At 62.6% G+C, this 55103-nt stretch carries 53 protein-coding genes, 3 pseudogenes and 1 riboswitch (2 of these 57 cut by a window edge); of the genes and pseudogenes, 33 read left to right on the forward strand and 23 right to left on the reverse strand.

Going from position 1 to position 55103, the window contains the following annotated elements:
* The 3 genes in view from ispE to AC58X1_RS24045 are tightly spaced (at most 3 nt apart) and all read right to left on the reverse strand, a layout consistent with a single transcriptional unit that may run on beyond the window.
* On the reverse strand, positions 1–194 hold the 5' portion of the coding sequence (gene ispE / locus AC58X1_RS24035) for a 4-(cytidine 5'-diphospho)-2-C-methyl-D-erythritol kinase (RefSeq protein ID WP_188035356.1). Its footprint begins 652 nt before the window's first position; only the first 194 of its 846 coding nucleotides appear in the window; the start codon lies at positions 192–194; its stop codon lies beyond the left edge, outside the window.
* A gap of 3 nt (positions 195–197) precedes the next feature.
* Positions 198–815 (reverse strand): lipoprotein insertase outer membrane protein LolB, encoded by a 618-nt coding sequence (gene lolB / locus AC58X1_RS24040; RefSeq protein WP_103436032.1) that lies wholly within the window; start codon positions 813–815, stop codon positions 198–200.
* A gap of 3 nt (positions 816–818) precedes the next feature.
* Complete coding sequence (locus tag AC58X1_RS24045) at positions 819–2543, reverse strand: tetratricopeptide repeat protein (protein WP_220633083.1); 1725 nt, start codon at positions 2541–2543, stop codon at positions 819–821.
* 213 nt (positions 2544–2756) lie between these two features.
* On the opposite strand from AC58X1_RS24045, the gene hemA reads away from it, so the two are divergent.
* The 6 genes from hemA (at position 2757) to AC58X1_RS24075 (ending at position 8111) form a co-directional block, all read left to right on the forward strand.
* Complete coding sequence (hemA, locus tag AC58X1_RS24050) at positions 2757–4034, forward strand: glutamyl-tRNA reductase (protein WP_101316492.1); 1278 nt, start codon at positions 2757–2759, stop codon at positions 4032–4034.
* Positions 4031–5113, forward strand: coding sequence for a peptide chain release factor 1 (gene prfA, locus AC58X1_RS24055; protein WP_101316494.1), 1083 nt, complete (start codon positions 4031–4033; stop codon positions 5111–5113). The genes hemA and prfA overlap by 4 nt, the downstream gene beginning before the upstream one ends.
* A complete protein-coding gene (gene prmC / locus AC58X1_RS24060) occupies positions 5113–5943 on the forward strand; it encodes a peptide chain release factor N(5)-glutamine methyltransferase (RefSeq protein WP_101316496.1) in 831 nt (276 codons plus the stop codon). Before prfA ends, prmC begins: the two co-directional genes overlap by 1 nt.
* Entirely contained in the window at positions 5937–6692 is a 756-nt protein-coding gene (locus AC58X1_RS24065; protein ID WP_101316498.1) for a molybdopterin-synthase adenylyltransferase MoeB, read from the forward strand. The genes prmC and AC58X1_RS24065 overlap by 7 nt, the downstream gene beginning before the upstream one ends.
* A complete protein-coding gene (gene murI / locus AC58X1_RS24070) occupies positions 6685–7482 on the forward strand; it encodes a glutamate racemase (protein WP_101316500.1) in 798 nt (265 codons plus the stop codon). The genes AC58X1_RS24065 and murI overlap by 8 nt, the downstream gene beginning before the upstream one ends.
* A 110-nt stretch (positions 7483–7592) precedes the next feature.
* The gene (locus tag AC58X1_RS24075) at positions 7593–8111 is read left to right on the forward strand and encodes an acyloxyacyl hydrolase (RefSeq protein WP_220633085.1); all 519 of its coding nucleotides are present in this window, start codon (positions 7593–7595) and stop codon (positions 8109–8111) included.
* Positions 8112–8157: 46 nt separating this feature from the next.
* Here the strand turns inward: AC58X1_RS24075 and AC58X1_RS24080 are convergent, their stop codons facing one another.
* From AC58X1_RS24080 to AC58X1_RS24100, 5 genes are all read right to left on the reverse strand, one after another.
* A complete protein-coding gene (locus tag AC58X1_RS24080; RefSeq protein ID WP_497429581.1) occupies positions 8158–8469 on the reverse strand; it encodes a hypothetical protein in 312 nt (103 codons plus the stop codon).
* A gap of 6 nt (positions 8470–8475) precedes the next feature.
* Positions 8476–9903, reverse strand: coding sequence for a deoxyribodipyrimidine photo-lyase (gene phrB / locus AC58X1_RS24085; RefSeq protein ID WP_497429582.1), 1428 nt, complete (start codon positions 9901–9903; stop codon positions 8476–8478).
* Positions 9894–10793, reverse strand: coding sequence for a MerR family transcriptional regulator (locus AC58X1_RS24090; RefSeq protein WP_101316508.1), 900 nt, complete (start codon positions 10791–10793; stop codon positions 9894–9896). Before AC58X1_RS24090 ends, phrB begins: the two co-directional genes overlap by 10 nt.
* Positions 10783–11742, reverse strand: a complete 960-nt coding sequence (locus tag AC58X1_RS24095) for a DUF523 and DUF1722 domain-containing protein (RefSeq protein ID WP_101316510.1) — start codon at positions 11740–11742, stop codon at positions 10783–10785. The genes AC58X1_RS24090 and AC58X1_RS24095 overlap by 11 nt, the downstream gene beginning before the upstream one ends.
* Before the next feature lie 108 nt (positions 11743–11850).
* Positions 11851–12837, reverse strand: a complete 987-nt coding sequence (locus AC58X1_RS24100) for an NAD(P)/FAD-dependent oxidoreductase (protein WP_101316511.1) — start codon at positions 12835–12837, stop codon at positions 11851–11853.
* Positions 12838–13024: 187 nt separating this feature from the next.
* Between AC58X1_RS24100 and AC58X1_RS24105 the strand changes: the two genes are divergently transcribed.
* Together AC58X1_RS24105 and hemH are read left to right on the forward strand one after the other, a co-directional pair.
* Positions 13025–13930 (forward strand): TIGR01777 family oxidoreductase, encoded by a 906-nt coding sequence (locus tag AC58X1_RS24105; RefSeq protein ID WP_150570055.1) that lies wholly within the window; start codon positions 13025–13027, stop codon positions 13928–13930.
* A gap of 13 nt (positions 13931–13943) precedes the next feature.
* A complete protein-coding gene (hemH, locus tag AC58X1_RS24110) occupies positions 13944–14957 on the forward strand; it encodes a ferrochelatase (RefSeq protein WP_181108298.1) in 1014 nt (337 codons plus the stop codon).
* A 500-nt stretch (positions 14958–15457) separates the two neighbouring features.
* Here the strand turns inward: hemH and AC58X1_RS24115 are convergent, their stop codons facing one another.
* Both AC58X1_RS24115 and upp read right to left on the reverse strand, forming a co-directional pair.
* The gene (locus AC58X1_RS24115) at positions 15458–16732 is read right to left on the reverse strand and encodes a uracil-xanthine permease family protein (RefSeq protein WP_101316517.1); all 1275 of its coding nucleotides are present in this window, start codon (positions 16730–16732) and stop codon (positions 15458–15460) included.
* 2 nt (positions 16733–16734) lie between these two features.
* A complete protein-coding gene (gene upp, locus AC58X1_RS24120) occupies positions 16735–17373 on the reverse strand; it encodes a uracil phosphoribosyltransferase (protein ID WP_101316519.1) in 639 nt (212 codons plus the stop codon).
* Positions 17374–17536: 163 nt separating this feature from the next.
* On the opposite strand from upp, the gene AC58X1_RS24125 reads away from it, so the two are divergent.
* The 4 genes from AC58X1_RS24125 (at position 17537) to AC58X1_RS24140 (ending at position 19442) form a co-directional block, all read left to right on the forward strand.
* Positions 17537–18094 (forward strand): hypoxanthine-guanine phosphoribosyltransferase, encoded by a 558-nt coding sequence (locus tag AC58X1_RS24125; protein ID WP_101316521.1) that lies wholly within the window; start codon positions 17537–17539, stop codon positions 18092–18094.
* Positions 18095–18097: 3 nt separating this feature from the next.
* Complete coding sequence (locus AC58X1_RS24130) at positions 18098–18571, forward strand: WbuC family cupin fold metalloprotein (RefSeq protein WP_101316523.1); 474 nt, start codon at positions 18098–18100, stop codon at positions 18569–18571.
* A gap of 41 nt (positions 18572–18612) precedes the next feature.
* Entirely contained in the window at positions 18613–19083 is a 471-nt protein-coding gene (locus AC58X1_RS24135) for a hypothetical protein (protein ID WP_103436047.1), read from the forward strand.
* A 68-nt stretch (positions 19084–19151) separates the two neighbouring features.
* A complete protein-coding gene (locus tag AC58X1_RS24140) occupies positions 19152–19442 on the forward strand; it encodes a PA4642 family protein (protein ID WP_101316527.1) in 291 nt (96 codons plus the stop codon).
* Between the two features lie 50 nt (positions 19443–19492).
* Here the strand turns inward: AC58X1_RS24140 and mqo are convergent, their stop codons facing one another.
* Positions 19493–20998: a malate dehydrogenase (quinone) gene (gene mqo, locus AC58X1_RS24145; RefSeq protein ID WP_101316529.1), complete on the reverse strand. Its 1506-nt coding sequence runs from the start codon at positions 20996–20998 to the stop codon at positions 19493–19495.
* 606 nt (positions 20999–21604) lie between these two features.
* Positions 21605–21838: a hypothetical protein gene (locus AC58X1_RS24150; protein WP_497429583.1), complete on the reverse strand. Its 234-nt coding sequence runs from the start codon at positions 21836–21838 to the stop codon at positions 21605–21607.
* A 145-nt stretch (positions 21839–21983) separates the two neighbouring features.
* Between AC58X1_RS24150 and AC58X1_RS24155 the strand changes: the two genes are divergently transcribed.
* Both AC58X1_RS24155 and AC58X1_RS24160 read left to right on the forward strand, forming a co-directional pair.
* On the forward strand, positions 21984–22568 hold the full coding sequence (locus AC58X1_RS24155; protein ID WP_101316532.1) for a YajG family lipoprotein: 585 nt from the start codon (positions 21984–21986) through the stop codon (positions 22566–22568).
* Positions 22569–22772: 204 nt separating this feature from the next.
* Positions 22773–23033, forward strand: coding sequence for a hypothetical protein (locus tag AC58X1_RS24160; RefSeq protein WP_101316534.1), 261 nt, complete (start codon positions 22773–22775; stop codon positions 23031–23033).
* 30 nt (positions 23034–23063) lie between these two features.
* Here the strand turns inward: AC58X1_RS24160 and AC58X1_RS24165 are convergent, their stop codons facing one another.
* Positions 23064–24233 (reverse strand): 1-acyl-sn-glycerol-3-phosphate acyltransferase, encoded by a 1170-nt coding sequence (locus AC58X1_RS24165; RefSeq protein ID WP_188035358.1) that lies wholly within the window; start codon positions 24231–24233, stop codon positions 23064–23066.
* 121 nt (positions 24234–24354) lie between these two features.
* Between AC58X1_RS24165 and AC58X1_RS24170 the strand changes: the two genes are divergently transcribed.
* From AC58X1_RS24170 to AC58X1_RS24185, 4 genes are all read left to right on the forward strand, one after another.
* On the forward strand, positions 24355–24540 hold the full coding sequence (locus tag AC58X1_RS24170) for a CPXCG motif-containing cysteine-rich protein (protein ID WP_497429584.1): 186 nt from the start codon (positions 24355–24357) through the stop codon (positions 24538–24540).
* The gene (locus AC58X1_RS24175) at positions 24540–24800 is read left to right on the forward strand and encodes a putative signal transducing protein (RefSeq protein WP_101316540.1); all 261 of its coding nucleotides are present in this window, start codon (positions 24540–24542) and stop codon (positions 24798–24800) included. Before AC58X1_RS24170 ends, AC58X1_RS24175 begins: the two co-directional genes overlap by 1 nt.
* A 12-nt stretch (positions 24801–24812) precedes the next feature.
* Complete coding sequence (locus tag AC58X1_RS24180) at positions 24813–25433, forward strand: SOS response-associated peptidase (RefSeq protein ID WP_181089871.1); 621 nt, start codon at positions 24813–24815, stop codon at positions 25431–25433.
* Positions 25434–25531: 98 nt separating this feature from the next.
* The gene (locus AC58X1_RS24185) at positions 25532–26347 is read left to right on the forward strand and encodes a M48 family metallopeptidase (protein WP_101316543.1); all 816 of its coding nucleotides are present in this window, start codon (positions 25532–25534) and stop codon (positions 26345–26347) included.
* A gap of 42 nt (positions 26348–26389) precedes the next feature.
* On the opposite strand, the gene AC58X1_RS24190 is transcribed toward AC58X1_RS24185, so the two are convergent.
* From AC58X1_RS24190 to AC58X1_RS24210, 5 genes are all read right to left on the reverse strand, one after another.
* Complete coding sequence (locus tag AC58X1_RS24190) at positions 26390–26974, reverse strand: TMEM165/GDT1 family protein (RefSeq protein ID WP_178080814.1); 585 nt, start codon at positions 26972–26974, stop codon at positions 26390–26392.
* 89 nt (positions 26975–27063) lie between these two features.
* Positions 27064–27186: riboswitch (yybP-ykoY riboswitch) on the reverse strand.
* A 39-nt stretch (positions 27187–27225) separates the two neighbouring features.
* On the reverse strand, positions 27226–28224 hold the full coding sequence (locus AC58X1_RS24195) for a methyltransferase (RefSeq protein WP_497429585.1): 999 nt from the start codon (positions 28222–28224) through the stop codon (positions 27226–27228).
* Between the two features lie 51 nt (positions 28225–28275).
* Positions 28276–29241 (reverse strand): 2-hydroxyacid dehydrogenase, encoded by a 966-nt coding sequence (locus tag AC58X1_RS24200; RefSeq protein ID WP_101316549.1) that lies wholly within the window; start codon positions 29239–29241, stop codon positions 28276–28278.
* A 94-nt stretch (positions 29242–29335) separates the two neighbouring features.
* Positions 29336–29725 carry a MerR family transcriptional regulator gene (locus AC58X1_RS24205; RefSeq protein WP_150573439.1) on the reverse strand — a complete coding sequence of 130 codons (390 nt, stop codon included), beginning with the start codon at positions 29723–29725 and terminating at the stop codon, positions 29336–29338.
* Between the two features lie 79 nt (positions 29726–29804).
* The gene (locus AC58X1_RS24210) at positions 29805–30380 is read right to left on the reverse strand and encodes an NAD(P)H-dependent oxidoreductase (protein ID WP_497429586.1); all 576 of its coding nucleotides are present in this window, start codon (positions 30378–30380) and stop codon (positions 29805–29807) included.
* Positions 30381–30549: 169 nt separating this feature from the next.
* On the opposite strand from AC58X1_RS24210, the gene AC58X1_RS24215 reads away from it, so the two are divergent.
* The 8 genes from AC58X1_RS24215 (at position 30550) to AC58X1_RS24250 (ending at position 42668) form a co-directional block, all read left to right on the forward strand.
* Positions 30550–32232, forward strand: coding sequence for a fatty acid--CoA ligase (locus AC58X1_RS24215; protein WP_150570064.1), 1683 nt, complete (start codon positions 30550–30552; stop codon positions 32230–32232).
* Positions 32233–32563: 331 nt separating this feature from the next.
* The gene (locus AC58X1_RS24220) at positions 32564–34459 is read left to right on the forward strand and encodes a DUF1302 domain-containing protein (RefSeq protein ID WP_497429587.1); all 1896 of its coding nucleotides are present in this window, start codon (positions 32564–32566) and stop codon (positions 34457–34459) included.
* Positions 34460–34485: 26 nt separating this feature from the next.
* Positions 34486–35850, forward strand: a complete 1365-nt coding sequence (locus AC58X1_RS24225; protein WP_101316558.1) for a DUF1329 domain-containing protein — start codon at positions 34486–34488, stop codon at positions 35848–35850.
* A gap of 219 nt (positions 35851–36069) precedes the next feature.
* Positions 36070–38787 carry a winged helix-turn-helix domain-containing protein gene (locus tag AC58X1_RS24230; RefSeq protein WP_497429588.1) on the forward strand — a complete coding sequence of 906 codons (2718 nt, stop codon included), beginning with the start codon at positions 36070–36072 and terminating at the stop codon, positions 38785–38787.
* Positions 38788–38905: 118 nt separating this feature from the next.
* Positions 38906–40513 carry a tetratricopeptide repeat-containing response regulator gene (locus AC58X1_RS24235; RefSeq protein WP_101322940.1) on the forward strand — a complete coding sequence of 536 codons (1608 nt, stop codon included), beginning with the start codon at positions 38906–38908 and terminating at the stop codon, positions 40511–40513.
* Complete coding sequence (locus AC58X1_RS24240) at positions 40510–41202, forward strand: sensor histidine kinase (RefSeq protein WP_150573622.1); 693 nt, start codon at positions 40510–40512, stop codon at positions 41200–41202. The genes AC58X1_RS24235 and AC58X1_RS24240 overlap by 4 nt, the downstream gene beginning before the upstream one ends.
* A gap of 44 nt (positions 41203–41246) precedes the next feature.
* The gene (locus AC58X1_RS24245) at positions 41247–41891 is read left to right on the forward strand and encodes an MBL fold metallo-hydrolase (RefSeq protein WP_101322941.1); all 645 of its coding nucleotides are present in this window, start codon (positions 41247–41249) and stop codon (positions 41889–41891) included.
* Positions 41892–41984: 93 nt separating this feature from the next.
* Positions 41985–42668 (forward strand): YiaD family glycine zipper/OmpA-like lipoprotein, encoded by a 684-nt coding sequence (locus AC58X1_RS24250; protein WP_178080745.1) that lies wholly within the window; start codon positions 41985–41987, stop codon positions 42666–42668.
* Between the two features lie 134 nt (positions 42669–42802).
* Here the strand turns inward: AC58X1_RS24250 and pta are convergent, their stop codons facing one another.
* Positions 42803–44890 carry a phosphate acetyltransferase gene (pta, locus tag AC58X1_RS24255; RefSeq protein WP_101316566.1) on the reverse strand — a complete coding sequence of 696 codons (2088 nt, stop codon included), beginning with the start codon at positions 44888–44890 and terminating at the stop codon, positions 42803–42805.
* A 50-nt stretch (positions 44891–44940) separates the two neighbouring features.
* Positions 44941–45256: pseudogene (locus AC58X1_RS24260) on the reverse strand (DUF3565 domain-containing protein).
* Here AC58X1_RS24260 and AC58X1_RS24265 point away from each other — a divergent pair.
* On the forward strand, positions 45225–45710 hold the full coding sequence (locus tag AC58X1_RS24265) for an FKBP-type peptidyl-prolyl cis-trans isomerase (RefSeq protein WP_101316570.1): 486 nt from the start codon (positions 45225–45227) through the stop codon (positions 45708–45710). The pseudogene AC58X1_RS24260 and the gene AC58X1_RS24265 sit on opposite strands and share 32 nt — an antisense overlap.
* Positions 45711–45855: 145 nt before the next feature.
* Positions 45856–46338 (forward strand): glutathione peroxidase, encoded by a 483-nt coding sequence (locus AC58X1_RS24270; RefSeq protein ID WP_101316572.1) that lies wholly within the window; start codon positions 45856–45858, stop codon positions 46336–46338.
* Here the strand turns inward: AC58X1_RS24270 and AC58X1_RS24275 are convergent.
* The gene (locus AC58X1_RS24275) at positions 46335–47567 is read right to left on the reverse strand and encodes a glycosyltransferase family 4 protein (protein WP_497429589.1); all 1233 of its coding nucleotides are present in this window, start codon (positions 47565–47567) and stop codon (positions 46335–46337) included. The two genes, AC58X1_RS24270 and AC58X1_RS24275, sit on opposite strands and share 4 nt — an antisense overlap.
* A gap of 266 nt (positions 47568–47833) precedes the next feature.
* Here AC58X1_RS24275 and AC58X1_RS24280 point away from each other — a divergent pair.
* Positions 47834–48472: pseudogene (locus AC58X1_RS24280) on the forward strand (PAS domain-containing protein); the annotation flags it as partial.
* A gap of 183 nt (positions 48473–48655) precedes the next feature.
* A pseudogene (locus tag AC58X1_RS24285) lies at positions 48656–49060 on the forward strand (methyl-accepting chemotaxis protein); the annotation flags it as partial.
* Positions 49061–49097: 37 nt separating this feature from the next.
* Here the strand turns inward: AC58X1_RS24285 and cysZ are convergent.
* On the reverse strand, positions 49098–49826 hold the full coding sequence (cysZ, locus tag AC58X1_RS24290) for a sulfate transporter CysZ (RefSeq protein ID WP_150570072.1): 729 nt from the start codon (positions 49824–49826) through the stop codon (positions 49098–49100).
* A 325-nt stretch (positions 49827–50151) separates the two neighbouring features.
* Here cysZ and trxB point away from each other — a divergent pair, with 325 nt between their 5' ends.
* Positions 50152–51114 (forward strand): thioredoxin-disulfide reductase, encoded by a 963-nt coding sequence (trxB, locus tag AC58X1_RS24295; RefSeq protein ID WP_101316581.1) that lies wholly within the window; start codon positions 50152–50154, stop codon positions 51112–51114.
* A gap of 68 nt (positions 51115–51182) precedes the next feature.
* Here trxB and nadC read toward each other — a convergent pair whose 3' ends face one another.
* The gene (gene nadC, locus AC58X1_RS24300) at positions 51183–52031 is read right to left on the reverse strand and encodes a carboxylating nicotinate-nucleotide diphosphorylase (protein WP_188035365.1); all 849 of its coding nucleotides are present in this window, start codon (positions 52029–52031) and stop codon (positions 51183–51185) included.
* A 222-nt stretch (positions 52032–52253) separates the two neighbouring features.
* Between nadC and AC58X1_RS24305 the strand changes: the two genes are divergently transcribed.
* Both AC58X1_RS24305 and ampD read left to right on the forward strand, forming a co-directional pair.
* Positions 52254–54422, forward strand: a complete 2169-nt coding sequence (locus tag AC58X1_RS24305; protein WP_497429590.1) for a DUF1631 domain-containing protein — start codon at positions 52254–52256, stop codon at positions 54420–54422.
* Between the two features lie 179 nt (positions 54423–54601).
* Positions 54602–55103 carry the 5' portion of a 1,6-anhydro-N-acetylmuramyl-L-alanine amidase AmpD gene (gene ampD, locus AC58X1_RS24310; protein WP_150570074.1) on the forward strand. Its footprint extends 65 nt past the window's final position, so 502 of the gene's 567 nt are visible here — the first part of the coding sequence; it begins with the start codon at positions 54602–54604; its stop codon lies beyond the right edge, outside the window.

Genomic DNA, 55103 nt, shown 5'->3' on the forward strand with positions numbered 1-55103 from the left:
CTGTCGTGGTCGACTCCGGGGACGTCCGTCTGCAGGCGCACCTGATCGTCGTCGCGCAGGGCAAAGTGCAACTGGTCAGCGTGGTCAAGAAACTGAAACACGGTTTCCAGCTCATGGTAACCGTCATCGCGGCGGCCAATGATATGCAGCCACAGGTTCAGCTTGGCCGGTGCCGGCAGGCTCAGCGTGGTCATCGATCAATGCCCCAGTTGCCGCGGTTGCCAGTCTTTGACCACCAGGGTGACGTCGATGTCCTTGCCATGCAGCTTGATTCGCTCTGGCAGCCAGTAGCCATTCTGCTCGGTGTAGCTCAGGTACTGCACCTGCCAGCCATCCTGGTTCAGGCTGGCCAGGCGGCTGTCCTGGTCGAGGGTCAGTTGGCTCTTGCTGTCGGGGGCGGGCAGGCCGCGCACCCACCAGACCAGATGCGACACCGGCAATTCCCAGCCAAGCTGTTCGGCGAGCAGAGCCTCTGGGCTCGGCGCTTCATAGCGGCCCTGGTTGGCTACCTCCAGCACCACGCCGCCGGGACGACCGGTCAGACGCGCGGCACCGCGGCCGAGCGGGCCAGCCAGGCGGATGTCGTAGTAATCCTGGCGCTGCAGCCAGAACAAGGTGCCGCTACCGGAGTCCTTGGGCGCGCGGATGCCGACCTTGCCGTTGATCTGCCAGCCGTCGAGGCTGCTCAGCTGTTGTTTGTGTTGACGCCACAGTTGTGGGTCGCCCTGGCCCTGCACGGCTTCACGACTACCAAAGCTGCTGCAGCCAGCGAGCACGGCGATCAGGGTAAAGGTAAGGCAATGACGCAAAAACATGGCTTAGAGAGTCTCTGATCCGGTCAGGCGCAAGACGGTCTTGCGCAGGACACTACTGTCGGGTTGGGTTTCGAAGGCTTTGGCCCAGACCTGGCGCGCTTCGCGGCGCTTGCCATTGGCCCAGAGCACTTCGCCCAGGTGGGCTGCCACTTCGTGATCGGGGAAGCGCACCAACGCCTGGCGCAGGTAGCGCTCGGCTTCATCCAGATTGCCCAGGCGATAGTTCACCCAGCCAAGGCTGTCGAGCACGGCAGGGTCGTCCGGGGTCAGTTGGTGGGCTTTTTCGATCAGGGCTTTGGCTTCGGCATAGCGCGTGGTGCGGTCGGCCAGGGTGTAGCCGAGGGCATTCAGGGCCATGGCGTTTTCCGGCTCGCGGGTGATGATGGCGCGCAGGTCCTTTTCCATCTGGCCGAGGTCGTCACGCTTTTCGGCGAGCATGGCGCGGGTATAAAGCAGGTTGATGTCGTCCGGGTAGCGCTTGATAGCTTGCTGCAGGACCTGGTCGGCCTGCGCCGGCTTGTCGTTGTTGCCGTAGCTTTCGGCCTCGATCAGGTACAGCTGGATGGCGTAGTCGGGCTGTGCTTCGCGGGCTTCGGCGAGCAGGCGCGAGGCCTCGCGGCCGCGGCCGTTGGCGATGAGGATGTCGGCCTGGCGCAGTTGCGCCGGCAAGTAGTCAGCGCCTGGGCCCACCATTGCGTATTCGCGCAGTGCCGCTTGCGGGTCGTTGCGCTGCTCGCGGATCCGGCCCAGGTTGAGGTGCGCGGCATCGACGTTGCTGTCGCGTTCGACCAGCTCTTGCAGATAGCCTTCGGCCTCGTCCCAGTCCTTGTTTTCCAGGCATACCAGCGCCAGGGAATAGCGCAGTTCGTCATCCTCCGGGTACTGCTGGAGCATGCTTTCGAACTCGGCCTTGGCGTCGCCGATGCGGTCCTGTTCGACCAAGGTGCGCGCATAGGTCAGGCGCAGGCGCTTGTCTTCCGGGTTGTCGCGAATTGCTCGGCGCAGCAGTGGCAATGCTTCAGGGCCGCGGTCGAGGGCTTGCAGCAGGCGTGCACGGAGCAGGATCGGAGCGATTTCGCCATTTTGCGGTGGGTGCTGCTCCAGCAGAGCCAGCGCTTGCTCCGGTTTGTCGTCCTGATTGAGCAGCAGCGCCTTGCCGAAGATCAGCTGGCCGTTCTCGGGGTACTTCACCAACAGGCGCTCGAAGCTCTGCATCAAGCCATCCCGGGTGCTTTGATCGGTCTCGGCTGCAGACAGCGCGAGGAAGTCGAAATGGGTATCGCCCTGACCTTGCAGGACCTTTTCCATGAACACCATCGACTCGTCGTAGCGCCCGCCACGCGCCAGCTGGATCGCGGCGGCGCGTTGGGCGTCGAGGTTGTCCGGGTCGTTGCGGGCCCAGATCAGCGCGGTATCCAGCGCCGGTTCGTCGGCACCAAGGTACTCGGCAATGCGGAAGGCCCGCTCGGAGACGCCTGGGTCCTGGGTTTTCTCGGCCTGGTCCACGTAGTTGGCCAGGGCGATATCGAAACGGTTGCGCTGGCCGGCCAACTCGGCGACGAGCAGGCTGTAGAGGGTTTCCGGCTTGAACGATCCGTACACCACGGGCTTTTCCTGCGCAGCCTTGGCGGCCTCTGCAGCAGGCGGCTCGGCGGCGTTCTGCGGGGCCAGGCTTTGGCAGCCCTGCAGCAGGGCGAAGGTGAGCAGCAGTGCGTGGGATCTATTCATAGATAAGGTATAAAAGTGCTATCCGGCGGTCGCAGCATGATGACACAAGCGCAGTGGCAAACCCACCTGCGAAGCCATACCGCGTGATTAAGAATCAGGCGCGTGTAGTGGCCATCATGGCCACGATCTATTACGACAATAGTGAACGGTGGTTGTTCTGGAACCTGCGAAGTAGGACAATTATCGGCTTCACGTCACAACCAGCGACCTTGCATGGCCTTTCTTGCACTTGGTATCAACCATAAGACTGCCTCGGTAGACGTACGCGAGCGCGTGGCGTTTACGCCCGAGCAGCTGGTCGACGCCCTGCAGCAGCTCTGCCGACTGACCGCCAGCCGCGAGGCAGCGATCCTGTCGACCTGCAACCGCAGCGAGCTTTACATAGAGCAGGACCAGTTGACCGCCGACGCGGTGCTGCAATGGCTGGCCGACTACCACCAGCTCAGCGTAGATGAACTGCGCGCAAGCGCCTACGTGCATGAGGAACATGACGCCGTGCGGCACATGATGCGGGTCGCCTCCGGGCTGGACTCGCTGGTGCTGGGCGAGCCGCAGATCCTCGGCCAGATGAAGTCGGCCTACGCCGTGGCGCGTGAGGCCGGCACCATCGGGCCGCTGTTGGGGCGCCTGTTCCAGGCCACCTTCAGCGCCGCCAAGCAGGTACGGACCGACACCGCGATCGGCGAAAACCCGGTGTCGGTGGCGTTTGCCGCGGTCAGCCTGGCCAAGCAGATCTTCAGTGACCTGGGCCGTAGCCAGGCGCTGCTGATCGGGGCTGGCGAAACCATCACCCTGGTTGCCCGCCATCTGCATGAGCAGGGCGTGCGCCGTATCGTCGTGGCCAACCGTACCCTGGAGCGGGCAAGCATGCTCGCCGAGCAGTTCGGCGCCCATGCCGTACTGCTGGCGGACATCCCTCAGGAGCTGGCACACAGCGATATCGTCATCAGTTCCACTGCCAGCCAGTTGCCGATTCTGGGCAAGGGCGCGGTCGAAAGCGCGCTGAAGCAACGCCGGCACAAGCCGATCTTCATGGTCGACATTGCCGTGCCGCGGGATATCGAAGCGCAGGTCGGCGAGCTGGATGACGTCTACCTGTATACCGTTGATGACCTGCACGATGTCGTCGCCGAAAACCTCAAGAGTCGCCAGGGCGCGGCGCAAGCTGCCGAAGAGCTGGTTGCGGCCGGCGCCGGCGACTTCATGGTTCGCCTGCGCGAGCTGGCTGCGGTCGACGTGCTCAAGGCCTACCGCCAGCAAAGTGAACGGCTACGCGATGAAGAGCTGCAGAAGGCCCAGCGGCTGCTGGCCAACGGCGGCAACCCGGAGGACGTGCTGGCCCAGCTGGCCCGAGGGCTGACCAACAAATTGCTGCACGCACCCAGCGTGCAGCTGAAAAAGCTCTCGGCCGAGGGCCGCGTCGATGCGCTGGCCATGGCCCAGGAACTCTTTGCCCTCAACGAGGGCTCCACGGACAAACCCCCGCAATGAAAGCGTCGCTGCTGAATAAACTGGATATCCTCCAGGACCGCTTCGAGGAACTGACTGCCCTGCTCGGTGACGGCGAGGTCATTGCCGACCAGACGCGCTTCCGGGCCTATTCCAGGGAATACGCCGAAGTCGAGCCGGTGATGAGCGCCTACCAGGAATGGCGCAAGGTCCAGGCTGACCTCGAGGGCGCGCAGGCGCTGCTCAAGGACAGCGACCCGGACATGCGCGAGATGGCCGTCGAGGAAGTCCGCGAAGCCAAGGAGCAGTTGGTCGAGCTGGAGTCGCAGCTGCAGCGCATGCTGCTGCCCAAGGACCCCAACGACGGTCGCAACGTGTTCCTGGAAATCCGTGCTGGCACCGGCGGCGACGAGGCGGCGATTTTCTCCGGCGACCTGTTCCGCATGTACTCGCGGTATGCCGAGAAGCGCGGCTGGCGCCTGGAGATTCTGTCCGAGAACGTCGGCGAGCACGGCGGCTATAAAGAGATCATCGCCCGCATCGAAGGTGATAACGTCTACGCCAAGCTCAAGTTCGAGTCCGGCGCGCACCGTGTGCAGCGGGTGCCGGAGACCGAATCGCAAGGGCGTATCCATACCTCCGCCTGCACCGTGGCAGTGCTGCCCGAGCCCGACGAGCAGGTGGCGATCGAGATCAATCCGGCTGACCTGCGTGTAGACACCTACCGGGCCTCCGGTGCTGGCGGTCAGCATATCAACAAGACCGACTCGGCGATCCGCATCACCCACTTGCCGACCGGCATCGTGGTCGAGTGCCAGGAAGAGCGTTCCCAGCACAAGAACCGCGCCCGCGCCATGTCCTGGCTGTCGGCCAAGCTCAACGACATCCAGACCAGCGCTGCGCAGAACGCCATTGCCAGCGAGCGCAAGCTGTTGGTCGGCTCGGGTGACCGCTCCGAGCGCATTCGCACCTATAACTATCCACAGGGACGGGTGACCGATCACCGCGTCAACCTGACCCTGTACTCCCTGGATGACATCCTCGCCGGCGGCGTCGATGCCGTGATCGAACCGTTGCTGGCCGAATACCAGGCCGATCAATTGGCTGCCCTGGGGGACTGATGACCATTATTGCCAGCCTGCTGCGCAACGCACAGTTGCCAGATTCGCCGACCGAACGGCTCGATGCCGAGTTGCTGCTGGCGGCTGCCCTGGGCAAGTCGCGCAGCTTTCTCCACACCTGGCCTGAGCGCATCGTCAGCAGTGAGGCCGCGCAGGTGTTTGCCGACTACCTCGCGCGCCGCCGTGACGGCGAGCCGGTGGCTTATATTCTCGGTCAGCAGGGGTTCTGGAAGCTCGACCTCGAGGTTGCGCCAGACACCCTGATCCCGCGGCCCGATACCGAGCTGTTGGTTGAAACCGCCCTCGAGCTGCAAGCCGGCGGCCCGGCGCGGTTGCTCGATCTGGGCACTGGCACCGGCGCGATCGCCTTGGCCCTGGCCAGCGAACGCCCGGTTTGGCAGGTGGTCGCCGTAGACCGGATCGACGCCGCCGTGGCGCTGGCCGAGCGTAATCGTCAGCGCTTGCAGTTGAGCAACGTCGAGGTGCGCAAGAGCCACTGGTTTGATGCCCTGGCTGGCGAGCGCTTCGCGATGATTCTGAGCAACCCGCCGTATATCCGTGCTGCCGACCCGCATCTGGTCGCTGGCGATGTGCGCTTCGAGCCGAGCAGTGCCCTGGTGGCAGGTGACGATGGCCTGGATGATCTGCGCGTGATCATCGCCCAGGCGCCTGAGCACCTCGTCGAAGGCGGCTGGTTGTTGCTTGAGCACGGCTACGATCAGGCTGATGCTGTGCGTGAACTGCTCAGCCAACAGGGCTTCACCGAGGTCGCCAGCCGGCGTGACCTGGGCGGCCACGAACGCATCTCGCTGGGGCGCCTGCCATGCTGAGTGATCAGGAACTGCTGCGCTACAGCCGGCAGGTCCTGCTGGCTCAAGTGGATATCGACGGCCAGTTGCGGCTCAAGCAGAGCAAGGCGCTGGTGGTCGGCGTCGGCGGCCTCGGCTCGCCGGTGGCGTTGTACCTGGCAGCGGCGGGGGTTGGCGAGCTGCATCTGGCCGACTTCGACACGGTCGACCTGACCAACCTGCAGCGGCAGATCATCCATGACACCGACAGTGTCGGCATGGGCAAGGTCGACTCGGCGATCAGGCGGCTGCAGGCGATCAACCCGGAGATCAAGCTGGTTGCGCACCGCTTGGCGCTGGACGAGGATTCCCTGGCAGCGGCTGTGTCAGCGGTCGATGTGGTGCTGGATTGCTCGGATAACTTCACCACTCGCGAGGCGGTCAATGCCGCGTGCGTAGCTGCGGCCAGGCCTCTGGTCAGCGGCGCGGCGATTCGCCTCGAAGGCCAGTTGTCGGTGTTCGACACCCGGCGCGATACCAGCCCTTGCTACCACTGCCTGTATGGCCACGGCAGCGAGGCCGAACTGACCTGCAGCGAAGCCGGTGTGATCGGCCCGCTGGTAGGCCTGGTCGGTAGCCTGCAGGCACTTGAAGCACTCAAGCTGCTGGCCGAATTCGGCGAGCCGCTGGTCGGTCGCCTGCTGCTGATCGATGCGCTGACTACGCGCATGCGCGAACTGCGGGTCAAGCGTGACCCGGCCTGCGCCGTGTGCGCTCAGCGCCATGGCTGAGCGCTCGGCGCCGGTCGGCGTGATGGACTCGGGGGTCGGCGGTTTGTCGGTGCTCGCCGAGATCCAGCGCCGACTGCCCAACGAATCACTGCTCTACGTGGCCGACAGTGGCCACGTGCCCTACGGCGAAAAATCCCCTGACTACATCCGCCAGCGCTTGCGCCATATCGCTGAGTTTTTTCAGCAGCAAGGTGCCAAGGCGATGGTGCTGGCCTGTAATACCGCGACCGTGGCCGCCGTAGCCGATCTGCGCGAGCAGTACCCGCAGTGGCCGTTGGTGGGGATGGAACCTGCGGTCAAACCGGCGGCGGCGGCGACTCGTTCAGGCGTAGTGGGAGTGCTGGCCACCACCGGTACTCTGCAAAGTGCCAAATTTGCCGCCTTGCTCGACCGCTTCGCCAGCGACGTCCGCGTCATCACCCAGCCCTGCCCGGGGTTGGTCGAGCGGATCGAGGCGGGTGACCTGATCAGCGCCGAGTTGCGCCGGTTGCTCGCAGGGTATGTTCAACCGCTGCTGCAGGCGGGTTGTGACACGCTGATTCTGGGCTGTACGCATTATCCCTTCTTGCGCCCGCTACTGGCCGAACTGGTTCCGGCAGATGTAGCGATCATCGATACCGGCGCTGCGGTGGCCCGGCAACTTCAGCGTTTACTCGGCGAACGCGACCTATTGGCAGAGGGGCCGGCGCAGCAGACCGCCTTCTGGACCAGCAGTGATCCGGACAATTTAAGAAAAATCCTACCTTTGTTGTGGAAGAAGTCCGACAGTGTGCGAAGCTTCCCACTGTAAAAAAAATGTGAAAAGCCACCTAGAAAGCTGAACTATCGTACAAGCTTTGATTTCTACTAGGTGCCGATGAGGCATAACACTTAAAACAGCAAATGAAAGGGATGTTTCTCATGAAGAAACTGCTTGGTTTGGCGGCGGCTGCCGCCTTCGCAATGGGGCAAATGACAACGGCGCAGGCGGCGGACGTGTCGCTCTCGGTAGGGCAGACCGGCGACTCCACCATGGTCTACCGCCTGGGCCTGCAATCGAATTGGGATGCCAGCTGGTGGCAAACCAGTGTTGGTCGGGTAACCGGCTACTGGGATGGCGCCTATACCTTCTGGGACGGCGACACCACTGCCAGCAACCACAGCCTGTCATTCGCGCCGGTATTCGTCTATGAATTCGCCGGTGACAGCGTCAAGCCGTACATCGAAGCAGGCATCGGTGTCGCTGCGTTTTCGCGCACCAAGCTGGAAAGCAATGACCTGGGCTCGTCGTTCCAGTTCGAAGACCGCATCGGCTTCGGCCTGCGCTTTGCTGGCGGCCACGAGATCGGCGTGCGCGCGATCCACTACTCCAATGCCGGGATCAAGCAGCCCAATGATGGTGTAGAGAGCTACTCGCTGCATTACCGTATGGCGCTGTAAGCGCGCCGTCAGGTAGCCGGGGCCGCCAGGCGGCCCCGGAACCGCTCTAGCGCGGTAACGGCCACAGGCTGCTCAGGCTCCACACTTCCAACACCAGTTCCGACTCCCGTTCAGCCAGGCTGCTGACCAGCACTTGCGCTGCGGTTTCGGCTGTCCATTGTTCGGGGATGGCATGCGCGGCTGTGACCGGCGCCTGCAGCGATTGTGGTGCGACCACGGTCGAATCGATGCTATGCGCCTGCAGAAGCTCGGGCGCGAGGTAATCAAAGGTTCCGGCATTGATGATCAGAGCATCCAGCGCGCCCCAGACCGCTTGCACCTGTGCAGCGGCCTCGGTGGCCTGGTGTGTGTCACACACTGCCCTCTAATCCTGCCGAGCGGGTAAGCCCTTGAAGGCCTCCAATGCGCGCTGGCGACTGCTTGCGAGATCCACAATTGGACTCTGATAAGAGGTTGTAGCAAAAAGATCAGCAGATTTCATGGGCAAATGAATGGATTTATCGTCGCGGGCCTTCAATTGGGGGAGCCACTGACGAATAAAGCGCCCTTTGGGATCAAAACGTTGCGATTGCGTCACCGGATTGAAGATGCGGAAGTACGGTACCGAGTCGGTGCCGGTCGATGAGCTCCACTGCCAGCCACCATTGTTGGCGGCCAGGTCGCCGTCGATCAGATGACGCATGAAGTGCCGCTCTCCGTGGCGCCAGTCGATCAGCAGGTTCTTGCTCAGAAACATCGCGACGATCATGCGCAGGCGGTTATGCATCCAGCCAGTTGCCAGCAGTTGCTGCATCGCTGCGTCGATGATGGGGAAGCCGGTGCGGCCTTGTTCCCAGGCCTTCAAATCTTCCGGTGCATTGCGCCAGGGCAGGGCAGCGGTGTGTGCGCGGAATGGTTGGTGGCGGGAGACCTGTGGATAACCGACCAGGATGTGTTTGTAGAATTCACGCCAGAGCAGTTCGTTGATCCAGGTCTGCACGCCGGCACTGCCGCTGTCGAACTCGCCGCGATTGGCCGACAACGCCGCATGCAGGCACTGCCGAGGGGAAATTACCCCCGCTGCCAGGTATGCGGACAACTGGCTGGTGCCGGGTTCGGCCGGTAAATCGCGCAGTTGCAGGTAATCATCGATGCTGTGTTCGGCAAACTCGGCGAGGCGCCGCTGCGCTTCTTTTTCACCGGCGGGCCACAATTCCCGCAACGCCTGAGTGGGCTCGGCAAATCCGTCGAAGCCAGATGGGATCGGGTCGCTGGCGATCTTCGTCGCAGCTTGTTTCGCAACTCTGCTGGCCATGGCAGGCATGCCATGCTGCAGACGCTCGAGGCAGGCACGCTTGAACTGGCCGAACACCTGAAAATACTGGCCGGCCTTGGTCAGCACGGTGCCGGGGTTGAGCAGCAACTGATCAAGGTAACGATGCACGCTGATGTCGCTGCTGCGCAGCAGGGCCTCTGCGCACTCATCGCGTAGTTGCTCGTTGACGCCATATTCGTCATTCCAGTGCACTGCTTCCACCGCGTGCTCCCGGCAGATATCGAGCAGCACTTGCGGCACCTGAGCCCAGTCGTCGGTGTGGCGAATCAGCAGCGGGATGTTCAGTTGCTGCAGTGATTGGCTTAACTCGCGCAGGTTGCGCAACCAGAAGTCGACCTTGCACGGGGCATCGTCATGGCTCAACCATTGCGCGGGGCTGGCTATCCACACGGCTACGGTGGGGCCGCGTTCACAGGCAGCGCTGAGGGCGCTGTTGTCATCGATGCGCAGGTCGCTGCGCAGCCACATCAATTGCATGAAGGAGTCGTCTCTGGCGGGGTGAGCGCAAGTCGCTGAAGCAGGCGCAAGGCGGCCTGCGGTGTGTCGAACAGGGACAGGCCGGGTTGCTGCATGGCTTCCAGTTGGGTCTGGTGCAGGGCAATTGTTTCGCCACCCAGTAGTTTTGCCGCGTCGATGCCATGCAGTGCGCGCTCGAGGGCGGCATAGTCAACGCGCGGGCCGAGCAGCAGTACCAGTACCTGCGCTTGCAGCTCGCTCACGGCGCGTTGCAGCTGCGCGCCGGCGACCGCGAACTCGAGCACCTCGACGGCGCGGCCACTGCTGGTAAACAGCCAGGCGCACAGCCACAGATGCGCGTCGAAGCCGCGATCGCTGTCGACCACCAACAGCACCGGCGGCCCTGCAAGCTGCTGATTGTCGTGATACACCCGTGCGCCGAACTTGCTGCGCAGCCAGGTGTGAAAAAACGCCTGCTCGAGGCGGGCGTTGAAATGCGTTTGCCAGCGCCGGGCGAGGCTGTGCAGCAACGGCAGCAGCAGCTGTTCACAGAGCGTGACGGCCGGGTACAGCGCCATGGCCTGATTGAGCTGCTGGTCGAGGGTGCGCTGGGACAAGTTGCCCACCGCTTCGATCAACGCCTGCTCGCGCAACTGCCAGTCCCCTTGTGGGGCAACGCTTGGGGCGTGTTCAAGCAGCTCACGGACCTGGCCGACCGAAGCACCACGCTCGAGCCAGCGCAGGATCGCCTGCACCTGCTCGACTTGGTCGGAGCCGTACAGACGATGCCCCTTGGCCGTGCGTTGCGGCTTGAGCAAACCATAGCGCCGCTCCCAGGCTCGCAAGGTGACCGGGTTTACCCCAGTGCGGCGGGCAAGCTCGCCGATGGGCATCAAATCTTCAGACTGCATTGCGTAAACCTAGGCTTTCGGGGTGGGGCTGCAGATAGGCCTGCTGGCTGAGGTAGGGGTCTGGATGTACCCGCAGGTGGTGTTTGAGCAGGGTCATCGGTACTACCAATGGCACGATCCCTTGCTGATATTGGCCGATCACCTGCTGCAGCTCGGCGCGGTCACCCTGGTCCAGCGCATCGCGCAGATAACCGCTCAGGTGCAGCAGCACGTTGCAATGCGTGCCACGGTTTGCCGGGCGGCGCAGTGCCTGCATCAGGAGGCTGAAGTACTGCGCGCCGACCTGCTGCGGATCGGCATCCTTGCGCATGCTGCCCAACATCCGGCCAAGCTCGCGATAGGCTTTGGGGTTGTTGGCCATCAGCAGGTATTTGTACCGCGAATGGAAACTCACCAACGCACCCCGGCTCAGCCCCGCAGCCAGTTGCTGCTGCCAGTCGGCGTAGGCATACACGCGGCTGATGAAGTTCTCCCGCAGTACCGGATCATGCAGGCGGCCCTCCTCTTCGACCGGCAGATCGGGGCGCCGCGCACAGAAAGCGTCGGCGTAGGCACCGCGGCCACCTTTGAGCGCAGGGTGGCCGTTGTCCTGATAGACCTTGACCCGCTCCAGGCCGCATGAGGGTGACTTCTGCATGAAGATATAACCGCAGACATCGCCGATTTCATCAGCCATCTGCTCGCCGTAGGCGCGCAGTGGGGCAGAGTAGTTGGCGCCGGGGTTGCGCGTGGCAACCACTTCGGGCTGCTGCGGATCACCTACCAGGCGGATCGGATCGCGCGGAATACCCAGGCCGATGGCGACCTCAGGGCACAACGGTACCCAGTCGAAGTGCGCTTCGAAAGCACTCAAGCAGAGTTCGGAAGCCTTGTGCCCGCCGTTGTAGCGCACGTTCTCGCCGAGCAGGCAGGCACTGATGCCAATGCGGGGTTTCGCCGACGCGTTCATCGCTGCCTCCAGAAAACTTGTACAAGGTTGCTCCTTGTGTACAAGTCTATTCCAGCACAGCCACGCACTTATGCAAACAGTTTTTTCTGTACAGATTTACAGCCAGGTCTATTCCAGATGCTCGAGCAAGCGTCTTGCCGCTTCCTGGCCACTCAACCAAGCGCCTTCGACCCGGCCAGACAAGCACCAGTCGCCACAGGCGTACAAGCCCAGGTCAGCATCCGCGAGCGCCCCCCATTCATGGCCAGCGGCGGGGCGGGCATACAGCCAGCGGTGGGCCAGGGCAAAGGTTGGGGCCGGCACCGCGCAGCCAATCAGCTCGGCAAATTCGCCGCTCAACTGCTCGATCACCAGCTCTTTGCTCAGGTCGATGTGCTGCTTGCTCCAGTCAGACGTGGCATGCAGCACCCAGGTGTCGAGCTGCTCGTCGCGCCCTGGTTTGCTGCGGTTGCGCGCCAGCCAGTCGAGTGGGTTGTCCTGCACGAAGCAACCTTGCATGGGCGTTTGCAGTGGCGTCTCGAAGGCCAGGGCGATGGCCCAGGTGGGTTCCATCTGCACGCCGGCGGCGACCGCTGCCAATTTTGGGGTTGCTGCCAGTAGTGGCGTGGCTTGCGGTGCGGGCACGGCAATCACGACCCGGCTGAAGGGGCCGTGGCTGCAGCCTTCGGTATCCTGCAGGTGCCAGTACTGCTTGCCGCGAAACACCTCGGCGATGCGGCAGCCGAAATTGACTGTGACGTCCTTGAGCAGGCCGCGAGTGATGGCGCTCATGCGCGGCACGCCGACCCAGCGCACTTGCTCGTCTGGGGAAGGGCTGAGGACGCCATCGCGATAGTTGTACAGCTGCGGCTTCCATTGCGCGGCATGGCCAGCGGCTTCCCACTGTTGCACCTGCTCGACGAAGCGCCGGTCGCGGGCAGTGAAGTACTGCGCGCCCAGGTCGAGCGCACCGGCATCGCTGCGCTTGCTGGCCATCCGCCCACCACTGCCGTGGCCTTTGTCGAACAAGTGCACAGTCTGGCCGGCGGCCTGCAGGGCCTGGGCTGCGGAAAGGCCGGCAATGCCGGCACCAATGATGGCAATAGGTACTGTCATGATGGCCTCTTCTAACCTTGCTCGAAGCAGATTACGCGGTCTTGCAAACCTGTACAATGCGTAAAGTTTGTATAAGGTTATTCCGCTCTATAGGCCAGCTTGGCCTATGTTTATCCGAGAGCGTGCGGTCAAGAAAGTGCCTTGTTGTTAAAAATAGACCACCCCGACGATCTGCGAGGACACAGCCATGCATATATTGCTGACAGGCGGTACCGGTTTGCTCGGCAGGCATCTTTGCCGTCTGTGGACTGGCCAGGGCCATCGGTTGACGGTCTGGAGCCGGCGCCCGGAACAGGTGCCGATGCTTTGTGGCAGCGGCGTACGCGGTATCGCCCAGCTGGATGATCTGGATGGCGATGACCCAATCGACGCAGTGATCAATCTGGCCGGCGCACCGATTGCCGACCGGCACTGGACCGCAGCGCGGCGCAACCTGCTTTGGGCCAGCCGCATTACTTTGACCGAGCAGTTGCTGGCGTGGCTGCAAAAGCGCGAGCAGCGCCCTGAAGTGCTGGTGTCAGGCTCAGCAGTGGGCTGGTATGGCGATGGCGGTGAGCGCGAGCTGACCGAGGCTGCGCAACCGGTCAAGGAGGACTTCGCCAGCCAGCTGTGCATCGCCTGGGAAGAGACTGCGCAGCGTGCTCAAGCGCTTGGCATACGCGTGGTGCTGGTGCGGACCGGGTTGGTGCTGGCCAGCGATGGCGGCTTTTTGTCGCGCCTGCGCCTGCCGTTCAAACTCGGCCTGGGCGGGCCGCTGGGCAGTGGTCGGCAGTGGATGCCGTGGATCCATATAGATGATCAGATCGCTCTGATAGATTTTCTCATGCGCCACAACGACGCCAGCGGTCCTTATAATGCCTGCGCGCCAGAGCCTGTGCGCAACCGTACCTTTGCCAAATGCCTGGGCAAGGCGCTGCATCGACCGGCGTTGTTGCCCGTGCCGGCGTTGGTGTTGAAGGCCGGGCTGGGCGAGCTGTCGACTTTGCTTCTCGGTGGCCAGCGCGCGCGCCCGACGCGCTTGCTGGCGGCTGGCTTCACCTTCCGTTTCAACGATCTGCAATCGGCGCTGGACAACCTGTCCGGGCGCCTCTGACATAGGACGCTGCATGACCGATCATGCCCTGCTGCTGGTCAACCTGGGTTCGCCAGCCTCCACTTCGGTAGCCGACGTGCGCCGCTACCTCAACCAGTTTCTGATGGACCCGTACGTGATCGACCTGCCGTGGCCGGTGCGGCGCTTGCTGGTGTCGCTGATCCTGATCAAGCGCCCTGAGCAGTCGGCTCATGCCTACGCGTCGATCTGGTGGGATGAGGGCTCGCCACTGGTGGTGCTGACCCGTCGTCTGCAAGCCGCCATGCATGCGCATTGGCCGCATGGCCCGGTGGAAGTGGCCATGCGCTATGGCCAGCCGGCGCTACCGGAGGTGCTCAAGCGCCTGGCTGCGCAGGGCGTACGCAAGGTGACGCTGGCGCCGCTCTATCCGCAGTTCGCTGACAGCACGGTAACCACCGTGATCGAACTGGCGACGCAGACCATTGCGCAGCACCAGTTGCCGCTGGAGATGCGGGTGTTGCAGCCGTTCTATGATCAGCCGAGCTATATCGATGCGTTGGTGGCCAGTGCGCGGCCGTATCTGCAGGATGACTATGACCATCTGTTGTTGAGCTTCCATGGGCTGCCTGAGCGGCATCTGAAGAAGCTTGATCCGACCGGCAACCATTGCTTCCAGAGTGCCGATTGCTGCCAGCAGGCGTGTGCCAATGTGCGGGCCGTGTGCTATCGCTCGCAGTGCCTGGCCAGTGCGGCGGCGTTTGCCAAGGCGATGGGCATTGCGGATGGCAAGTGGTCGGCGTCGTTCCAGTCGCGGTTGGGGCGGGCCAAGTGGATCGAGCCTTATACCGAGACGCGGCTTGATGAGTTGGCCAAGGCTGGGGTGAAGCGGTTGCTGGTGATGTGCCCGGCGTTTGTTGCTGACTGTATCGAGACGCTCGAGGAGATCGGGGATCGGGGGCGGGAGCAGTTTATCGAGGCTGGGGGGGAGGAGTTGGTGCTTGTGCCTTGCTTGAATGATCATCCGCAGTGGGCTCGGACGTTGGCTGGGCTTTGTGAGGGGGCTTGAGGGGTGGGGCCAGTTTCTAATGGTGATAGTGCCGACCCCTTTCGCACTATCCATTTGATTTATTGGCTGTTCGGGCCCCTTTCGCCCTTACGGCGAGTCACTTTTTTGGCAAACGCCCCAAAAAAGTAACCAAAAAAGGGCTTGGCTCCACATCCGGCCCCTTCGCTGCGCTGCGGGGTTCCCTCGCTCCGGCCTTGCTCCCGGGAGGACCGCGCTGTACGGGCCTCCTGGCCCGCAGCGCTTGCCGGCCATCCATGGCCGTCACCTCCCTTCGCAAGACCTGCGCTCGGCCTCCTGAGTCGCCGGTGGATCAAGATCAAGATCAAGATCAAGGGAACCCCGGAGCGCAGCGCAGGGGCCGTATGTGGGAGCGGGCGGCTTTGCTTACTTTGGCCGCGGACGCAGTAAGACCAAAGTAAGCCGCCGTAGGCGGAAGGGGCCCTAACTACCCACAAAAATACCGGATAAGCCCCAACAAAGCTGGGTCAGCCAATCACCTATCAAGGCAACTGATCATCCAGCTTGTTGTTCTTCCACCCATCATTCCCAGGCAGCAACAGATTCAACACAATCGCCACAATGGCACACAGCGCAATCCCCTTCAGACCCCAGTCATCCGGCCCATCACCGCTGCCAATCAGTACCCCGCCAATCCCGAACACCAACGTCACCGAAACAATCACTAGGTTACGCGCCTCGCTCAGGTCGATCTTGTGGCGGATCATGGTATTCATCCCCACCGCCGCAATCGAGCCAAACAGCAGACACAGAATCCCACCCATGACCGGCACCGGAATGCTCTGCAGCAGCGCACCAAACTTGCCGACAAACGCCAGGGTGATGGCAAACACCGCCGCCCAGGTCATGATCTTCGGGTTGTAGTTCTTGGTCAGCATCACCGCACCGGTCACTTCCGCGTAGGTCGTGTTGGGCGGCCCGCCGAACAGGCCGGCAGCAGTAGTGGCCAGGCCATCGCCCAGCAACGTGCGGTGCAGGCCGGGCTTTTTCAGGTAGTCGCGACCAGTCACGCTACCGACAGCAATCACTCCACCGATATGCTCGATTGCCGGCGCCAGGGCCACCGGAACGATGAACAGAATCGCCTGCCAGTTGAACGCTGGCGCGGTGAAATGAGGGATCGCCAGCCAGGGCGCCGCAGCGATCCTGGCAGTGTCGACCACGCCAAAGGCAAAGGCCATGGCAAAACCGACCAGGACCCCGGCAATGATGGGCACCAGGCGGAAGATGCCTTTGCCGAACACGGCCACGATCAGGGTGGTAAGCAGGGCCGGCATGGAAATCAGCATCGCGGTCTGGTACGGAATCAGCACGGCGCCATCGCCGCCCTTGCCCATGGCCATGTTGGCGGCAATCGGCGCCATGGCCAGGCCGATTGAAATGATCACCGGGCCGATCACCACCGGCGGCAGCATGCGGTCGATGAAACCGGTGCCCTTGATCTTCACCATCATGCCCATGAAGGTGTAGACGAAGCCTGCCGCCATCACTCCGCCCATGGTCTCGGCCAGGCCGAACTGACCCTTGGCGAGGATGATCGGGGTAATGAAGGCAAAGCTCGAGGCGAGAAACACCGGTACCTGACGGCCCGTCACCAGCTGGAACAGCAAGGTGCCGATGCCGGCGGTGAACAGCGCCACGTTAGGGTCGAGGCCGGTGATCAGCGGCATCAGCACCAGCGCGCCAAATGCCACGAAGAGCATTTGCGCGCCCGAGACGACCTGGCGCCAGAGCGGGTCGTTGAAGCCGTCCTGCATGATCAGGCGTCCTTCTGCTTGGTGCCGAAGATCTTGTCACCGGCATCGCCCAGGCCTGGGATGATGTAGCCGTGCTGGTTGAGGCGCTCGTCGATCGAGGCGGTGTAGATGCTCACATCCGGGTGGGCCTTCTCGACTGTGGCGATACCCTCGGGGGCCGCCACCAGCACCATCGCGCGGATCTCCTTGCAGCCGGCTTTTTTCAGCAGATCGATGGTGGCGACCATCGACGCACCGGTGGCCAGCATCGGGTCGATGATCAGTGCCAGGCGCTGGTTGATGTCCGGTGCCAGTTTCTCGAGGTAGGTGTGCGCTTCGAGGGTTTCTTCGTTGCGGGCGACGCCCACGGCGCTGACCTTGGCGCCCGGGATCAGGCTGAGCACGCCGTCGAGCATGCCGATGCCGGCACGCAGGATCGGTACTACAGTGATCTTCTTGCCGGCGATTTTCTCGACCTGGACTTTACCGCTCCAGCCGTCGATTTCGTAGGACTCCAGTGGCAGGTCTTGGGTGGCCTCATAAGTCAGCAGGGCGCCGACTTCCTGGGCGAGTTCGCGAAAGTTCTTGGTGCTGATATCGGCACGGCGCATAAGGCCGAGCTTGTGGCGGATCAGCGGATGGCGGATCTCACGAGTAGGCATGGGGGAGGGCTCCGGAAGGCGGGCAAAAAAACCGCGCTAGATTAATCTATTCAGCCTGAGCTGTCGCTTTGTCATTGTGCACGTTAGTCCATAAACGCTTGATCTGAGGCCAGCGGATGCGTACCTTTGCCCGCTTTTCCGATTCCGACCCCTGGGGAGCGCCATGTCCGCCGATCTCGAGCACATCCGCCAAGTCATGCGCGAAGCTGACTGCCTGTACAACGAAGCCGAGGTCGAAGCGGCCATTGCCAAGGTAGGCGAGCACATCAGCCGCGAGCTGCATGACAAGAACCCGGTCGTGTTCTGCGTCATGAACGGTGGCCTGATTTTCGCCGGCAAGCTGCTCACCCATCTGCAGTTCCCGCTGGAAGCGTCCTACCTGCACGCCACTCGCTACCGCAACCAGACCAGCGGCGGTGAGCTGTTCTGGAAGGCCAAGCCGGAAGTATCGTTCATTGACCGCGATGTGCTGATCGTCGATGACATTCTCGACGAAGGCCACACCCTCAGCGCGATCATCGAGTTCTGCAAGCATGCCGGCGCCCGTGAGGTGTATACCGCCGTGCTGATCGACAAGGAGCATGACCGCAAGGCCAGCCCGGACCTGAAGGCCAACTTCGTCGGCTTGCCATGCATCGACCGCTACATCTTCGGCTACGGCATGGACTACAAAGGCTACTGGCGCAATGCCAACGGCATCTTCGCCGTCAAGGGCCTGTAAGCCATGCGCGCGCCGGCATTCATCGACCAGTCCTTGTTTGCCGGCCTGGCCGAGCAGGCTGCGGCCAACCCGCGCGGGCGTCAGCACCATAACTTTCATGCCATGGCCGAACCGTGCCACCGCATGGCGGTTGGCTTGCAGCCTGACACCTACATCCCGCCGCATCGCCACCTGAGCGAAGACAAGGCCGAGACCTTGCTGGTGCTCAAAGGGCGCCTTGGCCTGCTGCTGTTCGACGAGGAGGGCGGGGTTATCGAAAAACGCCTGCTCGAGGCCGGTGGCGAGTGCCTCGGTGTCGACCTGCCACCGGGCGTCTATCACGCGCTGGTGGTGCTCGCCGCCGACAGCATTCTGTTCGAGTGCAAGGCCGGCCCTTATCGCCCGGTGGGTGAGGGTGAGCTGGCGCCATGGGCCCCGCGTGAGGGTGAGCCAGGGGTTGCCGCATACCAGGTGTGGATGCGCGCGCAGTTCGCCTGAGCGGGCATGCTAGAGTGCGGCTTCATGCCAAGGAGCCTCACATGCGTGCGTTCATTCCCTTGCTGTTGGCGCTGAGCCTGCCGTTGTCTGCGGCGCCCCTGCACAGCCAGTTTCTGCCACCTGATGACCAGTCGCTGCGCCAAGAGGCGCCGACCAGTCAACAGTTGCTGCAAGTCACCGACTACTCGGTAGTGGTCGGCACCCAGCGTCAGTCTGACCAACAACCGATCCCGATCACCGCCTCGCTGCAGATGCGCCTGAAAGGCAAGCCGCTGAGCAAGGGCGCGACGATTACCCAAGTATTGCTCAGCTTCGATGGTGAAGGTGGCAAGAGCCTGAAGAAGCCAGTCTACGACGACAAGACCCGCACCCTGAGCCTGAACTACCCGATGGCCGACTACCGGGTGATCATCGACCTGCTGCGCAACGAGACCCTCTACGTGCAGTTTCTGACTTACGCCAACGGCCATGTCTGGGCGGATCTGCATACCGGCACCGTACGTACGCGTTGAGGCCTGCGCATTGGCGGGGGTACACTGCCGCCCTGCGAAATTTGGTGATGGCTTAGGTGGAGTCGGCAATGCGTAAAGACAAGAAGCAAGTGATTGGTGACGAGATCAGTGACGACTACATCAAGTCGTTTCTGCAGTACGACCCGGCCGACGGCGTGACGTCGCCGTCCGCGCACAAGCTGGTCAAAGCCTATCGTGGCCTGCGCATCGATGACTTCGAGCGGTTTGTCGGGTTCTTCGTCGAGGCGGGTTATGAGCTGGACGGCAAGGACGAACACGGTCAGACCTTCGTCGAGCAGATCGCTGATCAGCGTAATGCGGCGGAGTACATCGAGATCATCAACAACGCCCGTGGTTGAGTGATCTGAGTCTGGAGTGATTTGGGGCCGCAGAGCGGCCCCTAGACCGGTCAGGCGTAATGCTGAGCCGGGCTGCTTTCAACCATCTGCAATACCTGGTCGTTATGCTCGCTGACCTTGCGGTACAGCGCTGCATCGCTGGCCAGGACACTTTCCCGAGCAGGGAAGATCTCGTGCAGCTTGCTCGCCCAGGCACCCTTGGCTTGCTCAGGGAAGCAGCGTTCGATCAGATCAAGCATGATCGACACCGTCACCGAAGCACCAGGCGATGCGCCCAGCAGGGCCGCCAGGCTGCCGTCGGCCGCCGCAACCAGCTCGGTGCCAAATTGCAGCACGCCGCCTTTTTTCGGGTCTTTCTTGATGATCTGCACGCGCTGGCCGGCCACTTCCAGGCGCCAGTCTTCGGCTTTGGCTTCTGGGTAGAAGCGGCGCAGCGAGTCCAGGCGTTGCTCCATCGACTGCATCACTTCACTGACCAGGTACTTGGTCAGGTCCATGTTGTCGCGCGCGACTGCCAGCATCGGGCCGAGGTTGCCCAGGCGTACCGACAGTGGCAGGTCGAGCAGCGAACCGTGCTTGAGGAACTTGGTGGTGAAGCCGGCATAGGGGCCGAACAGCAGCGAAGTCTTGCCGTCGACGACACGGGTATCCAGGTGCGGCACCGACATCGGCGGAGCGCCTACAGCAGCCTGGCTGTAGACCTTGGCCTGGTGCTGCTTGACGATTTCCGGGTTGTCGCAGCGTAGCCACTGGCCGCTCACCGGGAAGCCGCCAAAGCCTTTGCTCTCGGGGATGCCCGAAGCCTGCAGCAATGGCAATGCCGCGCCACCAGCGCCGAGGAAGACAAAGCGTGCATCGACTTCACGGCTACCGCCGCTATTGACGTCCTTGATGCTGACGGTCCAGCCGGCGCCGTTACGGCGCAGGCCGACGACCTTCTTGCTGTACTTGACCTGGCTGTCCGCGGTGTTGCCGAGCATTTTCAGCAGCTTGTTGGTCAAGGCGCCGAAGTTGACGTCGGTGCCTTTCATCACGCGGGTTGCGGCGATGTGCTGGTCGGCCGGGCGGCCGGGCATCATCAACGGCATCCAGTCGCGCATCACCGCCTTGTCTTCGGTGTACTCCATCTCGCTGAAGGCGTGGTGCTGCTTGAGCAGTTCGAAACGCTTCTTGAGGAAGGACACGCCCTTGTCACCTTCGACGTAGCTCAGGTGTGGCACGGGATTGATGAAGTCACGCGGCGCGCCGAGGCCGCCCTTGTTGATCAGGTACGCCCAGAACTGCCGTGACACCTCGAACTGAGTGTTGATGTGCACGGCCTTCTTGATGTCGATGCTGCCATCGGCGGCCTGCGGCGTGTAGTTCAGCTCGCACAGGCCGGCATGGCCGGTCCCGGCGTTGTTCCAGGGGTTCGAGCTTTCTGCAGCCCCGGAGTCCATCGCCTCGACGACCTCCAGTTTAAGGGCCGGGTCGAGCTCCTTGAGCAGTACGGCCAGGGTGGCACTCATGATGCCCGCGCCTACCAGTACTACATCAACCGATTCGTTCTGCGCCATTAACGCGTCTCCACAATCTACAGCACCTAATTGACAGCATAGGATCCCTGGGGTTGCCAGGCTCGCCATGTCCGACTCTTCGCAGTTCTTGCAACTTCGCGAACACCGCCAATCAGTCTCAGGGTTCAGCTATTGAACGCTGATTGCCACGGCTGCGGCAATTCGACTTATGGTCAAGGTGTCCGACGTGCGTTATGGACCGGCCTCAGTGACTCATCATGGATGAGCGCCAATACCGGCCATCAGGGGCTGTTGGGGACACATCTGCTGCTGTTGCACATGCCAGACTGTTCATTTGCTCGCCACACTCTTGTGAAGTTGTGAAAACCTGGTTTTTTCCACGCTCTTTTGGAGACGTGAACCTCAAAAAGGGACTGCGCGATGGCAACCCACAGGTTCATGCAGTGCAGAAGGCCAGAAAAAACAGGCGCAACAGCCGGATGCAAGACCTGAAGTGGAAGGCTCTCTGTGGGCGAGGCGGTGAAGGTGCCGGGGTCAATCGGCAGGTGCGGGGCCCGATCAGGAGACGTCCTTATAATCGGGGGGAGATTATAGCGATGTCGCGGGCAGAAAGGTCGTTAATCGCGGTTTTTATTGCAGCATTTGTCAGGCGGGCAGGCTGCGTTGCTGCCAACGACGGCTTGCATGGGCGCAAACCCGGGCGCTGGCAGGCAAGGTTCGGCCCAGCCAGGCAAGCTGCATGTCACTGACCTGAACCCAGCCGCTACCCCTGGGCGGCAGGCTGCACTGCTTGAAACCCAGGCAGCAACCGGTGCTGTCGAGGCGAGCATAGATAAGCTGGGGCGAGCGCTTGAACAGCAGGTTCCAGAGCGAGGCCATGGCGGCGAATCCTGTATGGAGTGGGCTGGGCCAAGGATAACGGCACGGCCATGAAAGCATTATGACAAGCGGATATAGCCGATAGCTGGCGTTCAAGCGGCTGGGTATACTGTGGGCCTTTGCCGCATTTTCTGGAGAAACGCGCATGTTGCAACGTCTGCTGTTCGGTTTGCTCGCGGTGGCCAGCCTGAGCCTGGTCGGTTGTGCCCACAGCCCGCAACAACTCAGCCCGCAACCCAAGCTGACCACTCAGCTCAATCCGGTCGGTCGCGGCCAGCCAGTCGTGGTGCGGGTGGTCGATGGTCGTCCTTCGCAGTCGCTCGGCACCCGTGGCGGCATGTACCCGGAAACCAGCACCATCAGCGTCAACGGCAACGATGTCGTGCCCAAGCTGCAGGCTCAGGCCGAAGCTGCGGTGCGTCTTCTCGGTTTCACCCCGACCCAGGGCGGCTCCAATGCGCCGCAGTTGACCGTGACCCTGGCCGAACTGAAGTACCAGTCGCCCAAGGACAAGATGTATGTGACCGAGGCGACCATCGGCGCGACCTTCCGTGCTGACGTAGCCAATGCCAACCGCCGTTACAGCGGCCGTTACGGCGCTTCGCTGGATCAGCGCTTCGGCATGGCGCCGAACCAGGAAACCAACACCAAGCTGGTCAGCGATGTGCTCAGCGATGCCTTGACCCGTCTGTTCAAGGACCCGACCATCGGTCAGGTGCTCGGCGAGTAAGCGTTCGTCACAGCCAGGTCATAAAAAACCGCTGCCTGAATCTCAGGCGGCGGTTTTTTTTGCTTCAGGGCCAGGCGATAGCGCAGCGCAGAGAACAAAGGGTATGGCAGATGAAATCCATCGGCAGTTGGTCGTAAAGCCGCAGCCAACGCGACCGGCTTGGGTAGAATGCTCGGCTTTGCTGTCGCGACTGCGAGGTCTGTAATGTCTGTGCAAGTACTCTGGGGGCTGCTGGCGGCCCATCCGGCCAAGCTGATCAACCTGCTGGCCCTGCTGATTACCTGCCCTGGTGGCCTGCTGCTGCAAAGCGCCCGGCGCCGGGCGGCGCTGACGCGGCGCAGCCTGGCGGTCGACGAAGGCCTGGTCGACGCCTTTGATCGGCGCGTGCCGCGTTACTACTACACCCTCGGCTCGGCGTGCCTGGCGCTGGCGCTGCTGTTGTCCTGGTTGAGTACCTGGGTCTGACGGCGGGGCTGCTGCCAGCCCCGCCGCGGTTCAGGCAACCTGGCTCTGGACCTTGACCTGATACTGATTGCGTACCGGCGTTGCGTACTGCAGCACCAGGTACGGCTGCTGTTCGACCGGGCAGGCGTCGAGGCGGCGTTGCCATTCCTGCTTGGCTTTGGCCAGCTCTTCAGCCTGGAACAGCTTCTCGGCAGGCGGCACGGCCAGTGCCGGGTCGGCATCCTGCCACATTGCGTAGGCCAGGTAGTGCACCGGGAACAAGCGGTAACCACCCAGGATCTGCCGGTCAACTTCCTGCGCCAACAGCTTGGTATCGGCAAAGAACTCCCTGACCGGTGCAGCGAAGTGGATATGCACGCGGCCTTTATAGCCGGTGATGCCCGTAGCGATGCTCTTGTCGTCTTCACCGGGCGCCTTGGTATAGCTGCCGGTGGTGGCGCGGATGTAAAGTTCCCGCGCCTTGGCCTGATCGCAAGGGTCATACTCGTAGCTGATCGATACCGGCGTCAGGTTCAGGCCCTGGATCACCGCGCCGAATGGCTCGTCCTTGCGGCTCATGTGGAACATCTTGAGGATCGCCGAATCGGTACGGTCATCGCCGTCCTTGGCCCGGCCTTCAGCCTGGGCGATCCAGATCGACGCGCCATCGGTGCGGATCGAATGATTGATGTAGGCCGAGAGCAACTGATAAGCCGCCAGCTTCTCGCGCCGCCCGGTCAATGAGCGGTGCACGATGAAGCTCTTGTTCAGGCGCATCATGTCGCTGACAAAAGGCTTTTGCAGGAGGTTGTCGCCAATGGCGATGCGCGGCGTCGGCAGGCCGGCGTGGTACACCGCGTAGTTGACGAAGGCCGGATCCATGACGATGTCGCGGTGGTTGGCCAAAAACAGGTAAGCCGTACCTGCCTTGAGCTGCTCGACACCTGAATAGGTGACGCCGTCGGTGGCGCGATCGATGGTCTGGTCGACGTAATACTCGACTTTGTCCTGCAGGGTCGCGACGCAACTGACGCCGGCGAACTCTTTGCGCAGGCGGCGCGCGATCAACGGCTTGAGCAGCCAGCCGAAGGCACCGGCCGCCCGCGGGAAGCGGAAGTGGGTGAGGATATCGAGGAATGCCGGGTCGCTGAACAGGCGCGCCAGCACCGCCTGCACCTCAGCATCGTCATACGGTCGGATGGCATCGAATTCGCCCATCATGCTCTCTTGTTGGAAACGACTAGGGTAATAGATAGGGGGCGGCTCCGAAAAACGGCTCGGACGCGCGCAGGTCCCGTAAACAGACCGACAATTATACGCATAAGTCACCCTGGAGGCCGCGATGCTGGAAACTGCATTCTACGATTGCCCTTACTGTGGAGAGGGGGTGGAGACCACGGTTGATCTGTCCGGCGGTGATCAGCGCTACATCGAAGACTGTCAGGTCTGCTGCCGGCCGATCGTGTTCTACCTGCAGGTGCATGGCGACGAGTGGATGCTCGATGTGAAAAGCGAGGATGACGCCTGATGCGACGAATCTACGAGCCAGAGAACTTGCTGGAGGCCGAGCTGCTGGTGGCGGTGCTGGCTAGCGAGGGCATCGAGGTGCACCTGGTCGGCCGCGACCTGGTCGGCGCCGCCGGTGAGCTGCCATTGCACGGTTTGCTCGGCCTGGCGGTGGCCGATGAGCAGGCCGGCTACGCACGCGAGCTGATCGATGCGTACAATGTTGCCCAGCCAGTTGCTGGCGACGAACCGGAGAGTTACCCCGGGACACTGATTTGCTAGGTTGTATATCGCATGTGTGGACGCTACGCCCTGTTTCGCTGGACCCCGGCCTTTGCCGCACTGCCGGGCTACCCCGCCGACCAACAGGCGCAATGGAACATCGCGCCCGGCGCCTCGGTGCTGATCCAGCGCCAGCTTGACGGCCAGCTACAGGTGGCCAGAGCGCGCTGGGGGCTGACCCCGCCGTGGCTAACCGACTTGTCCAAGACGCCGGCGCAAGCGCGGGCCGAGACCCTGGCCGAACAGCCGATGTTTCGCCAGGCGTTTACCCAGCGCCGTTGCCTGATGCCGGCCAACGGTTTTTACGAATGGCGTGGCAGTGTGCGCAAGCGGCCTTACTGGTTGACGCCGGGCGAGGGCGCGGCGCTGTTCTTTGCAGCGATATGGGAGGCATATCCGGTGCAGGAGCAAGTCTGGCTAAGCTGCGCAGTGGTCACCCAGGCGGTGGTCAATCAGCGCCGGCCACTGATTCTCGACGAGGCCGGGCAGGCTGCCTGGCTTGATCCAGAGACGCCGCTGGCGCGTTTGCATGAGTTGCTTGCTGGCCCACCGGCTGCGCTACGCGAGCGGGCGCTGGCCAATTTCGTCAATGATCCCAAGCTGGATGCACCGGAGTGTCTGACGCCGGCTTGACGTGGTACAGATAAGCCTCGGGTTAAATCTTCCCTATGGCTCTGGCGGCGCCGGGCGTCTGCGCCTAGGATACGCGGCACGTACCCAGGGAGTGTTTTATGCGTAAGTCATTTGTTCTCAGCCTGCTCGCTGCCGGCGTCCTGCTGAGCGGCTGCCAGGCGGTGAATACCACCAGTGGCGGCGCCGTCGGCGTTGAGCGCAAGCAGTACATGTTCAGCATGCTGTCGACCGACGAGGTCAACAACATGTATGCCCAGTCCTATCAGCAGACCTTGAGCGAAGCCTCGAGCAAGGGCGTGCTCGATAAAAGCAGCGCCGAAGCCAAGCGCGTGCAGGCCATCGCCGATCGCCTGATCGCCCAGGCGCCGCAGTTTCGCCCGGATTCTGCGCAGTGGAAGTGGGAAGTCAACGTCATCAAGAGTGACGAACTCAACGCGAACTGCGGCCCTGGCGGCAAGATCATCGTCTACACCGGCCTGATCGATCAGCTCAAGCTGACCGACGCTGAAATCGCCGCCGTGATGGGCCATGAGATCGCTCACGCCCTGCGTGAGCATGGTCGTGAAGCGATGTCCAAGGCCTATGGGATCGAGATGGCCCGCTCCGGTGCTGGCGCCCTGCTGGGCCTGGGCCAGGACAGCATGGCCCTCGCCGACACCGTAGTGAACTACTCCATGACCTTGCCCAACAGCCGTGCCAACGAGAACGAGGCGGATCTGATCGGTCTTGAGCTGTCGGCCCGTGCCGGCTACGACCCGAACGCCGCGATCACCTTGTGGAACAAGATGAGCAAGGCGTCCGAGGGCGCCCCGCCTGAGTTCATGAGCACTCACCCGGCTTCGTCCAGCCGGATCGCCTCGTTGCAGGCTGCCATTCCCAAGGTGATGCCGTTGTATCAGGCTGCCAAGAAGTAAGCGGTATTGGGGCTGCGAAGCAGCCCCAAAATCCCTGCTGAATCAGCCAATCCAGCCACTGCTCTTCATCGCCGAATACACCGCGACGATCGCCAGCACCACAAACGCCGTGGCAGCCAGGCGCCGAATCAGTGTCAGCGGCAACTTCTCCGCCGCAAAGTTACCCGCCAATACCACCGGTACGTTGGCAATCAACATGCCCAGGGTGGTACCGATAATCACCATGATCAGGTGCGGATACTGCGCCGCCAGCATCACGGTGGCGACCTGAGTCTTGTCGCCGATCTCGGCTAGGAAGAACGCAATCAAGGTCGTCACGAACGGCCCGAAGCGGCGTGCTGCGCTGCTTTCGTCGTCGTCCATCTTGTCCGGCACCAGGGTCCACAACGCGGTTGCGACAAAGCTTGCGGCCAGCACCCAGTGCAACACCGACTCGGTGAAGAAACCACTTACCCACGCCCCAACTGCACCTGCCGCAGCGTGGTTGGCCAGGGTGGCGACAACGATACCGGCGATGATCGGCCAGGGTTTGCGAAAGCGGGCAGCAAGGATGAGCGCGAGCAGTTGCGTCTTGTCGCCGATTTCGGCGAGCGCAACGATGGCGGTTGGTACGAGAAGGGATTCCAGCATCAGGGTTCCTACGGGGCGGGTCGACACGGCTATGACACGTACAGCCTTCCCGCCCCGGGTAAGGTGTGCGTGTCATAGGTCTTGTCAAACCCTGGGTCCGTCTGTGCGGACCGTGGGTCGTACGCGCCATGGTCTGAGGACCAAGTATGTTGACGCGTACCGGGCAAGCTTAGGTGCTTGCGGGAGACTACTCCCCTAGGACGGAGCGGATTCTGCCTAGGCAAATCCTTTTGGGCAAGCGCTATTTTCTATCCGCGTTTTGCCTGGTAAATCCTGAAACCCTGCTCTTCGATCAGCGTCTTGCAGTTGCCCAGGGCCTGCTGGATGTACGGTTGATAGCGCAGGAAGGTGTTCGCAACAAGGCGAAGTTCGCCACCTGATCGCAGATGTTCAGCCGATTTTTTCAGCAGTGTTTCCGAGGCGTTGTAGTCAGTGTGGACGCCGGTGTGGAATGGCGGATTGCTCAGGATTACCTGCAGATCACGCGGTGCAGCATCGATCCCATCGCCACTGATGACTTCAGCTTGCAAGCCGTTGGCGGCAAGGGTGAGGCGGCTGCTGGCCACCGCGAAGGCATCGACGTCGAGCATGGTTACCTGGCTGTCCGGGTAACGGCGCTTGACGATCGAGCCGATTACGCCCGCGCCGCAGCCGAAGTCGAGTACCGGGCCAACCGCCAGGCCGTCCAGATGCTCAAGCAACAGGGCGGTGCCGCGGTCCAGCCGGCCATGGCTGAACACCCCGGGCAGGCTGACGATCTGCAGCGGACCATCGGCCAGCGGCAGTTCGAAGCGTTCAGCCAGGCTTTCCAGTGGGGTGGCGGCCGGGGCGTTGTCGACGGTTACCTGCCACAGCTGGCAGTGGCGTGCACTGTCGAGCTTGCGCGGCTTGCCGAAGGCTTGCAGCAGCTTGGCGCCGCCTTCGATCCCGCCGCGTTTTTCACCGACCAGATACAGCTCACGGCCAGCCAGGCGCGAAGCCAGGGCGTTGAGCAGGTAGCCGGCCAGTTCGCGCGACTTGGGCATGAACACTACCGCGGCATCGAACGGCGCCTGCGGCGGCTCGACGCCATGCTGGTTGCGCCCGGCAAAGCGCGCTTCGAGCAGGGCCTGGTCGCCGGCGTGCCAGGTCCAGCCGTGGGCCTGCGGCAGTTGGCCGAGCAGATCGTCGGCGGGCAGGCCGGCAAGCAGCACTGAGCCCTGGAACAACTCCGCCTGACGGAGCAACACTTCACTGCGCGGGTCCATGGACGACGCCTCCTGAAAAAAGTCGCGCAGTGTAGCAGAGGCTGGCTTGGCTCAGCTGACCACGCGGCGCGGCGCGCCGGCAAAGAACGCCTGGGCGTTTTCGCTGAGCTGCGCAACGATGCGCTGCCGTGCCTCGACCGCGCCCCAGGCACTGTGTGGAGTCACGATCAGGCGTGGCACGTCCGCCTCCAGCAGCGGGTTGCCGTTGACCGGTGGCTCGACGCTGAGCACGTCGGTCGCCGCGCCGCCCAGATGACCGCTGCGCAGGGCGTCGGCCAAGGCCTGTTCATCGATCAGGCCGCCGCGGGCGGTGTTGACCACCAACGCGCCGGGCTTGAGCAGGGCCAGTTCACGGTGGCTGATCATGTGCCGGGTGTGTTCATTGAGCGGGCAATGCAGGGTCAACGCATCGACCTGCGGCAGCAGTTCGTCCAGCGGCAGGCGCTCGGCACGTGCAGGGCGACCGGGGATCTGCCCGCTCAGAACGCGCATGCCAAAGGCCTCGGCCAGGCGTGCCACGGCGCCGCCCAGCTCGCCGTGGCCGAGCAGGCCGAGGGTCTTGCCTTCAAGTTCGACGATAGGGAAGTCGAGCAGGCAGAACTGGCTGGCTTTGGCCCATTGACCGTCGGCGACCGCGCGCTGGTAGTCGCACAGGCGGGTCGCCAGCGCCAGCAGCAAGGCCAGGGTGTGCTGCGCCACCGAGGGAGTGCCGTAGCCCTGGCAGTTGCATACGGTAATGCCCTGGGCACGCGCGGCGTTCAGGTCGACGTTATTGGTGCCGGTTGCAGCCACCAGGATCAGTTGCAACTGCGGGTTGGCCGCCAGTACGTCCGCACCCAGCAGCACCTTGTTGCTGATTGCCACAGTAGCGCCCTGCAGGCGTTCGGCAACCTGCTCCGGCGCGGTCGCGCCGTGTAGCGTAAGAGTACCGAAGCAGGCCCTGAGCGCGCTTAGGTCGAGGTCGCCGAGGTCCAGTGAGTCATGGTCAAGAAATACAGCAGTGTGGCTGGAGGTCATGGTCTGTCCTGTGCTCTGGCAGCGTGCGCGAAGGGGAGGGTAATAGACCCTACAGAATCAGGTGAAAAAACGCATGTCGACTAGTTGAAATCTGTCATGCGACCTTGGCCGCTGCCCCGATCTCTGGCTGCAGCGTGCAGAGGGCATCAGCAGTTTCGTGCTCGAATGCTTCCAGCGCCGCGTGCAGCCCCTGCAAGGAGGTGATCTGTGCGCGAACTGCAGCTTTCTTGTCGGCGAGCGCCTGTTGCACCTGCAGCCAGGGAATCTGACCGTCTGGGTAAGGCTGCAGGATGGCCTGCATCTCTTTCAGCTTGAATCCAAGTTGCTGCGCGCATTTGATCAGGCGCAGGCGATCTACGCTCTGTTCGCTGTAGATCCGGTAGTTGCCTGCGCGTTGCGGCTCGGGCAGCAGGCCGAGCTTTTCGTAGTGACGGATGGATTTGACGCTGGTGCCCGCAAGTTGGGCTGCTTTTCCGATGTACATGGGGGCTTCCTTGCGTGATCGATGCGCCAGCCTGGGCTGGCGATTCATCTTACACAAGCAGCTGAACGCGTCTACGTGGCTAGCTGGCGGCCAGCTTGCGGGCCTGCAGCACCCAACGCTCGCGCTGGCTGGTACTGGAGCCGAGTACCGGCCCGAACGTCAGGGTGCGGGTCGGCTTGACGCCGCAGAAGGCCAGGGTGGTCTTACGCATCTGATGCAGGCCAGGCATGCGATAGACCCAACGGTAGTACCAGGGCGGCGTGTCCATGGTCACCAGCAAATGGGCGGTGCGGCCCTTGAGCAGTTGCTCAGGGAATGGCGAGTCTTCGCGGTACTTGAAGGCAAAGCCAGGCAGGAAAGTACGGTCGAAAAAGCCCTTGAGCAACGCCGGGGTAGCGCCCCACCAGATTGGAAAGACAAACACCAGTTGTTCGGCCCAGAGGATGTCCTCCTGGGCCTGGCGCAAGTCCGGTTCCAGCGGCTGGATCTGCCGATAGCCGTAGTGCAGTACCGGGTCGAAGGTCGCTTTCGGCAGGTCAAGAATACGCACGGCATGCCCGGCCTCGCCGGCGGCGAGGATGTAGGCCTGGCCCAATGCGGCGCAAAAGCTGTCCGCGGCGGGGTGGCCGAGGATCACCAGAATACGTTTGCTCATGTCAGCTCCAGTCAATCAAGCCAACGAAGTTAAGGCCTGCCCCTAGCGGTAGAGTCAACAGCGGCACTCATACCCGCGCCGCGCAAATCATTCCTTCGGCTGATTTGGCTGTCACATCTGCGCTCTAGAGTAAGCGCCTGACCTCGCCCGACTCGAAAAAGGGATAACCATGCTGCAGACGCGCATCATCCAACCCGCTGAAGGTGCTTACCAATTCCCGCTGCTGATCAAGCGCCTGCTGTTGTCTGGCAGCCGCTACGAGCGCACCCGCGAGATCGTCTACCGTGACCAGTTGCGCCTGACCTATCCACAACTGGTCGAGCGCATCGCGCGCCTGGCCAATGTGCTTAGCGAGGCCGGGGTCAAGCCGGGCGACACCGTCGCCGTGATGGACTGGGACAGCCATCGTTACCTGGAATGCATGTTTGCCATCCCGATGATCGGCGCGGTGGTGCACACCATCAATGTGCGCCTGTCGCCCGAGCAGATCCTCTACACCATGAACCACGCCGAGGACCGAGTGGTGTTGGTCAACAGCGATTTCATCGGCCTGTACCAAGGCATCGCCGGGCAGCTGACCACGGTTGAAAAGACCCTGCTGCTGACCGACGGCCCGGACAAGCGCGCCGAACTGCCGAACCTGGTCGGCGAGTACGAACAACTGCTGGCCGCCGCCAGCCCGCAGTACGCCTTCCCTGATTTCGACGAGAACTCGGTGGCGACCATGTTTTACACCACCGGCACCACCGGCAACCCTAAGGGCGTGTACTTCACCCATCGGCAACTGGTGTTGCATACCCTGGCGGAAACTTCGGTACTGGGCAGCATCGACAGCGTGCGTCTGCTCGGCAGCGATGACGTGTACATGCCGATCACGCCGATGTTCCACGTTCACGCTTGGGGTATCCCGTACGCAGCCACGCTGATGGGCATGAAGCAGGTCTACCCTGGCCGATACGAGCCGGACATGCTGGTCAAGCTCTGGCGTGAAGAGAAGGTCACCTTCTCCCACTGCGTACCGACCATCCTGCAGATGCTGCTCAATTGCCCGGCGTCCCAGGGCCAGGACTTCGGCGGCTGGAAGATCATCATTGGCGGCAGTGCGCTCAACCGTGCGCTGTATCAGGCCGCGCTGGCCCGTGGCATTCAGCTCACTGCAGCTTATGGTATGTCCGAAACCTGCCCGCTGATCTCCGCGGCGCACATCAACGAAGAGCTGCAGGCCGGCGGCGATGACGAGCGGGTCAGCTATCGGATCAAGGCCGGGGTGCCGGTGCCGCTGGTGGAAACCGCGATTGTCGACGGCGATGGCAATTTCCTCCCGGCCGATGGTGAGACCCAGGGCGAACTGGTGCTGCGGGCGCCGTGGCTGTCGATGGGGTATTTCAAGGAGCCGGAAAAAAGCACCGAGCTGTGGGCTGGCGGCTGGCTGCATACCGGAGACGTCGCCACCCTCGACGGCATGGGCTATATCGACATCCGCGACCGCATCAAGGATGTGATCAAGACCGGCGGTGAATGGATTTCCTCGCTCGACCTTGAAGACTTGATCAGCCGCCATCCGGCGGTGCGTGAAGTGGCAGTGGTCGGTGTCGCCGATCCACAGTGGGGCGAGCGTCCGTTTGCCCTGCTGGTTGTTCGCGACGGGCAGAGCCTTGACGCCCGCGCGCTCAAAGAACATCTCAAACCGTTCGTCGAGCAAGGTCATATCAACAAGTGGGCGATTCCCAGCCAGATTGCCGTTGTTACGGAAATTCCCAAGACCAGCGTCGGCAAGCTGGACAAGAAGCGCATCCGCCTCGACATCGTCGAATGGCAGGCCAGCAACAGCGCGTTCCTGTCGACCCTGTGAAGCGCAGCGGGTCATCGGCGAATTAGGCGCGACCCGCATTGCAGAGAGGATGGCGCCTTGTCAAATGGGAAAATTGGGCCATGCTAGAGCACTGTCAGCTCGCACACCGGACCAGATCGGGGCGAGCGACGGGCACGGAACGCAAATCACACTTTAGAGGGATCTAGCGTCCGAGCCTGCTGGCTATAGTCGGGGCCAGGGGTTTTCAGAAACGGAGGGGGAGCGCTGCGTGCAACTCGCAGCGTCGCAGGTGCAAGCCTGCCTACCGGTCAGCCGGACCGTTTCTGCAAGGACTCACTGCCATAACAAAAAAGAACATGGAGTAGCGTCGATGAAATCTGCACACCCGTTCTGGCGTCGGGCAAGACTGCCCTTTGCCGTCAGCCTCGCTTCTACGCTCGCAAGCCCTGCATTCGCGGTCAGTTTCAACATCGGCGAAATCGAAGGCCAGTTCGATTCGTCGCTGTCGGTCGGTGCCAGTTGGTCGACAGCCAGCCCGAACAAGAACCTGATCGGCGTCAACAATGGTGGCAAAGGGCTTTCGCAGACCTCCGACGATGGCCACCTGAACTTCAAGCGCGGTGAGACCTTCTCGAAAATCTTCAAGGGCATCCATGACCTCGAGCTGAAGTACGGCGACACCGGCATCTTCGTCCGGGGCAAGTACTGGTATGACTTCGAGCTCAAGGATGAACACCGCGAGTTCAAGGACATCAGCGACTCCAATCGCAAGGAAGGCGCCAAGTCTTCCGGGGCCGAGCTGCTCGATGCGTTCGTCTATCACAACTACTCGATTGCCGACCAACCCGGTTCGGTGCGTTTCGGCAAGCAGGTAGTCAGCTGGGGTGAAAGCACCTTCATTGGCGGTGGCATCAACTCGATCAACCCGATTGACGTGGCTGCCTTCCGCCGTCCTGGCGCCGAGATCAAAGAAGGCCTGATCCCGGTCAACATGTTCTATATCTCGCAGAGCCTGACCGACAACCTCTCGGCCGAGGCCTTCTACCAGCTGGAATGGGACCAGACGGTTGTCGATAACTGCGGCACCTTCTTCTCTCAGCCGGACATCATTGCCGACGGCTGTACCGACAATCTGCGGGTGCTCAGCAGTGGGCGAACTTTGAGCGGGCTGCCACCTATAGCGCAGGGCATCCTGGCCGGGAGCGGGGTGGACTACAACAACGAAGGCGTGCTTGTGCGGCGCAGTGCTGACCGCGATGCCCGTGACAGTGGCCAGTTCGGGGTCGCGCTGCGCTACATGTTCGAGCCATTGGACACCGAGTTCGGCGCCTACTTCATGAATTATCACAGCCGTGCGCCGATCTTCAGTGCCACCGGCGCCGATCCATCGGTGTTCGCTGGCCTCGCCGGTTTGCCGCCACCGCTGCAGGGTCTGGCGCCGCTGATCGTTGCGGGCAACTCGAAATACTTCGTCGAGTACCCGGAAGACATCCGCCTGTACGGTTTGAGCTTCTCCACCACGCTGCCAACCGGTACCGCCTGGAGCGGTGAAGTCAGCTACCGGCCAAACGCGCCGGTGCAGCTCAACACCACCGACATCCTGTTCTCCGGCGTACGTCCGATCGGCGGCGCGTTGACCAACGCATCGTTGCTCACTGGCACACCTGGGCAGGACCTGCACGGCTACCGTCGCAAGGAAATCACTCAGTTCCAGACCACCCTGACGCACTTCTTCGATCAAGTGATGGGCGCCAGCCGCATGACTGTGGTCGGCGAAGTCGGCGTGACTCACGTTGGCGGCCTGGAGAACGCCCGCGAAATCCGCTATGGCCGTGACCCGGTCTATGGCCCGGGGCCGCTGCCAGCGACCGGTGGCGCGGATACCTGTGTGGCGCTCAATAACAGCACAATCGGTGGCGCCGGCGCGGGCGCATCCACCGCCAACCTCAGCCGCAAGTGCGAAAACGATGGCTATACCACCAGTACTTCGTGGGGCTACCGAGGCCGCGTGATCTGGGACTACAACGACGTCTTGGCTGGGGTCAACCTCAAGCCAAGCGTGGCCTGGTCGCACGACGTGTCCGGCTACTCACCTGGCCCGGGCGCCAACTTCGAAGAAGGGCGCAAGGCCGTAAGCCTGGGCCTCGATGCCGAATACCAGAACACCTACACAGCGAGCCTGTCGTACACCAACTTCTTTGACGGCAAGTACACCACCGTGGATGACCGCGACTTCGTTGCGCTCAGCTTCGGCGTGAACTTCTAAGCCCATTGATCCAGGACGACCAACCAATGAACAAGACCAGAAGTCTGCTGAAGGCCGGTGTACTGGGTATGTCCCTGCTGGCAACCAGCGTCATGGCTGCGGTTTCCGCTGACGAGGCGGCCAAGCTCGGCAGCACCCTGACGCCGATGGGTGCGGAAAAAGCCGGTAACGCCGACGGCTCCATCACGGCCTGGCAACCGCTGTCGAAAACCGCTGGCAGCGTCGATGCCAAGGGGTTCCTGTCTGACCCGTATGGCAGCGAGAAGCCCAAATTCACCATCACCGCGCAGAACGTCGAGCAGTACAAGGACAAGCTTTCGCCTGGCCAGTACGCGATGTTCAAGCGCTACCCGGAGACCTACAAGATTCCGGTCTACCCGACCCATCGCGGCTCGACCGTGCCGGATGAAGTGTTTGCCGCGATCAAGCGCAACGCTACCAAGACCAATCTGGTTGCGGGCGGCAACGGCCTGGAGAATTTCGAGACGGCTATTCCGTTCCCGATTCCCAAGAGCGGCGTCGAAGTGATCTGGAACCATATCACCCGCTATCGCGGTGGCAGCGTGACGCGCCTGGTTACCCAGGTCACCCCGCAACCCAACGGCTCCTACAGCCCGGTATCGTTCTCGGACCAGTTTGTGTTCCGCGACAAGCTGAAAGATTACGACCCAGCCAACCCGGGCAACGTGCTGTTCTACTTCAAACAGAAGGTCACCGCGCCTTCGCGCCTGGCGGGCACCGTACTGCTGGTCCACGAAACCCTTGACCAGGTCAAGGAGCCGCGCAAGGCCTGGGTCTACAACGCCGGCCAACGCCGCGTGCGCCAGGCACCGCAGGTGTCCTACGATGGTCCGGGTACTGCGGCGGACGGGCTGCGTACATCCGATAACCTCGACATGTTCAACGGCGCGCCAGATCGCTACGACTGGAAGCTTGAAGGCAAGAAGGAGATGTACATCGCCTCCAACACCTACAGGCTCGATTCGCCAAGCCTGAAATACGCCGATATCGTCAAGCCCGGCCACATCAACCAGGACCTTAGCCGCTATGAGCTGCGCCGGGTCTGGCATGTAGTCGCGACCTTGAAGCCGGGCCAGCGGCATATCTATGCCAAGCGCGACTTCTATATCGATGAGGATACCTGGCAAGCCTCGGTGATCGACCAGTACGACGGTCGCAACCAGTTGTGGCGCGTGTCCGAAGCGCATGCTCAGGACTATTACAACAACCAGGTACCGTGGTACACCCTCGAGGCGATCTATGACCTGCAGTCGGGTCGCTACCTGGCCCTGGGCCTGAAAAACGAAGAAAAACGTGCCTATGACTTTGGCTTCACCGCCAGCAAGGCCGACTTCCAGCCAGCAGCGTTGCGCCAGGACGGTATTCGTTAATCAACGCAGCTAAAACTCCGCGTGACTCCCAGAACGCCCCGGCCCGCCGGGGCGTTTTGATTTCCGGTGCGCACTGATGGGTTGCCGTAAATCAGCTCTGTCGTTTTTTGTCGTAGTCTTTTACCGGATAAACACACCCATCATCTTCAAATAGGCTGCGATACCCGCTAGTCTCGCAACAACCTGCTGTGCTGATGTCTCCCTCATAACGAGCCGGCCATGACTGATCTGTCCCGTACGCATGGATACACCAGCCAGGCCCTTGGCCTGCTGGACGGGCGTTTTTTCCGGCCACCGTTGCCCGATGGCCACGTGCCCCGTGGGCGCTTGTGCCAGCGTCTGCATGCGGGGCTGTCTGGCAGGCTGTTGCTGATCAACGCGCCAGCCGGCTTCGGCAAAAGCTCACTGGCGATCGAGTTCTGCGAGTCCCTGCCTGATCACTGGCGCAGCCTGTGGCTGGGGTTGAGCCAAAGGGATGCCGACCCTGGGCGCTTCCTCGAGCGCCTGCTGGAAGGTTTGCAGCAGTACTGCCCGGCCTTGGGCGGGCAGGCCATGGGCCTGTTGAAAATGCGCCAGCGTCATCAGCCGTTCGCCTTCGAAGAGTGGCTCGACGGCCTGCTCGACGAGCTGGCGCTGTACCTGCAAAGCGATAGCCCGATCCTGCTGGTGCTTGACGACTACCATCTGGCGCAGGGGGCGGTGCTCGACCGGTGTTTGCAGTTCTTCCTCAATCACCTGCCAAACGGCCTGGTGCTGATGATTACCAGCCGCCAGCGCCCCGATTGGCACCTGGCCCGTCTGCGCCTGTCGCGCCAACTCAGCGAACTCAACGAGCAGGACCTGCGCCTTACTGGCGACGAAGCGCTGGCGGTGCTCGGCCGACAGCCCACCGGCTTGCGCGGGCAGGCACTGGACAACCTGATCCAGCGCAGCGATGGCTGGGTAGCGGGGCTGCGCTTCTGGCAGCTGGCAGCCAGCGAGTCGGGCGACGAACAGGCCTTGCCGCAGGCATTGCATGGCGGCGAAGGGCTGATCCGTGATTATCTGCTCGAAGAAGTGATCGATATCCTGCCGGCCGACGTGCAGGCGTTTTTGTACGAAACCGCCTGCCAGGAGCGCTTCTGCGCCGAGCTGTGCGATGCCCTGCGCGCACGTCAGGACAGCGCCGGCATCCTGCGCTACCTGCAAGCGCATCAGGTGTTTCTGGTGCCGCTGGATGAACACGGCCATTGGTATCGCTACCATCATCTGTTCTCTGATTTGCTGCGCAGCCGCCAGCACAGCGCGCCGCTGGCTGATCTGCACCTGCGCGCCTGCCGCTGGTTTCAGGCCCAGGGCCTGCTTGACGAAGCGGTCGAGCAGGCCCTGCGCGCCGGCCATCTGGATGTGGCGGCGGACCTGGTGCAGAGCCTGTCCGAGGAGCAACTGCTGGCCGAGCAGAACGTCGGCATGCTCCTGCGCTGGAAGATGGACCTGCCCGACAGCCTGTTGATCAGCACGCCGCGGCTGATCGTGCTGTACAGCTGGGCGTTGGGCCTGGCCTGCCAGTTGGACGCTGCCGAAGAACTGGCGGCGCACCTCAGCCGGTTTTTGCCGGCGCCCTCGGCCACCGCCCAGCGCTCGATGCTGGCGCAGTGGCTGGCGCTCAGTGGCGTGATCGCTCGCGGCCGCGGCGACCGTGAACGCACCCTGAGTTATTGCAGCGAAGCGCTGCAGAGCCTGCCCAACAAGCGCTACGGCCAACGTCTGGTGTGCCTGTCGACGCTGTCCAACCTGGCCATTGCCGACGCCGATTTCTGGCGCGCGCGTGGCTGGAACCGCGAAGCGCTGGAGTTGGCCCAGCGGGTCGGCAACCCGTTGTTCGAGGCACTCGCCCATTACGATCGGGCGCGGGTGCTGCACGCCCGTGGTGAAATCCGCCGGGCGCTGGATGAAGTCCGTCAGGGCTTGTTGCGCCTGCAGGATCTGTCAGCGCAGCGGCTGTACGCGGTGCGCGCCAGGCTGACCTTGTACGAGGGCCATCTGCTCGCGGCGCACCTGCAACCGGCCCAGGGCCGCGCGCGCTTGCGCGCGGGCCTCAGTGAGGCCCGCGCCTGTCGCGATATCAGCGTGCTGATCGGGCACTGCGTGATTGCCTCGCTGGACGGCCGCGAAGGGCAGTATGCCGAAGCCTTCGCCGAACTGGCCGAAGCCGAGCGCTTGATGCATATCTGGGACGTACCGCCAATCTTCTACCTGGCGATGATCACCTTGGTGAAGTGCGAGCTGTGGCTGGCCCAGGGCCGAACCGACCTGGCCGAATCATGGCTGCTGCGGCTCGCTCAGACCTATGGCGGCGAGCAGCCCGCTGCGGCGCCGGAGTTTCACCCATTACTGCCATTGCACATCGAACTGCAACAGGCGCTGCTGGAGCGCGTCCAGGGCCGTTCGGCGCAGGCTGTCGCGCGCCTGCAGAGGCTGGTCGAGCGCGGCCAGGCCAGTGGCGGTCAGTTGCTGGCGGCCAGCGCCTTGTGCCAGCTGATTGCCCTGCATCTGGCCGAGGGCCGCGAGCAGTCCGCTGCCAGCCTGTTGCCGCAAGCGCTACTGGCCGCCCAGGGTGGCGCCTTGCAAGCGTTTCAACGGTTGCTGGATGAACAGCCGCTGTGGCTGCGCGAGCAGCTGTCGACGCGCCCCGCCAGCAGCGTCCAGCTCGACCTGCTGGCGCGCCTGCCGCAGCCGCAGGTGGTTGCCAGTGGCACCGGCGAAGCCCTGAGCGGGCGGGAGTTGGCGGTGCTTGAGTTGATCGCCCAAGGCTGCTCGAACCAGCAGATCAGTGAGCGCCTGTTCATCTCGCTGCACACCGTCAAGACCCACGCCAGCCACATCAACAGCAAGCTTGGCGTGGAGCGCCGCACCCAGGCGGTAGCCAAGGCCAAGGCCCTAGGCCTGCTGCCCTGAGCCTGCGCCACGGCCTGCGAATTCGCCCTCAGCTTTCTTTACCTGCTGCCGATAAACAGGTCGGCGACACGCATCGCCTCGGGTCATTTTCCATCCTCTGCCATGACAGGTCGTGTTGATGCTGCAGTACGGGCAAAAAAGCTTTCTGATCGTCGACGACTTCACCGACTTTCGCACCTCGGCCCGCTCCATGCTCCGCGAGCTGGGCGCGCGCGATGTGGACACCGCTGACAGCGGCGAACAGGCGCTGCGCATGTGCGCGCAGAAACGCTATGACTTCATCCTGCAGGACTTTCACCTGGGCGATGGCAAGAAGAACGGTCAGCAGGTACTCGAGGACCTGATCCTCGACAAGTTGATCAGCCACGAGTGCGGGTTCCTCATGGTCACCGCCGAGAGCAGTCAGGCCATCGTTCTCAGCACCCTCGAGCACGAGCCGGATGCCTACCTGACCAAGCCGTTCAACCGTGTCGGTCTGGCCCAGCGCCTGGAAAAACTGCTGCAGCGCAAAACCCTGCTCAAGCCGATTCTGCAGGCACTTGATCGCGGTCGTCCGGCCGAAGTGATGGCCGCCTGTGCTGCCCTGTGCAAGCAGGACCCGCGCTTTGCCCCGCTGTGCCTGCGCTACCGCGCCGATGCCCTGCGCGATCTCGGCCGCTTCGAAGAGCTGGAGAAGTTTCTCTCGTCGATCCTCGCCAGCAGGCCGCAGCCGTGGGTCTACTCGATGCTCGGCAGCGTGCTGCACAAGCGCGGCCAGAACGATCAGGCCAAGGGCGTGTACGAGCAGGCGCTGAAAGCCTTCCCGATCATGCCGGGGCTGTATGACGGCATGGCCGATGTGCTGGTCGCCCAGGGCGATAACAAGCGTGCCCAGCACATGCTCGAGGAGGCCGTGCGCCTGTCGCCACTGGCGGTACGCCGGCAGGCCGCGCTGGGCAAGCTGGCGATGGGCAACGACGATTTCGAAAGCGCGTCCAAGGCCTTCCGTCATGCTGTCAGCCAGGGCCAGAGCTCGCGCTACAAGGACGCCGAAACCAACCTTGGCCTGGCTCAGGCGCTGATGAGCAAGAACGCAGGTTTTGGTCTCGACGCACGCACCCGGGTCGAGATCAACACCGTGCTCAGTGAGGTGGCCAAGGAGAACGGCGAGGACCAGGGCCTGCAAGTGCGTGCCCGGTTGATGAAGGCGGCCAGCCTGCAACAGGCCGGCGACCCTGAAACCGCCGCCAAGTTGACCGAGCAGGCCATGCAGCGGCTGGACAACATGGACCAGTTCTTCTCGGTCGACGCCGCCTTGACCGTGGCCAAGCAGCTCCAGCAACTGGGCCAGGAGGCAGCCGGCACCAGCATCCTCAAGGGTTGCGTGGAAACCTACGGCGATGACCCCAAGGTCATGCAGAGCGTCGCTAAGATGACCGACGACCCAACGGTGCTGGGCGCCGTGACCGAAGCGGTCGATCTCAACCGCCAAGGGGTACGCTGCTATCAGACCGGCCAGCTCGACGAGGCCTTGGGCATGTTCCGCCGAGCGCTGTCGCTACAGCCAAAAAATATCAGTATCGCCTTGAACACGGCTCAGGCCCTGTTGCGTATCGCCGGTGAGTCGCCTTCGCCCGAATACATGCTGGAGTGTCGCAGCTGCCTGCAAAGCGTGGCCGGCATCCCCGCCAGCGACAGCCGCTACGAGCGTTATCGAAAACTGCATATGCGGGTGTTTGGCGCATGAACCAGGAAAACCCGGGGCTGGATTTCTCGACAGTGATCGCCTCCACTGTCCACGACATGAAAAACTCACTGTCAGCGTTGATCCAGGCGCATAACCAATGGCTGGCGCGGCTGCCCGAAGCGCAGCGGCAAGGCACCGAGCAGGGCGTCATTGAGCACGAATTCGGCCACCTCAACGGCATGCTGGTGCAGATGCTCGGGCTGTACAAGCTGGGCGTCAATCAGCTGCCGATCTGCCCTGGCTACCACGAGCTGGAAGATTTCATCGAGGCGCAGTTGGCGGCGCATCAGGAGATCCTCAAGCACCGCGATATCCTCGCCACCTGGCGTATCGAAAGCGCCAGCCCGCTGGGCTTCTTCGACCGCGAGCTGGTGGCTTCGGTGATCTCCAACGTGCTCACCAACGCCATTCGCTACGCCGGCCACGCCTTGCTGATCGGTATTGAAGAAGACGGCGAGCAGTTGATCATCAGCGTCAACGACGACGGCCCGGGTTATCCCGAGCGCATGCTCGAGCGGCAGCAGGATTACATTCAGGGCCTCGACGCCAGCACCGGCAGCACTGGCCTGGGCCTGTACTTCGCGGCACGGATTGCGGCCCTGCATGAGCGCAATGGCGTTACCGGCCGAATCGAAATCAGCAACGGTGGCGCCCTCGGTGGCGGTTTGTTCAGGCTCTATCTGCCCTGAGTCGAGGTATCATTCTCAGCATTCTTCAGCTGAGCACAACCCCCATGACCAGCGCCGCCCCAAGCCTTATCCGCGAAACCTTCCCGGTCGGGCCGTTGCAGTGTAACTGCACCCTGATCGGTGATCCGCTGAGCAAGAAAGCCATCGTCGTTGACCCAGGCGGTGATCCAGAGAAGATCGTCGCCCGCTTGCAGGCCCACGGCCTGACGCTGGTCAGCATTATCCACACCCATGCCCACCTTGATCACTTTCTCGCCTCTGGCCGGCTCAAGGAGCTGACCGGTGCGACCTTGCACCTGCACAAGGATGACCAGCCGCTGTGGGACAACCTGGAGATGCAGTGCCAGATGTTCGGCGTGCCATATACCCCCGCACCACCACCGGATCGCTGGCTCGCCGATGAAGAGGAGCTGGCCTGCGGCTGTGGCGTCGCGCTGCACACGCCTGGGCATAGCCCGGGCTCGATGAGCTTCTGGTTTGCCGATGCCAAGCTGCTGATTGCCGGCGACACCTTGTTCCGCCGCGGGATTGGCCGCACCGATTTGTGGGGTGGCGACCAGCGCACTATCGTGCGTTCGATCAAGGACCGTTTATACCGGCTGGATGAAGACGCGGTGGTGGTGGCCGGGCATGGCCCAGATACGCGCCTGGGCGATGAGATGCGCGAGAATCCTTTCGTACGCGCTTGAATATTCATGGAATTATTCAGCCCAGCAATGATCCAAACCCAGCATGGGTCAACGTACGATCACTGCACACTTGAATTTCTGTAGGAGCTTTCCATGATGCGTCGTCTGATTATCGTCGCTACTGCCGCTGCCCTGATGGCAGGTTGTGCTGGCCAGAACCCTTATGACAACCAAGGCCAGGGTTCTGGCGGCATGAGCAAGACTGCCAAGTACGGTGGCCTGGGTGCTCTGGCCGGTGCTGTAGCCGGCGCTGCGATCGACCACAACAACCGCGGCAAGGGCGCGCTGATCGGCGCGGCTGCGGTAGGTGCTGCCGCTGCTGGTTACGGTTACTACGCCGACAAGCAGGAAGCTGCGCTGCGCGAGAGCATGGCCAACACCGGCGTCGAAGTGCAGCGTGAAGGTGACCAGATCAAGCTGATCATGCCAGGCAACATCACCTTTGCCACCGACTCGGCGAACATCTCGCCAAGCTTCTACACCCCGCTGAACAACCTGGCGGGCTCGTTCAAGCAGTTCAACCAGAACACCATTGAAGTGGTCGGGTTCACCGATAGCACCGGTAGCCGCCAGCACAACATGGACCTGTCACAACGTCGCGCGCAGGCGGTCAGCACTTATCTGACCTCGCAGGGCGTGGATGCTTCGCGGGTGTCGGTACGTGGCCTTGGCCCGGATCAGCCGATTGCGAGCAACGCCGATGCCAACGGGCGTGCGCAGAATCGCCGGGTTGAAGTCAACCTGAAGCCGATTCCTGGGCAGCAGTATCAGCAGTAATCTGCGTTTGCGTTGAGATTTTTGGGCCGCGTTGCGGCCCTTTCGCGACACAAGGCCGCTCCTACAGACGCGCGCGGTCCGTGTAGGAGCGGCCTTGTGTCGCGAAAGGGCTGCAAAGCAGCCCCAAGATCCACTCAAATATTCCTGCTGGCCTGAATCGCCGTCAGCGCAATGGTATGCACAATGTCATCCACCTGCGCCCCGCGCGGAAGGTCGTTCACAGGTTTACGCAAACCCTGCAGCATCGGCCCCAGGCTGACCCCGTCAGTGCTGCGCTGCACCGCCTTGTGGGTGGTATTGCCAGTATTCAGGTCAGGGAACACGAACACCGTCGCGCGCCCAGCCACCGGGCTTTGCGGTGCGAGTTGGCGGGCGATCTCCGGGTTGGCGGCAGCGTCATACTGCAACGGCCCATCGATCACCAGACGTTGTTCGGCCTGCTGCGCCAGACGCGTTGCCTCACGCACCTTGTCGACTTCCTCGTCACTGGCCGAATCACTCGAATAGCTGATCATCGCCACCCGCGGCGCAATGCCGAAGGCCTCGGCTGACTGCGCGCTCTGCTGGGCGATCTCGGCCAGCTCGGCGGCGCTTGGGTGCGGGTTCATCACGCAGTCGCCGTACACCAGCACCTGTTCCGGAAACAGCATGAAGAACACCGACGACACCAGGCTGCTGCCCGGCGCGGTCTTGATCAGCTGCAGGGCCGGGCGAATGGTGTTGGCGGTCGAATGCACCAGGCCAGAGACCAAACCGTCGACTTCATCCAGCGCCAGCATCATGGTACCGATCACCACCGGGTCTTCCAGCTGCTGTTCGGCCATCGGCGCATTGAGGTTCTTGCTCTTGCGCAGATTGACCATCGGCTCGACGTAACGCCCACGGATCAAATCAGGGTCGAGAATTTCCAGATCCGGCGGCAGGGTAATGCCCTGCGCGCGGGCGACCGCCTGGACTTCTTCGGGCTTGGCCAGCAGCACGCAGCGGGCAATCCCACGCGCCTGGCAAATCGCGGCCGCTTGTACCAGCAGCGGCTCGGCGCCCTCGGGCAGGACGATGCGCTTGTTGGCCTGCTGGGCGCGCTGGATCAGCTGATAGCGGAACACCGCCGGCGACAGGCGCAGTTCACGCGGCGTGCCGCAGCGCTGGTGCAGCCAGGCGGCATCGAGTTGGCCGGCGACAAAGTCGGTGATGAATTCCGCGCGCTCGCGGTCGTCGACCGGGATCTCGCGGTTGAGCGAGTTGAGCCGATTGGCGGTGTCGTAGGAGCCGGTGCTCACCGACAGGATCGGCAGGCCGGCCTGCAGTGCGCCTCGGCACAATTCGAGAATGCGCGGGTCAGGCTTGCTGTCGCTGGTCAGCAACAGGCCCGCCAGCGGCACGCCGTTGATTGCCGCCAGACTTACGGCAAGGATGATGTCGTCGCGATCGCCAGGGGTCACCACCAGCGTGCCGGGCTTGAGCAGCGGCACTGTGTTGGCCACGGTGCGGGCGCAGATGATGATGGTGTTCATCCGCCGTTGCTCGTAGTCCCCGGCGTTCACTACCTGAGCGCCGAGCAGATCGGCTACATCGCGGGTGCGTGGCGCGTTCAGCTCGGGTTGATAGGGGATGCAGCCGAGCAGGCGGAAGTCATTGCCGCGCAGCAGCGGCGAATGCTCACGCAGGCGGCTGGCGAACTCGCTCATGCTCTCTTCGGTGCGGACCTTGTTGAGGATCACCCCAAGTACCTTGGGATCACGCGGGCCGCCGAACAACTGCGCCTGCAGCTCGACACGGCCGGACAGTTCGCTGAGCACTTCGTTTTCCGGCGCCGACACCAGAATCACCTCGGCATCCAGGCTTTTCGCCAGATGCAGGTTGACCCGCGCCGCGTAGCTGGCATGCCGGGTCGGCACCATGCCCTCGACCACCACCACGTCCTTGCCGACGCAGGCCTGTTGGTACAGGCGAATGATTTCTTCAAGCAGTTCGTCGAGCTGGCCGTCGCCGAGCATCCGCTCGACCTGGCCCAGGCTCAGCGGCGTCGGCGGCTTCAGGCCGTGGGTGCGCGCCATCAGCTCGGTCGAGCGCTCCGGGCCGGTGTCACCCGGATGGGGCTGGGCAATGGGCTTGAAGAAGCCGACCTTGAGGCCGCCGCGCTCGAGCGCGCGGACCAGGCCGAGGCTGATGGAGGTCAGGCCGACACCGAAGTCGGTCGGTGCGATGAAAAATGTCTGCATGCGTGCTTCTCGAAATAAGCGGTGCAAAGAACCAATCGCCAAGGGTATCGCTAATCGGCGCCTTGTGCGCACCATCCACACGCGAATGTCTGGCCGATGCGCTGTTCGCGCTCGGCGGCCTCGAGCACCCAGGGGCGTGCTTGCCAGGGTGGTTGATGGCGCAGGTGCTGGGTATGCCCGCACGTCAGCTCGACCACCCAGTGGCCCTGATCATCCTGATGAAAACCGCTGACCCGACTGACGGGGCGGGCATCGCCTGCAGTGCGTTCGCAATCGGGCGATGCGTTGGTTACACTTGTCCGCTCTACATTCTTTTGCAAAAGGTCTCGCCCCCATGCCGATCGCCGCCAACAAGGCCGTCTCCATCGACTATACCCTGACCAACGACGCCGGGGAGGTGATTGACAGCTCCTCTGGCGGCGCGCCGCTGGTTTACCTGCACGGTTCCGGCAACATCATCCCTGGCTTGGAAAAAGCCCTGGAAGGTAAAGACGTCGGCGAAGAACTGAACGTTACCATCGAGCCGGAAGACGCCTACGGCGAATACCTGGCCGAGCTGGTCAGCACGCTCAACCGCAGCATGTTCGAAGGTGTCGACGTGCTCGAAGTCGGCATGCAGTTCCACGCTTCGGCGCCGGACGGCCAGATGCAGATCGTCACCATCCGTGACCTGGACGGCGACGACGTAACTGTCGACGGCAACCACCCACTGGCCGGTCAGCGCCTGACCTTCCAGGTCAAGGTCGTTGCGGTCCGTGATGCCAGCGAAGAAGAAGTTGCCCATGGCCACGTCCATGGCGAAGGCGGCCATCAGCACTGATATCTGCGCTAAGCTCAGACAGTCGCCAGGCGCTCGGGCAAGCCGTACTTGCCCTCCATGGGAGGGTTGACGGTTGGCCCGCGCGCCTTTTTAGTGGGCGCCGTTTGCTCCAGCGACAATCAAAACGCAGGAAAGGGGAGTCATCATGAGTGCATTTCACGAGCTGACGTTGCATGCGTTGGACGGCGAGGATCTACCCCTTGCGCCGTTCAAGGGCCAGGTGGTGCTGGTGGTCAATGTCGCCTCCAAGTGTGGCCTGACCCCGCAGTACGCCTCGCTTGAATCGCTGCACCAGCTGTACAAGGCCAAGGGCTTCAGCGTGCTCGGCTTGCCGTGCAACCAGTTCGCCGGCCAGGAGCCGGGCAGCGAGCGTGAAATTCAGGAATTCTGCAGCCTCAACTACGGGGTGAGTTTTCCGCTGAGCAGCAAGCTTGAAGTCAATGGTCCTCAGCGCCACTCGCTGTATCGGCTGCTGGCGGGCGAGGGTGCCGAGTATCCGGGCGATATCAGCTGGAATTTCGAAAAGTTTCTGGTGGGCAAGGACGGCCGCGTGCTGGCTCGCTTCGCCCCGCGCACTGCACCGGATGACCCTGCACTGGTGCAGGCGATCGAAAAAGCCTTGGCTTAACGGCGTTGTTGCGAGCGGCCGGGGCTGGCTAACCGGCCCAGCGCGGGCAATGGCAGCGGCGCTCTGGCGCTGGTTGCGTCGCAGGCCTGCTGCCAGGCATCGCACAAATACCCTTCGAACTGTTCGACGATGGCTGGCCAACCTTGGCGGCTGGCATGCTGTCGCGCATTCAGGCGAACCCGGCGCAGGGTTTCGCTTTCCTCCAGTAACCAGCACGCTGCATCGATGAACCCGATCTGATCCCCGGGCATCGCCACGGCCCCGCTGTGCCCATGACGCACGTGCTGAGCCGCTGCGGCTTGATCATACGCGACCACGGCCAGGCCTGAGGCCATGGCCTCGAGGACGACGTTGCCAAACGTCTCGGTCAGGCTTGGGAACAGGAACACATCGCCGCTGGCGTAGTGCTCGGCAAGGTGTTGACCACGCTGCGCGCCGCAGAACACCGCGTCTGGCAGTTGCTGCTCGAGGCTGGCCCGCTGTGGGCCGTCGCCAACCATGATCAGGCGCAGGCGCTGTTGTGGATAGCGCTGCTGGAGGGCTTGCAGGCACGGCTTGAGCAGGTTCAGGTTTTTTTCTGCAGCCAGCCGGCCGACATACATTATCGCCAGGTCTTGCTCGGCCAGGCCCCATGCTTCACGCAGCATCTGGCTGCGGCGGGCGGGATTGAACAGGCAGGCATCGACTCCGCGTGCGAGCAAGGCCAGTTGGGTAAAACCGCGTCGTTCGAGATCCACCCGTTGGCTGATGCTTGGCACCAGCGTTACCGAGCTGCGCCGGTGGAACCAGCGCAGGTAGTGGGTCAGTAGCCGGGCCAGCAGGCCAAGCCCGTACTGGCCTGCATACTGCGGGAAATTGGTGTGAAAGCCGCTGACCACGGCAATCTTCAAACGGCGTGCGGCGCGCAGCGCACTCAGCCCCAACGGGCCCTCGGTGGCGATGTAGATCACATCTGGCCGCTGCCTGCGCCAGCGCCGCAGCAGCTTGTGCAGGGAAATACCGCCCCATTGCAGGTCGGGGTAACCCGGCAGCGGCCAGCCTTTGCACAGCAGCAGGTCAGCATCGTCAAGGCGCAGTGGATCGTGGGCCTGGCGCGGGCGCACCAGCTCAACGCTGTGGCCGCGCTCGCGCAGACCATCACTGAACCGGCCGAGGGTATTGGCCACGCCATTGACTTCAGGGGCAAATGTCTCACTGACAAAGGTGATGCGCAGGCTTGGAGTGTTCATGACAGAAGTTTCCGCCTGCCCGATTGCGTTCCCATGACCACTTTATGACCGGCAAGTGACGCCTGGTTGCGCAATGCCTAGTGCGCTGAATATTTCCCCGCAGGCCGCTCAAGAACGCTCATATATCTGCCGATGCAGATGGATTCGGATGGCCGGTGCGCTCCAGGAGTGCGGTAATGTTCAACAGCAAGCTCAAGAAAGAAAATCAGCAACTGCGCGAGGACTTGATGTCCATGGAGCAGGTCAAGGACAGCCTCGACAGCGAAATGCTGGTGCTGCAGCTCGATCCGCAGGGGCGCATCGAAACGGTCAATGCCAACTTTGAGCGTGAAATGTTCTATCGCGCTGACCAGTTGCTCGGCCGCAGCCTTGAAGAGATCGTTCCGGCGCACGTCAAGAAACTCGATTTCTACGAGCGCATGAAAGCCGCCATCAGCACCGGCGCCCACCTCAATGGCGCTTTCCGCCTACTGCGTGGCAATGGCGAAGAGGCGTGGCTGCGCTCGATACTGCAGCCGGTGCGCGATTTCGAGGGCCGCATCAAGTACTTCACGCTGCACTCCAGCGACCTGACCCGGACCATTGCCAGTTCGCGTGAGCACGAGAGCCTGATAAATGCACTGATGCGCTCAACGGCTGTCATCGAATTCAGCCTCGATGGCCATGTACTGACCGCCAACGAGCGCTTCCTGCAGACCATGGGCTATCGCCTGGAGCAGGTCAAAGGCAAGCATCACCGCCTGTTCTGCGAGCCTGAAGAAGCCAACTCAGCCGGTTACCAGGTGTTCTGGGACAAGCTGCGCCGTGGCGAGTTTGTCGCTGACCGGTTCAAGCGGGTAGATGCCAATGGCCGCGTGGTGTGGCTGGAAGCGTCCTACAACCCAATCATCGACGCCCACGACGTGCTCTACAAAGTGGTCAAGTTCGCCACAGTGATTACCGACCAGGTCAACCAGGAGCAGGCTGTCGCCCAGGCAGCCGATATCGCCTACAGCACCTCGCTTGGTACCGATGCCAGCGCCTGCAAGGCCAATGATGTGGTGACTCAGACCGTCAGCGTGATGCGCGGCCTGGAAGCCTCCATGCAGCAGGCTGCCGAAGGTATTCAGGCGCTGGATACCCAGTCACGGGTGATTGGCTCGATTATCAAGACCATCAGCGATATTGCCGGGCAGACCAACCTGCTGGCGCTCAACGCCGCCATCGAAGCGGCCCGCGCCGGTGAGCAGGGCAGGGGCTTTGCCGTGGTCGCCGATGAAGTACGCCAGTTGGCTTCGCGCACCAGCACCGCCACCGAAGAGATCGCCCGGGTCGTGCAGCAGAACGAGCAGTTGGCGTTGGCCGCGGTGGCTATCATCGACACCAGCAAGCGCCAGGCCGAGCAGGGCCTGAGCCTGGCCGGCGAGACTGGCGGGGTGATAACCGAGATTCAGGATGGCGCCAAGCGCGTGGTCGAAGTGGTGGGGCAGTTTTCCAGCCAGTTGGGTTCTTGAGCCTTGCTCTGGGGCCGTGCACCGGCCCCAGAGCCGATCAGCTGCGCTCGCGCACCCAGAACAACGTCGCCCCGGCCACCGCTGCCGGCATCATCACGATGTTGACGAATGGGATCATCAGCGCCAGGTAGGTGATGCCGCCAAAGCCCATGCTCTGCCAGCGCTTCTGGCGTAGCCAGGCGAGCATGTCCTGCCAGCTCATCTTGTTGTTGTCGGCCGGATAGTCGATGTACTGGATGGCCATCATCCACACGCCGAAGATCAGCCACAGTGGTGCGGCAATGACGTTCACCACCGGAATGAACGAGAGAATGAACAGCGCCAGTGCGCGCGGCAAGAAGTAGCCCAGCTTGCGCATTTCGCGGCTCAAGGTGCGCGGCACCATGGCGATCAGCTCGCCCCAGCTGAACGGCGGGAAGGTGTCCTGGCCGCGCACCACCACTTCGACCTTTTCTGCCAGAAAGCCGTTGAAGGGTGCCGCGACAATGTTGGCCACAAGAGTGAAGGTGAAGAACACCATCAGCACCACCAGCGCCACGAACAGCGGCCAGATGATGTAGGTGAGAAAGCTCAGCCACTCCGGCAGAGTTGGCATCAGCGTGTCGACCCACAGGCTGAACTGATGCGCGGCCAGGTACACCAGGCCACCGAACAGCAGCAGATTGATCGCCAGCGGCAGCAGCACGAACAGGCGCAGGCCGGGGGTCAGGATCAGCTTGAGGCCTTCACGCAGGTAGTGCGGGCCGGATAGAACAGGGGCTTGCATGGAGACGCTCCGCAGAGGGTAAACGCGCTGACCTTACCGAGTTTGCTGGCATGACGGAAGCCGGCTGAGCAGCGCGCAACCGGCTGTAACAAAACCTCGCGGGACCTCTCTATCGATTTTGCTGGTGGATAGAGCGTGTCTATAAGGTGGATTGTCTGAGGATATTTCCTTAATCTCTGCGACCTCGCTACAGTGCGCTCAACTTTAAAGGTTTCGGACTTGCGCGTTATAGCCTTCCCCAAGTGCTGCGTAGGTCCATTTTATTTCCAGCCGCCGCCGGCGCTTTGCAGCCGAACCCGTGCGGCCCGCTCGACAGGAGTTCGACATGTCTGAAGTACGTCATTCGCGGGTGATCATTCTCGGTTCCGGCCCTGCCGGCTACAGCGCTGCGGTCTACGCTGCGCGTGCCAACCTCAAGCCGCTGTTGATTACCGGCATGCAGGCCGGTGGCCAGCTGACCACCACCACCGAAGTCGACAACTGGCCGGGCGACCCCCATGGCCTGACCGGCCCAGCGCTGATGCAGCGTATGCAAGAGCACGCCGAGCGCTTCGAGACCGAGATCGTCTTCGACCACATCAACGCGGTTGACCTGGCCAACAAGCCGTTCACCCTGCAGGGCGACAGCGGCACCTACACCTGCGACGCGCTGATCGTCGCCACCGGTGCCAGTGCGCGTTACCTGGGCCTGCCGTCGGAAGAAGCGTTCATGGGCAAGGGCGTGTCTGCCTGCGCAACCTGCGACGGCTTCTTCTACCGCAACAAGCCGGTAGCGGTCGTCGGCGGCGGCAACACTGCCGTTGAAGAGGCGCTGTACCTGGCCAACATCGCCAGCAAGGTGACCCTGGTGCATCGCCGCGAAACCTTCCGCGCCGAGAAGATTCTGGTCGACAAACTCAACGCGCGGGTTGCCGAAGGCAAGATCGAGCTCAAGCTCAACGCCACCCTCGACGAAGTGCTGGGCGACAACATGGGCGTGACCGGTGCGCGCCTGAAAAACAACGACGGCAGCAGCGACGAGATCACCGTTGACGGCGTGTTCATCGCGATCGGTCACACCCCGAACACATCGCTGTTCGAAGGTCAGCTGACCTTGAAGGACGGCTACCTGGTAGTCAGCGGCAGCCGTGAAGGCAACGCCACTGCAACCAACGTCGAAGGTGTATTCGCCGCCGGCGACGTGGCCGACCACGTTTACCGTCAGGCGATCACCTCGGCGGGTGCTGGCTGCATGGCTGCACTGGACGTCGAGCGGTACCTGGACGGCCTGGCCAACGCTTCGTTCTAAGCCGCCAGCGTCAAAACGCGGGGCAATGGGCACGGTTCGCAACCGGCGCCCATTGCCCCGCGTTGCGTTTACAGGCTCAAGCGCATCGACAGGTCGACCGCTTTGACGTCCTTGGTCATTGCGCCGATCGAGATGTAGTCGACCCCGGTCTCGGCGATCACCCGCAGGGTGCTTTCATTGACACCGCCGCTGGCCTCGAGCTTGGCCTTGCCGGCATTGATCCGCACCGCTTCGCGCATTTCATCCAGGCTCAGCTCGTCAAGCATGACGATATCGGCCCCGGCCGCCAGCGCCTGGCGCAGCTCATCCAGACTCTCCACTTCGACCTCGACCGGCTTGCCTGGGGCGATGCGGTGCGCTGCAGCTACTGCTTCGGCAACGCCACCGCTGGCGGCGATGTGGTTTTCCTTGATCAGGAACGCGTCATACAGGCCGATGCGGTGGTTGTGGCATCCGCCACAGGTCACCGCGTACTTCTGCGCCAGGCGCAGGCCGGGTAGGGTCTTGCGGGTATCGAGCAAGCGCACCTGGGTGCCTTCGACCAGGTCCGCAAGGAACCGCGCCCGGGTGGCCACGCCTGACAGCAGCTGGAGGAAGTTAAGCGCTGAACGTTCGCCGGTCAGCAGCGAGCGGGCTGGGCCTTCGAGATGAAACAGCGGCTGGTTGGCCTTGGCCAGGTCGCCATCGACCACTTGCCAGTGCACCGCGACCCGCGGATCGAGCTGGCGAAACACCGCATCGACCCAGGCACTGCCGGCCACCACGCAGTCTTCGCGAGTGATGATGGTGGCCTTGGCCAGGCGCTCGGCCGGGATCAGTTGCGCGGTGATATCGCCATTGCCGACGTCCTCGAGCAACGCGCGGCGCACGTTGGCTTCGATTTCGGCAGTCAGGTCGGCGAGGCGTAGGTTCGGCATGGTCGGCTCCACAAGCTAGATGCCGGCGATTATAGGGCAGGGGGGCGGTGTGTACAGTCATGCCGCTGATGACCTTTGGTCAGAACAGGGGAGCATTTCGTCTGATTAGTGGTCTTTTCACCGGGACATGCACTACGTGCTGGCAGCTGTAAGGCTTTTTGTCGATAATAGCGTCCAGTATTTGGCGTCATGGCTTTGACGATTTCCTGCAAGGAGTTAGGGATGCATACAGAAGGCAAGGTGGTGCCCTTGGTGGCGGCCGCCGACAGAGGTGCGCGCGTGCCCTCGCTGAGCCTTCCGATCGTGCTCCTGCAGGTGCGGGACAAGGCTGTCCTGCAATTGCGCCAAGGCCTGCAGGCGTTGTTCGACAATGCTGACGACAGGCTGTTCGAGATGGCCGACCGGGCCGGTGAGCGGGTCGATCAGAACCTCTACTTCGAAGCGATGCGCGACCTGCGGCTGAAGCGCAAGAGTATCGAGCGGGAGTTTCTCGATGCGTTCTATGACGCCTTCGCTCGTATCGGCCAGGCCGAGCGCGTACCTTATCTGGCGATTACCGAATCGCTGCGCAACGCTGCTCAACCGGAGCGGGCGGTGGCCATCGAGGGCATGCTGGCGCGGGTGTTGTCGCGTGATGGCTTTGCCCTTGATCAGCTGGGCTTGCGCTTCCAGGCGCTGCTGGAGATGCCCCTTGAACTGCGCCGCAATCCATTGGGCCCGGAGTGCCTGTGCGGGTTCTTTCTGGATGCCGGGCGCAGCCTGGGGGTTGGCCCGCAGGTCAAGCTGATCCTGCTGAAGCTGTTCGAACGCTATGTGCTGCGTGATCTTGATCTGCTGTACGGCGAAGCCAATCAACTGCTCGCTGCAGCCGGCATCCTGCCCGAACTGATGCCCGCGCCGCGGCGCCGCGCCGAAGACCGGCCGCTGACCCACCTGCACAGCGCTGACTGTCACGCCCAGGCCGATCCGGCCGACGGCGACAGTACTGGCCAGGACTTCTTCGCCAGCCTGCAACCGCTGCTGGCGCCTGCTCGCGGGCGTTTCGCGCCGCGCCTGCAGAGCGTGGCAACTGCCGAGCCAATCAATACCGCCGATCTGCTGCGGCTGCTGTCGCATTTGCAGCACTACGTGCCCGGCGTGGCTGATGCCGACGACTTCAACCTGAGCCAGCAGCTGGAACAGTTGCTGCTGCGGGTCGGCGTACGCAGCGGCAGCCGCCGGCGGATCGGCAACTACGACGAAGATGTGATCAACCTGGTCGGCTTGCTCTTCGACTTTATCCAGACTGACGACAACCTGCCGAGCAACCTGCGCGAACTGCTCGCGCGTCTGCATATTCCGCTGCTGAAAGTGGCCATGCTCGACAGGGGCCTGTTCAGCCGCGCCAACCACCCGGCGCGGCGCTTGCTCGACGAGATTGCCGCCGCGGCGCTGGGCTGGGAGGCTGACGAACAGGTCTCGCGTGGCGGGCCGCAGCAGCGAGTCGAGCGCATCGTCCAGCGTTTGCTCAACGATTACGCTGAAGATCCGCAGTTGTTCGCCGAGCTGCTCGAGGATTTTCTCGCCTTCAATCAGGATGAGCGCCGTCGCAACGAACTGCTCGAGCAGCGCACCCGCGATGCCGAGGAGGGTCGGGCGCGCACCGTGCAGGCGCGACGGCGCGTGCAGCAGGAACTGAACCTGCGCCTGCACGGGCGGGTGCTGCCGCAGACGCTGGTGCAGATGCTGGTGCAGTCCTGGAGCCAGGTGCTGTTGCTGGCATGGCTCAAGCATGGCGAAGCCTCACCGGCCTGGCGCCAGGGCCTGGCGACCATGGACAGCTTGCTTGCCAGCATCAGTGCGCATCGCAGTGCCGAGGCCTGTGCGCAGTTGCTCGAACAGGTGCCGGGGCTGCTCAAGGCGTTGCGTGATGGGTTGGCCAGTGTCGCCCAGGACTCGACCGCGGCTCGGGAGTTCTTCGCCGAGCTTGAGCAGTTGCACCTGCGGGCGTGTGGTGGTGTGAGCCAACTTGATCAAGGGGCGCTGATCAGTGAGGTGTTGGTGGCTGATGAGATTGTTCTCGCCGTCGCTGACGAGACTACCTGTGATGCGCCTTTTGACGACAGCAGCGAATATGCTCGGCAAGTTCGCCAGTTGCGTGTTGGTAGCTGGTTGGAAGTGCTTGAAGAAGCCGGCCCGCTGCGCTGCAAGCTGGTGGTGAGGATCGATAGCTGCGATCGGTTGGTGTTTACCAGTCGGACCGGGATCAAGGTGCGTGAATGGAGTCGCGGTGGGTTGGCGTTGGCGCTGGCCAATGGGGATGTGCGGGTGCTTGATGATGGGCCTCTGTTTGAACGTGCGCTTGATGCGGCGTTGCAGCAGTTGCGTGGGTCGCTGACGCACAGTCATTGAGCAAGGCCGCACAGCGGCCCTGGCTATCTTGAGTGCCGGTTTCATGGCTGGCTCATTCATCGGATTAAAGCCCCCCCGGATGCGCAAGACGAAACAAATTGGCTAGATAACCGAATCACCCTGCCGGACCACTAGGGCATACTGAACGCCCCTGGTTGATGATATTCAGGATCTGCCCGATGCAACTGGACCCCGCGACCGGCTGGTTTGCCGGCGTCACTCACTGCCCTTCGCCAAACTTCAACGAACGCCCTGCGGGCGAGGCTATCTCGTTGCTGGTGATCCACAACATCAGCCTGCCTCCGGCATGCTTCGGCACCGGCAAAGTGCAGCAGTTCTTCCAGAACCAGCTCGACCCGACCGAGCATCCTTATTTTCAAGACATCTGCCATCTGACCGTCTCTGCTCACCTGTTCGTCGAGCGTGACGGTGGCGTTACCCAGTTCGTCTCGTTGCTTGACCGTGCCTGGCATGCTGGCGTGTCGCGCTTCGATGGGCGGGAAGGCTGCAATGACTTTTCCATTGGCATCGAACTGGAAGGCACCGACGAAATGCCTTACAGCGATGCTCAGTACGCGACCCTGGCGCGCCTTACGCAACAGATATGTGCGGCCTGGCCGGCGATCGATGTGCAGCGCATTCGCGGCCATGACGAGATCGCCCCGGGGCGCAAGACCGACC

Source organism: Pseudomonas sp. PGPR N4 (assembly GCF_059693665.1).

Bases quoted from the DNA above. Each gene is read 5' to 3' on its own strand.
- lolB (WP_103436032.1), bottom strand. From the start codon at position 815: ATGTTTTTGCGTCATTGCCTTACCTTTACCCTGATCGCCGTGCTCGCT.
- AC58X1_RS24045 (WP_220633083.1), bottom strand. From the start codon at position 2,543: ATGAATAGATCCCACGCACTGCTGCTCACCTTCGCCCTGCTGCAGGGC.
- hemA (WP_101316492.1), top strand. From the start codon at position 2,757: ATGGCCTTTCTTGCACTTGGTATCAACCATAAGACTGCCTCGGTAGAC.
- prfA (WP_101316494.1), top strand. From the start codon at position 4,031: ATGAAAGCGTCGCTGCTGAATAAACTGGATATCCTCCAGGACCGCTTC.
- prmC (WP_101316496.1), top strand. From the start codon at position 5,113: ATGACCATTATTGCCAGCCTGCTGCGCAACGCACAGTTGCCAGATTCG.
- AC58X1_RS24065 (WP_101316498.1), top strand. From the start codon at position 5,937: ATGCTGAGTGATCAGGAACTGCTGCGCTACAGCCGGCAGGTCCTGCTG.
- murI (WP_101316500.1), top strand. From the start codon at position 6,685: ATGGCTGAGCGCTCGGCGCCGGTCGGCGTGATGGACTCGGGGGTCGGC.
- AC58X1_RS24075 (WP_220633085.1), top strand. From the start codon at position 7,593: ATGAAGAAACTGCTTGGTTTGGCGGCGGCTGCCGCCTTCGCAATGGGG.
- phrB (WP_497429582.1), bottom strand. From the start codon at position 9,903: ATGCAATTGATGTGGCTGCGCAGCGACCTGCGCATCGATGACAACAGC.
- AC58X1_RS24090 (WP_101316508.1), bottom strand. From the start codon at position 10,793: ATGCAGTCTGAAGATTTGATGCCCATCGGCGAGCTTGCCCGCCGCACT.
- AC58X1_RS24095 (WP_101316510.1), bottom strand. From the start codon at position 11,742: ATGAACGCGTCGGCGAAACCCCGCATTGGCATCAGTGCCTGCCTGCTC.
- AC58X1_RS24100 (WP_101316511.1), bottom strand. From the start codon at position 12,837: ATGACAGTACCTATTGCCATCATTGGTGCCGGCATTGCCGGCCTTTCC.
- AC58X1_RS24105 (WP_150570055.1), top strand. From the start codon at position 13,025: ATGCATATATTGCTGACAGGCGGTACCGGTTTGCTCGGCAGGCATCTT.
- hemH (WP_181108298.1), top strand. From the start codon at position 13,944: ATGACCGATCATGCCCTGCTGCTGGTCAACCTGGGTTCGCCAGCCTCC.
- AC58X1_RS24115 (WP_101316517.1), bottom strand. From the start codon at position 16,732: ATGCAGGACGGCTTCAACGACCCGCTCTGGCGCCAGGTCGTCTCGGGC.
- upp (WP_101316519.1), bottom strand. From the start codon at position 17,373: ATGCCTACTCGTGAGATCCGCCATCCGCTGATCCGCCACAAGCTCGGC.
- AC58X1_RS24125 (WP_101316521.1), top strand. From the start codon at position 17,537: ATGTCCGCCGATCTCGAGCACATCCGCCAAGTCATGCGCGAAGCTGAC.
- AC58X1_RS24130 (WP_101316523.1), top strand. From the start codon at position 18,098: ATGCGCGCGCCGGCATTCATCGACCAGTCCTTGTTTGCCGGCCTGGCC.
- AC58X1_RS24135 (WP_103436047.1), top strand. From the start codon at position 18,613: ATGCGTGCGTTCATTCCCTTGCTGTTGGCGCTGAGCCTGCCGTTGTCT.
- AC58X1_RS24140 (WP_101316527.1), top strand. From the start codon at position 19,152: ATGCGTAAAGACAAGAAGCAAGTGATTGGTGACGAGATCAGTGACGAC.
- mqo (WP_101316529.1), bottom strand. From the start codon at position 20,998: ATGGCGCAGAACGAATCGGTTGATGTAGTACTGGTAGGCGCGGGCATC.
- AC58X1_RS24150 (WP_497429583.1), bottom strand. From the start codon at position 21,838: ATGGCCTCGCTCTGGAACCTGCTGTTCAAGCGCTCGCCCCAGCTTATC.
- AC58X1_RS24155 (WP_101316532.1), top strand. From the start codon at position 21,984: ATGTTGCAACGTCTGCTGTTCGGTTTGCTCGCGGTGGCCAGCCTGAGC.
- AC58X1_RS24160 (WP_101316534.1), top strand. From the start codon at position 22,773: ATGTCTGTGCAAGTACTCTGGGGGCTGCTGGCGGCCCATCCGGCCAAG.
- AC58X1_RS24165 (WP_188035358.1), bottom strand. From the start codon at position 24,233: ATGATGGGCGAATTCGATGCCATCCGACCGTATGACGATGCTGAGGTG.
- AC58X1_RS24170 (WP_497429584.1), top strand. From the start codon at position 24,355: ATGCTGGAAACTGCATTCTACGATTGCCCTTACTGTGGAGAGGGGGTG.
- AC58X1_RS24175 (WP_101316540.1), top strand. From the start codon at position 24,540: ATGCGACGAATCTACGAGCCAGAGAACTTGCTGGAGGCCGAGCTGCTG.
- AC58X1_RS24180 (WP_181089871.1), top strand. From the start codon at position 24,813: ATGTGTGGACGCTACGCCCTGTTTCGCTGGACCCCGGCCTTTGCCGCA.
- AC58X1_RS24185 (WP_101316543.1), top strand. From the start codon at position 25,532: ATGCGTAAGTCATTTGTTCTCAGCCTGCTCGCTGCCGGCGTCCTGCTG.
- AC58X1_RS24195 (WP_497429585.1), bottom strand. From the start codon at position 28,224: ATGGACCCGCGCAGTGAAGTGTTGCTCCGTCAGGCGGAGTTGTTCCAG.
- AC58X1_RS24200 (WP_101316549.1), bottom strand. From the start codon at position 29,241: ATGACCTCCAGCCACACTGCTGTATTTCTTGACCATGACTCACTGGAC.
- AC58X1_RS24205 (WP_150573439.1), bottom strand. From the start codon at position 29,725: ATGTACATCGGAAAAGCAGCCCAACTTGCGGGCACCAGCGTCAAATCC.
- AC58X1_RS24210 (WP_497429586.1), bottom strand. From the start codon at position 30,380: ATGAGCAAACGTATTCTGGTGATCCTCGGCCACCCCGCCGCGGACAGC.
- AC58X1_RS24215 (WP_150570064.1), top strand. From the start codon at position 30,550: ATGCTGCAGACGCGCATCATCCAACCCGCTGAAGGTGCTTACCAATTC.
- AC58X1_RS24220 (WP_497429587.1), top strand. From the start codon at position 32,564: ATGAAATCTGCACACCCGTTCTGGCGTCGGGCAAGACTGCCCTTTGCC.
- AC58X1_RS24225 (WP_101316558.1), top strand. From the start codon at position 34,486: ATGAACAAGACCAGAAGTCTGCTGAAGGCCGGTGTACTGGGTATGTCC.
- AC58X1_RS24230 (WP_497429588.1), top strand. From the start codon at position 36,070: ATGACTGATCTGTCCCGTACGCATGGATACACCAGCCAGGCCCTTGGC.
- AC58X1_RS24235 (WP_101322940.1), top strand. From the start codon at position 38,906: ATGCTGCAGTACGGGCAAAAAAGCTTTCTGATCGTCGACGACTTCACC.
- AC58X1_RS24240 (WP_150573622.1), top strand. From the start codon at position 40,510: ATGAACCAGGAAAACCCGGGGCTGGATTTCTCGACAGTGATCGCCTCC.
- AC58X1_RS24245 (WP_101322941.1), top strand. From the start codon at position 41,247: ATGACCAGCGCCGCCCCAAGCCTTATCCGCGAAACCTTCCCGGTCGGG.
- AC58X1_RS24250 (WP_178080745.1), top strand. From the start codon at position 41,985: ATGATGCGTCGTCTGATTATCGTCGCTACTGCCGCTGCCCTGATGGCA.
- pta (WP_101316566.1), bottom strand. From the start codon at position 44,890: ATGCAGACATTTTTCATCGCACCGACCGACTTCGGTGTCGGCCTGACC.
- AC58X1_RS24265 (WP_101316570.1), top strand. From the start codon at position 45,225: ATGCCGATCGCCGCCAACAAGGCCGTCTCCATCGACTATACCCTGACC.
- AC58X1_RS24270 (WP_101316572.1), top strand. From the start codon at position 45,856: ATGAGTGCATTTCACGAGCTGACGTTGCATGCGTTGGACGGCGAGGAT.
- AC58X1_RS24275 (WP_497429589.1), bottom strand. From the start codon at position 47,567: ATGAACACTCCAAGCCTGCGCATCACCTTTGTCAGTGAGACATTTGCC.
- cysZ (WP_150570072.1), bottom strand. From the start codon at position 49,826: ATGCAAGCCCCTGTTCTATCCGGCCCGCACTACCTGCGTGAAGGCCTC.
- trxB (WP_101316581.1), top strand. From the start codon at position 50,152: ATGTCTGAAGTACGTCATTCGCGGGTGATCATTCTCGGTTCCGGCCCT.
- nadC (WP_188035365.1), bottom strand. From the start codon at position 52,031: ATGCCGAACCTACGCCTCGCCGACCTGACTGCCGAAATCGAAGCCAAC.
- AC58X1_RS24305 (WP_497429590.1), top strand. From the start codon at position 52,254: ATGCATACAGAAGGCAAGGTGGTGCCCTTGGTGGCGGCCGCCGACAGA.